This is a genomic window from uncultured Adlercreutzia sp. (assembly GCF_958431955.1).
Taxonomy (GTDB): domain Bacteria; phylum Actinomycetota; class Coriobacteriia; order Coriobacteriales; family Eggerthellaceae; genus Adlercreutzia.
The window spans coordinates 56,342-104,563 of the sequence record NZ_CAUASN010000006.1 but is presented as its reverse complement, the minus strand read 5'-3'; the positions used below and the strand labels follow the sequence as shown (position 1 = coordinate 104,563).

General features: G+C 65.4%; 33 protein-coding genes and 1 riboswitch (1 of these 34 running past the window's edge). Of the genes, 20 read left to right on the top strand and 13 right to left on the bottom strand.

What is annotated here, in order from left to right:
- The first annotated feature begins 171 nt into the window (after window positions 1-171).
- The 5 genes from Q5064_RS03505 to Q5064_RS03485 all read left to right on the top strand — a co-directional run bounded on the left by Q5064_RS03505 (window position 172) and on the right by Q5064_RS03485 (window position 6,536).
- Window positions 172-1,017 (top strand): MBL fold metallo-hydrolase, encoded by an 846-nt coding sequence (locus tag Q5064_RS03505; RefSeq protein ID WP_302962327.1) that lies wholly within the window; start codon window positions 172-174, stop codon window positions 1,015-1,017.
- Between the two features lie 104 nt (window positions 1,018-1,121).
- Window positions 1,122-2,123 (top strand): hypothetical protein, encoded by a 1,002-nt coding sequence (locus Q5064_RS03500; RefSeq protein ID WP_302962325.1) that lies wholly within the window; start codon window positions 1,122-1,124, stop codon window positions 2,121-2,123.
- Between the two features lie 99 nt (window positions 2,124-2,222).
- Entirely contained in the window at window positions 2,223-2,642 is a 420-nt protein-coding gene (locus tag Q5064_RS03495) for a peptide deformylase (RefSeq protein ID WP_302962324.1), read from the top strand.
- Entirely contained in the window at window positions 2,635-4,749 is a 2,115-nt protein-coding gene (locus Q5064_RS03490) for a UvrD-helicase domain-containing protein (protein ID WP_302962322.1), read from the top strand. Before Q5064_RS03495 ends, Q5064_RS03490 begins: the two co-directional genes overlap by 8 nt.
- 2 nt (window positions 4,750-4,751) lie before the next feature.
- Window positions 4,752-6,536 (top strand): ABC transporter ATP-binding protein, encoded by a 1,785-nt coding sequence (locus tag Q5064_RS03485; protein WP_302962321.1) that lies wholly within the window; start codon window positions 4,752-4,754, stop codon window positions 6,534-6,536.
- Between the two features lie 48 nt (window positions 6,537-6,584).
- Here the strand turns inward: Q5064_RS03485 and Q5064_RS03480 are convergent, their stop codons facing one another.
- Complete coding sequence (locus tag Q5064_RS03480) at window positions 6,585-7,943, bottom strand: DNA cytosine methyltransferase (RefSeq protein ID WP_302962320.1); 1,359 nt, start codon at window positions 7,941-7,943, stop codon at window positions 6,585-6,587.
- 117 nt (window positions 7,944-8,060) lie between these two features.
- On the opposite strand from Q5064_RS03480, the gene Q5064_RS03475 reads away from it, so the two are divergent.
- Window positions 8,061-8,906, top strand: a complete 846-nt coding sequence (locus tag Q5064_RS03475) for a PmeII family type II restriction endonuclease (RefSeq protein ID WP_302962319.1) — start codon at window positions 8,061-8,063, stop codon at window positions 8,904-8,906.
- 66 nt (window positions 8,907-8,972) lie between these two features.
- On the opposite strand, the gene Q5064_RS03470 is transcribed toward Q5064_RS03475, so the two are convergent.
- The gene (locus tag Q5064_RS03470) at window positions 8,973-9,392 is read right to left on the bottom strand and encodes a hypothetical protein (protein ID WP_302962318.1); all 420 of its coding nucleotides are present in this window, start codon (window positions 9,390-9,392) and stop codon (window positions 8,973-8,975) included.
- 299 nt (window positions 9,393-9,691) lie between these two features.
- Between Q5064_RS03470 and Q5064_RS03465 the strand changes: the two genes are divergently transcribed.
- Window positions 9,692-13,117, top strand: a complete 3,426-nt coding sequence (locus Q5064_RS03465) for an SNF2-related protein (RefSeq protein ID WP_302962317.1) — start codon at window positions 9,692-9,694, stop codon at window positions 13,115-13,117.
- A gap of 167 nt (window positions 13,118-13,284) precedes the next feature.
- Here the strand turns inward: Q5064_RS03465 and Q5064_RS03460 are convergent, their stop codons facing one another.
- Window positions 13,285-14,760, bottom strand: a complete 1,476-nt coding sequence (locus Q5064_RS03460) for a sodium:alanine symporter family protein (RefSeq protein WP_302962316.1) — start codon at window positions 14,758-14,760, stop codon at window positions 13,285-13,287.
- Window positions 14,761-14,823: 63 nt separating this feature from the next.
- Window positions 14,824-14,919: riboswitch (glycine riboswitch) on the bottom strand.
- A gap of 233 nt (window positions 14,920-15,152) precedes the next feature.
- Window positions 15,153-16,910, bottom strand: coding sequence for an FAD-binding protein (locus tag Q5064_RS03455; RefSeq protein ID WP_302962315.1), 1,758 nt, complete (start codon window positions 16,908-16,910; stop codon window positions 15,153-15,155).
- Between the two features lie 391 nt (window positions 16,911-17,301).
- On the opposite strand from Q5064_RS03455, the gene Q5064_RS03450 reads away from it, so the two are divergent.
- Entirely contained in the window at window positions 17,302-18,684 is a 1,383-nt protein-coding gene (locus Q5064_RS03450) for a helix-turn-helix transcriptional regulator (protein WP_302962314.1), read from the top strand.
- Between the two features lie 95 nt (window positions 18,685-18,779).
- A complete protein-coding gene (locus Q5064_RS03445; RefSeq protein WP_302962313.1) occupies window positions 18,780-18,971 on the top strand; it encodes a hypothetical protein in 192 nt (63 codons plus the stop codon).
- Between the two features lie 484 nt (window positions 18,972-19,455).
- On the opposite strand, the gene Q5064_RS03440 is transcribed toward Q5064_RS03445, so the two are convergent.
- Window positions 19,456-21,147 (bottom strand): FAD-binding protein, encoded by a 1,692-nt coding sequence (locus Q5064_RS03440; protein WP_302962312.1) that lies wholly within the window; start codon window positions 21,145-21,147, stop codon window positions 19,456-19,458.
- Window positions 21,148-21,394: 247 nt separating this feature from the next.
- On the opposite strand from Q5064_RS03440, the gene Q5064_RS03435 reads away from it, so the two are divergent.
- Window positions 21,395-22,855 carry a helix-turn-helix transcriptional regulator gene (locus Q5064_RS03435; protein ID WP_302962311.1) on the top strand — a complete coding sequence of 487 codons (1,461 nt, stop codon included), beginning with the start codon at window positions 21,395-21,397 and terminating at the stop codon, window positions 22,853-22,855.
- Window positions 22,856-22,940: 85 nt separating this feature from the next.
- Here Q5064_RS03435 and Q5064_RS03430 read toward each other — a convergent pair whose 3' ends face one another.
- Window positions 22,941-24,464, bottom strand: a complete 1,524-nt coding sequence (locus Q5064_RS03430; RefSeq protein WP_302962310.1) for a response regulator transcription factor — start codon at window positions 24,462-24,464, stop codon at window positions 22,941-22,943.
- Between the two features lie 142 nt (window positions 24,465-24,606).
- On the opposite strand from Q5064_RS03430, the gene Q5064_RS03425 reads away from it, so the two are divergent.
- Entirely contained in the window at window positions 24,607-26,283 is a 1,677-nt protein-coding gene (locus Q5064_RS03425; RefSeq protein ID WP_302962309.1) for an FAD-dependent oxidoreductase, read from the top strand.
- Between the two features lie 128 nt (window positions 26,284-26,411).
- Here Q5064_RS03425 and Q5064_RS03420 read toward each other — a convergent pair whose 3' ends face one another.
- A complete protein-coding gene (locus Q5064_RS03420; protein ID WP_302962308.1) occupies window positions 26,412-29,069 on the bottom strand; it encodes an RNA helicase in 2,658 nt (885 codons plus the stop codon).
- A gap of 147 nt (window positions 29,070-29,216) precedes the next feature.
- Between Q5064_RS03420 and Q5064_RS03415 the strand changes: the two genes are divergently transcribed.
- A complete protein-coding gene (locus tag Q5064_RS03415) occupies window positions 29,217-30,572 on the top strand; it encodes a Na+/H+ antiporter NhaC family protein (protein WP_302962307.1) in 1,356 nt (451 codons plus the stop codon).
- Between the two features lie 18 nt (window positions 30,573-30,590).
- Here the strand turns inward: Q5064_RS03415 and Q5064_RS03410 are convergent, their stop codons facing one another.
- Window positions 30,591-31,352, bottom strand: a complete 762-nt coding sequence (locus Q5064_RS03410; protein WP_302962306.1) for a DNA/RNA nuclease SfsA — start codon at window positions 31,350-31,352, stop codon at window positions 30,591-30,593.
- 342 nt (window positions 31,353-31,694) lie between these two features.
- Window positions 31,695-33,170 (bottom strand): helix-turn-helix transcriptional regulator, encoded by a 1,476-nt coding sequence (locus Q5064_RS03405; RefSeq protein ID WP_302962305.1) that lies wholly within the window; start codon window positions 33,168-33,170, stop codon window positions 31,695-31,697.
- 273 nt (window positions 33,171-33,443) lie between these two features.
- Between Q5064_RS03405 and Q5064_RS03400 the strand changes: the two genes are divergently transcribed.
- Window positions 33,444-35,183: an FAD-binding protein gene (locus tag Q5064_RS03400; RefSeq protein ID WP_302962304.1), complete on the top strand. Its 1,740-nt coding sequence runs from the start codon at window positions 33,444-33,446 to the stop codon at window positions 35,181-35,183.
- A 176-nt stretch (window positions 35,184-35,359) separates the two neighbouring features.
- Here the strand turns inward: Q5064_RS03400 and Q5064_RS03395 are convergent, their stop codons facing one another.
- Window positions 35,360-36,301: a gamma-glutamyl-gamma-aminobutyrate hydrolase family protein gene (locus Q5064_RS03395; protein ID WP_302962303.1), complete on the bottom strand. Its 942-nt coding sequence runs from the start codon at window positions 36,299-36,301 to the stop codon at window positions 35,360-35,362.
- 200 nt (window positions 36,302-36,501) lie between these two features.
- A complete protein-coding gene (gene ade / locus Q5064_RS03390) occupies window positions 36,502-38,328 on the bottom strand; it encodes an adenine deaminase (RefSeq protein ID WP_302962302.1) in 1,827 nt (608 codons plus the stop codon).
- A 298-nt stretch (window positions 38,329-38,626) separates the two neighbouring features.
- Between ade and Q5064_RS03385 the strand changes: the two genes are divergently transcribed.
- Both Q5064_RS03385 and Q5064_RS03380 read left to right on the top strand, forming a co-directional pair.
- Entirely contained in the window at window positions 38,627-39,772 is a 1,146-nt protein-coding gene (locus tag Q5064_RS03385) for an aldo/keto reductase (protein WP_302962301.1), read from the top strand.
- 196 nt (window positions 39,773-39,968) lie between these two features.
- Window positions 39,969-41,474, top strand: coding sequence for a flavocytochrome c (locus Q5064_RS03380; RefSeq protein WP_302962300.1), 1,506 nt, complete (start codon window positions 39,969-39,971; stop codon window positions 41,472-41,474).
- A 125-nt stretch (window positions 41,475-41,599) separates the two neighbouring features.
- Here the strand turns inward: Q5064_RS03380 and Q5064_RS03375 are convergent, their stop codons facing one another.
- Window positions 41,600-42,490, bottom strand: coding sequence for a LysR family transcriptional regulator (locus Q5064_RS03375; protein ID WP_302962299.1), 891 nt, complete (start codon window positions 42,488-42,490; stop codon window positions 41,600-41,602).
- A 196-nt stretch (window positions 42,491-42,686) separates the two neighbouring features.
- Between Q5064_RS03375 and Q5064_RS03370 the strand changes: the two genes are divergently transcribed.
- From Q5064_RS03370 to Q5064_RS03350, 5 genes are all read left to right on the top strand, one after another.
- Window positions 42,687-45,572: a molybdopterin-dependent oxidoreductase gene (locus Q5064_RS03370; RefSeq protein WP_302962298.1), complete on the top strand. Its 2,886-nt coding sequence runs from the start codon at window positions 42,687-42,689 to the stop codon at window positions 45,570-45,572.
- 3 nt (window positions 45,573-45,575) lie between these two features.
- Window positions 45,576-46,151 carry a 4Fe-4S dicluster domain-containing protein gene (locus tag Q5064_RS03365; RefSeq protein WP_302962297.1) on the top strand — a complete coding sequence of 192 codons (576 nt, stop codon included), beginning with the start codon at window positions 45,576-45,578 and terminating at the stop codon, window positions 46,149-46,151.
- A 51-nt stretch (window positions 46,152-46,202) separates the two neighbouring features.
- The gene (locus tag Q5064_RS03360; protein WP_302962296.1) at window positions 46,203-47,063 is read left to right on the top strand and encodes a molecular chaperone; all 861 of its coding nucleotides are present in this window, start codon (window positions 46,203-46,205) and stop codon (window positions 47,061-47,063) included.
- Window positions 47,064-47,343: 280 nt separating this feature from the next.
- A complete protein-coding gene (locus Q5064_RS03355) occupies window positions 47,344-47,781 on the top strand; it encodes a type II toxin-antitoxin system RelE/ParE family toxin (protein ID WP_302962294.1) in 438 nt (145 codons plus the stop codon).
- The gene (locus Q5064_RS03350) at window positions 47,768-48,097 is read left to right on the top strand and encodes a helix-turn-helix transcriptional regulator (protein WP_302962292.1); all 330 of its coding nucleotides are present in this window, start codon (window positions 47,768-47,770) and stop codon (window positions 48,095-48,097) included. The genes Q5064_RS03355 and Q5064_RS03350 overlap by 14 nt, the downstream gene beginning before the upstream one ends.
- 83 nt (window positions 48,098-48,180) lie before the next feature.
- On the opposite strand, the gene Q5064_RS03345 is transcribed toward Q5064_RS03350, so the two are convergent.
- Window positions 48,181-48,222, bottom strand: partial view of a slipin family protein gene (locus Q5064_RS03345; protein WP_302962290.1) — the 3' portion only. The gene runs 918 nt beyond the window's last position; 42 of the gene's 960 nt are visible here — the last part of the coding sequence; the start codon falls outside the window, past its right edge — the gene reads right to left on this strand; the stop codon is at window positions 48,181-48,183.

Sequence of the window (48,222 nt, the reverse complement as noted above, 5' to 3'; positions counted from 1 at the left end):
GCCGGGGGGGGGTGCCCCCGCGCCCGGCGCATGCGCGCGGGCGGCCCCGGGACGTTGGGGCGGCCCCGGCATCTCCTTTCTCTGTGGTGATGCGCGGGAGAGGTAACGCCGGCGCGCCGGGGCGCGATAGGATGATCTTTTGCGAACGAGAGGCGAGGGAAGGGAAGTGCCATGTTGAAGCTGCACGTGCTGGCCAGCGGGAGCCGCGGCAATGCCGCCGTCGTGGAAAACGTCCGCACCGGCGAGGGCGTGCTCGTGGACTGCGGCATCTGCAAGCGGGCGTTCTTCGAGGCCTCCGAGGTCGTGGGGTTCGACGTGGCCGGCCTGCGCGCCGTGGTGGTGACCCACGACCACAGCGATCATGTGAAGGGGCTCGGCGTGGTGCTGCGGGGCCTGGCCAAGGCGGGAGTGCGCCCGGCGGTGTACGCGCACAGGGCGGTCGTTTCGGCCTCGGCGCCCCTGCGGGAGGCCGTGGCCAGCGTGGACGCGCCGCAGCACACCTTCGAGGCGGGCGACGCGCTCGGTCTCGCGGGGATGGTCGTGCGCCCGTTTCCCACGTCCCATGATGCGGCGGCTTCCTTCGGCTTCCGCTTCGAGGAGACGGCGTCCGATGGGGCAGCCGGACAGGCTTCGAGCCGCGACGCGCTCGGGTTCATGACCGACACGGGCGTTGTGACCGAGGAGGCGTGGGAGGCCCTCGCCGGCGTGCGGCTTCTGGCCCTGGAGAGCAACCATGACGCGCAAATGCTCGCCACGGGTCCGTATCCCTATCCGGTGAAGCAGCGCATCGCCTCCACGCGCGGCCACCTTTCCAACGAGCAGGCCGCCGAGGCCCTCGTGCGGCTGGCCCACGAGGGGCTGGCGCAGGTGGCAGCCATGCACGTGTCCCAAGAGAACAACACCTACCGCCTGCCACGCGAGACGCTTGAGGCCGCCCTGGCCGATGCCGCCCCCGAGCTGTCCGACCGGGTGCACGTGGCGGTGGCCTTCCAGGACAGGCCCATAACCATCGCGTGACGGTTCGCCCTGGCTCGCCCCCGCAGCGTGCGGGGCTGCCCTATGCTTTCCCCGACAGCGTGGCGCGCCTGCACGGGCGGGCGCAGGCGGAAGGAGCATTCCCCATGGAGGCAACGGCCAAAAAGCGGCATCCCCTGAGAATCGTTGCGTGGGTGCTCGGCGTTATCGCGGTCCTCGCGGTGGCGGCGGTGCTGGCGCTGAACATCTACGTGCGCGTGGCCTTCGGGCCCTTCTACGCCCAGGCCGAGCGTGCCTTCGACATTCCGGGGGTGAACGCGGGCTTCGTCTGCCAGGACCTCGACCACCTGGAGACGACCGACGCGTGGCTGTTCAGCGGGTATATGGCCGACCATTCCCCCTCGCCGCTCTACCGGCGCGAGGCCGACGGCACGGTGGCGCGCCTTGAGGTGGCCCTGCCCGACGGCGATGCCTATGTGGGCCACGGGTCGGCCATCACGAGCACCGACCAGTACGCGTATTTGGCCTGCGAGGGCGGCTACCTCGTGCTCGATGCGGAAGAGGTGGCCGGCGCGGCCGACGGGCAGACGGTGGGCGCCCTGGCCAAGGTGGACCTCGACTTCTCGCCAGCCTTCATGAACATCGAGGGCGACACGCTGTACGCCGGCGAGTTCTACTACCCCGGCGACTACGAAACGCCCGATGAGCACCGCATCGTCACCGCCGACGGCACCGAGAACCCGGCGGTCATGTACGCCTATGCCCTCGACGAGGGGGCGCCGTTCGGCGTGGCGGCCACGGCCGAGCGCGTCTACTCCATTCCCGGCATGATCCAGGGGGTGTGCACGGCCGGCACGGGCCGCATCGTGCTGTCGCAGTCCTACGGGCTCGCCACCTCGCATCTGCTCGCCTACGATGTAACCGACGTGGCGGCCGAGGGGACGTTTACGGCCGATGGCGAAGAGGTGCCGCTGTACTGCCTCGACGGGCGCAGTCTGGCCGAGGACGTGGAGGCGCCGCCCATGGCCGAGGGCATCGAGTCCTTCGAGGGACGCGTGTACGTGTCCGACGAGTCGGCCAGCAACAAGTATATCTTCGGGAAGCTCTACGGCGCCGGCGCGGTGTACGCGCTCGATATGGAAGGCTAGTGCGCGGTGCGCGGTCGGCGGCGGCAGTGCTATACTCGATAGTCGCATTTTTCCGTGAGCGCGGCGGCGCGGTCTGCCGCGAACCTTGAAGGAGCCCCTGTGATTAAAGAGATCATCACCGACGAGGACATTCTGTCGAAGCCCTGCGACGCGGCCACGGCCGACGACGCCGCCATCGCCGACGACCTGGCCGAGACGCTGCTCGCCAGCGACGAGGCCGTGTGCCTGGCCGCCAACCAGATCGGCGAGACCAAGCGCATCGTGGCCTACCTGAACGAGGCGGGGCGCCCCGTCGTCATGTTCAACCCGCAGATCACCCAGAAGCTGAAGCCCTACACCGCGGTGGAGGCGTGCCTTTCCCGCGAGGAGCCTACGGCCGTGCAGCGCTTCGACTGGGTGCGCGTGAGCTTCGAGCGTTTGCAGGACGGCAAGCTCGTGCCGGCCAAGAAGAAGCTCGAGGGCAACGCGGCCCAGGCCGTGCAGCACATGATCGACCACTGCGAGGGCATCCTTGTCTAGCGCCGAGGCCGACCCCGTATTCGCCGCCGAGCAGGCGCACCTGACGGAGACCTACGGCAAGCTGGAGAAGATCGGCCGCGATGCCGTGGCGGCCATGGAGGCCGTGGCGGCCCAAGCGGCCGAGGACAAGAAGTCCATGGCCGACGAGTTGGCCGTGAACTTCGCCACGTGGGACGACATTCTTGAGACCCACGCCGACATCGTTGCCATGAACAACATCATCGAGGCCCACGATATGGCCAACTCTGTGCAGGCCGAGCGCCTGCGCGCCGTGGAGGTGCTGTTGCGCGAGCCCTACTTCGCGAAGATCGAGCTCCAGTTCAAGCCGGGCGCGCCGGCCAAGGAGCTCTACATCGGCTCGGCCGGCGTGTCGGACGAGAACTACCGGCGACTCGTGGTGGACTGGCGCAGCCCCGTGGCCGAGGTGTACTACAACCAGGCCACTGGTCCGACGTCGTATGTGGCCGACGGACGGACCATCCACGCCGATCTGAAGCTGCGCCGCCAGTTCGAGATCGACCGCGACCAGTTGCTCAGCTACTTCGACTCCGACGTGGCCATCGAGGACAAGCTGCTCTTGGCCTCGCTCTCCCGTGGCCGCTCGGCCCATATGCAGGCCATCACAGCCACCATCCAGAAGGAGCAGAACACCGTCGTGCGCCATGCCGACGTGCCGGTGCTCCAGGTGGCGGGCGTGGCGGGCTCGGGGAAGACCTCGGTGCTCATGCAGCGCATCGCGTATCTGTTCTACCAGCATCGCGGCGCGCTCGATCCCACGCAGGTGTTCCTCATCTCGCCTAACCCGGTGTTCGGGCGCTACATCGACCGCGTGCTGCCCGATTTGGGCGAGCGCAACCCCGAGATCCTCACCTGGGCGGAGTTCCTGGCCCCGCTTCTGCCGAAGGACCGCGGGGCGGGAGAGGGCCATGTCTCCTACGAGCGCTTGCGCGCCATTGATGCGGCGCTTGAGCACTTCGCCTTCGAGCGGTCGGATTTCCGCGACATCACGGCGGCCGGCACGCGCCTTATCGGCGGCGATGCCGTGGCGAAGGTGGCGGCGAAGTTCGACCATTTGCCTGCCGGGCCGCACCGCGTGACCCTCATGAACGAGGAGCTGGAAGGCCGCCTGCAGAGCCGGCTCGCGAGCATCGCCGCAGCCGAGGACACTCACGACGAGATCGCCGAGCTTCCCATCGAGGAGCAGCTGCGGCTGTTCGGCGAGACCTTCGACCCACAGACCGACGAGGAGGCCCGCGCGCTCGCCCTCACCTACGTGCGCGAGAAGTACGCGGCCGGTATCGATCAGGTGCGCGCCATGGACTGGCTCGACATCGACGAGATCGCCCGCCGTCTTCTGGGCTGCGACGGCCTGACCTCGGTGGAGTGGGTGTATCTGAAGATGGCGCTCGCGGGCCTTTCGAACCCCGATGCGAAGTACGTGATGATCGACGAGGTGCAGGATTACTCGGAGGGCCAGCTGGCCGTGATGGCCCGCTACTTCCGCCGTGCGAACTTCCTGCTTCTGGGCGACCCGAACCAGGCCATCGCCGAGGGCACCGCCGCCTGGGACGAGATTCGCGCGGTGTTCGAGGCCGAGCGCGGCGAGGTGAGCGCCTGTCGCCTCATGACGAGCTACCGCTCCACCCCGGCCATCACCGATCTGTTCGCGTCGCTGCTGCCCGCGGGCGAGGCCATGGAGGTGTCCTCGGTGCAGCGCGAGGCCGCCCCGCCCGAGGTAATCGTGGCGCCCGATGGCGACGCCTGGGCCGCCGAGCTGCGGCGCGCGGCCGATGCGGCTGCCGAAGCCGACACGCTCACGGCCGTTATCGTGCCCTACAAGAGTGAGGCGCGGCGCGTGGCGAAGGTGATGGGGGAGGCGGCCGTGGTGCTCGGCGAGCGCGACAGCCTGCCCGATAGCGGCGTGGTGGTGCTGCCGCTCAAGCTGGCGAAGGGACTGGAGTTCGACCGCGTCATCGTTGCCGACGCCTCGCCGCAGGTGTTTCCCGCAAACGACCTGGCCCGCCGGCGCCTGTACACCTCCATCTCCCGCGCCACCCGCCACGTCACCATCCTCGCCAACGGCGAGCTCACGGAACTTTTGAGGTAGCTATGGCGAAGAAGCAATCGTTGACGATGCGGAGCTTGCATTACTACTGGCTGGCCACGCGGCGGCACTTGGGGCTGTTCGTGGCGCTGGTGGCCTCAACCATCGGGTTCTGTGGGTTTCTCACCTACGGCAACCCCTACGTGATGAGCCTCATCGTGGATCGCATCAGTGCGGCTCCGGTGGCGCCTGACGAGGTGTTCACCGTGTTCGGGCCCTACATCGCGGCGCTCATTGGCATCAACCTGGCGGGGCAGGCGTGCAGTAAGCTGCAGGATTACACGCTGTGGAAGTTGCAGATCGCCGTGAATTACGACTTGGCTACCACGGCCTTCGACTGCCTGTGCAACCAGTCGCTGTCGTTCCATTCCAACCGCTTCGGCGGCACGCTCGTGAGCCAGACCTCGAAGTTCATGGCCGGCTACACCCAGCTGTTGAACACGATGAACTTTCCGTTTCTGCCTATCCTCTGCTCCATCACGTTCACCTGCATCATTTTGCTGCCGGTCGTGCCGGTCTATGCGGGCGTGCTCATGGCCATGCTTGCGGTGTACGCGACGGTGAGCTATCTCATGTACAAGCGCATCCTGCACCTGAATGAGAAGGCCGCGAGCGCCCAGAACCAGCTGTCGGGCGAGCTGTCGGACGCGGTCACGAACATCCTGGCCGTGAAGACCTACGGGCGCGAGGACTACGAGCGGGGGCTGTTCGACACGGCGAATCGGGAAGTGGTGGCCCGCGATTCCAAGCGCATGCGGGCCTCGCTCGCCCGCGGCGTCACCACGGCGGCCATTACTGTGGTCATCATGAGCGTGGTCACCGTGTTCATCTCGGGCGGCAACGCGTGGTTCGGCATCACGCCGGGCACGGTCATTCTCATGTTCACCTACACGAACACGGTCACCAACCAGTTCAACTTCATTAACACGGGCCTGCAGCGCATCAACCAGGCCTTCGGCGACGCCTCCGGCATGACGGCCGTGCTCGACGAGCCGCGGCTCGTGGCCGATAAGCCCGGCGCCCGGCCGCTCGATGTGGAACTCGGCGATATCAACTTCAAGGACATCAACTTCTGGTATACCGACGGCGATGTGAAGACCCAGGTGTTCAAGGACTTCAACCTGCGCATTCCCGCCGGCCAGCGGGTGGGCCTCGTGGGTATGAGCGGCGCGGGGAAGACCACGCTCACGAAGCTGCTGCTGCGGTTGGCCGACATCCAGGAGGGCGAGATCTTGGTGGACGGCCAGAACGTGGCCGACGTGACCCAGACGAGCCTGCGCCGCAACATCGCCTACGTGCCCCAGGAGGCGCTGCTGTTCCACCGCTCCATCGCTGAGAACATCGCCTACGGGCGCCCCGACGCCACCATGGACGAGATTCGAGAGGCGGCTCGGGCGGCCAACGCGCTCGAGTTCATCGAGGCACTGCCCCAGGGCTTCGATACCGTCACCGGCGAGCGCGGTATTAAGCTGTCGGGCGGCCAGCGCCAGCGCATCGCCATCGCCCGTGCCATGCTGGCCGACTGCCCCATCCTCGTGCTGGACGAGGCCACAAGCGCGCTCGACTCCGAGAGCGAGGCGGCCGTGCAGGAGGCGCTGTCCAACCTGATGGAGGGGCGCACCTGCATCGTGGTGGCCCACCGGCTGTCCACCGTGGCGAGCCTCGACCGCATCGTCGTGCTCTCCCACGGCAAGATCGCCGAGGACGGCCCCCATGCCGAGCTCGTAGCCAAGGGCGGCGACTACGCCCGTCTCTGGAACCGCCAAACCGGCGCCTACGGGGAAGAGTAGAGGCGGGTTTCTACTCGCCCGCGCTACTTGCCCGATGTCTCGTTGCGGCTATTGGGGCATGTGCCAGGTTTGGTCGCTCGTGCAACGGTAGCGGGAGTATTTGAAATCAGAGAAGCGTCCGTCGAAGGGGACTCCCCGCATATCATCGATGATCGCACGGCCAATCGCACGGCCCAGCGCCACGGGGACGGCGTTGCCGATCTGGCGGTAGCGGTCGGAGACGTCTCCGCAAATGCGCCAGTCATCAGGGAAGCCTTGTACGCGCATGTACTCCTCGACGGAAAGCGGCCGGTTCTCCGTGGGATGGCACAGGTCGGTCGCTGGCATCGTAGGAGATGTGACAAGGGTCGGGCAAGGGCGGTCGAACCAAATGCGCCGGTAAAAGCCCGTTTTCCCCCCGGAAAGCTCGTAGGCTTTCCCCATAGCCTCTCGCTGCATCGGGAGAGGCAGATGTTTCCAGTACTGGCCCTCTTCGAGCATCTCGAAGTACTTGAGGCGCTTCGGGGGGAAGTCAGTGTGAGTTGCCACCTCGGGGTTCAGGCCCTCTACCGCCTGGCGGAACGTGCGCCAGGCGGGAAGGCCATGCGCGCCGTCGGCCGCGTGGGTGGGGGTGAGGTAGGGGACTTTTTCACTTCCGAGCTTTCCGATGAGTACCACGCGCTCGCGAATCTGGGGCGCGCCGAAATTCGCGGCGTTGTACAGGTTGAAACTCACCGTGTATCCCGCTTCTTCTAGATGTTTGAGGATCAGGAGTAGTGCTCCTCCCTTGACGGGAGTGCCGTTCTTGCAGGTGGGATAGGGGGTGGAAAGGAGCCCCCGCACGTTTTCGATGACGATATAGGTAGGGCGAATTTCCGCTGCCAGCTCAAGGTACTTCAGAAACACGTTGCCCCGGGCGTCGTCGAAGGCACGCCGTGCACCGGCCGTGCTGAAAGCCTGGCAGGGGGGACCTCCGAACATGACGTCGACGTGGGAGCCCGGCGCAAGGCCCGCGAGGGCGAGCAGCTCGGAGGCCGTGTAGGAGTTGATGTCGCCCGCAAGGGCAACCTCGGGGCGGCAGGCCTCGATGGTCATGCGGCATTTCCGGTCGTTCTCGCAATAGAGCAGAGGCGTGATCCCCGCTGCCTCCATGCCCAGGTCAAGGCCGAGTGCGCCGGAAAAGAAGCTCAGTGCCACGATAGGTGCCGCTTCTTCGGAGCGCCTCCCGTGGTCCTTCGGCTCGGGAACGAGGTTGTTCTTGTCGAGATATTCTGTGAGGTTCTCCGCGTGGAGCACCCATTTGTTTCCCACCTTTTGCGCGGGGATTCTGCTCTCACGGATGAGCCGCGATATCGTTTGCTTGGTCACACCGAGGATGTCGGCGGCTTCTTCGGCGGAGATGAGCGCATCTGATTGACTATTGGTCATGATGATCTTTCTAGTTGGAACATTTTTAAGACCATTTTATACAAGTTTGCACGGAGCGGCTCGAGAATGTTCCAGTAGTATGGCGATGGCAGCGAAACAGCGAGGAAGGTGGGTTCTATGGATGGTTTCGGCGATGAGCCTCGGGCGATGTTCTCGGACGAGCAGGGTCTCGAGGTCGATTTCGTGGATTTGCCTGAAGAAGGGCTGGCCGATATCGAGAATAAACGTGCCATAGCCTACGAGCATCTTGACGCATTCGTGGAGAACAGGATTGCCTACTATCGTGATCCCAAGAAGCTCAACTTAAAGAAGCTGCTTGCCAAAGATATCATTATGTTCGCGGCGCGTGGTGTTCAGAATGCCGAGGAGTTCGTTGTGGAGGCGTTTCGCGCCTGCGAGAGCTCGAGTGAGGAGACGGTTATCGGCTCGACGTGGCAGGCGATAGTCAGTGCCATATCGTCTGATACGCTCGACACGGGGGATATGATGACCGTTCGCGACGGCGCGCTTTACGTATGCGAGCTGAAATCCCAGAAGAACACGACGAACTCCTCGTCTTTCCCGCAAGAGTTACGCGAACTGAAGGATAAATGCGAGGCCCAGCGCCGCTTCCGGAGAGCGAGCAACCAGCCGGTTCGAGCGGCATTCTGCGTTCTTCGCGACAAGGGCGCCATCGACGAGGAGCGGGTGTACGAGCCTTCTGAACGCGATCTGGCCAATCAGGACATCGCGGGCTTTCAGTACCGCTATCTGACGGGGGCGGCTTTCTGGCAATGGCTCACCGGGTTCGATTCCGAGAAGGGCCTCGTGTCGGACGTGTCGCGCATCAACAACGGCGACGTGCGGATGGCGCGTCAGGAGTGCATCGATCGCTTGCAGGAAGAGATGCGGCATGCTCTGCAAGAGCGTAATCTTGACGACTCGATGAATTCCGTGCTCGTCCTGAAACATCTTATCGGCTGAGAGAGCCGAATTGTCGCTTATGGCTCGGCTGAACTTTCCCACTTTGTGGGTGAAGTTCGGAGTCTCCTACAGCTTCACGACGGTGTCGGCGGGGGCGGATTCGGTGGCGTTGATGAGGGTGATCGAAGAGGGGCTGGAGATCTCGCCGGTGCACAGGGCGTAGACGCCCGGTTCGCTCACGGTGACGGAGCCGAGCTCGTCGGCGGTGAGCGTGCGCATCTGGGCGGGCACGATGGTGCCCCCGTCGGCTACAGCTACTGCGCACAGGTACACCTTGTCAGCGGCGCTCTCCACGGTAAAGGTAAGGCCCGTCTCTGTCGCGTCGGCCAGTGCCGCGCTGGCGGCATCCCCTTCCGCGGCGGCCCGTCCGTCGCTGTGGCAGGAGGCGCAGGCCTCGCCGGCCTTGGTGATGGGGTGGTTCGACGAGCAGCCGGCTAGGGTGATCAGGCTGACGGCAACGCAGAGGACCAGAAGGATGCGGCGCATAGGTGTCTCCTCGATTCTCGGGGGCGCGATGGGATTGCGGGAGAATTCTAGCATGGAGGCCTGTGGTGCCATCATCCTCGCGGCCGTATTTTCGCAGCGGGGCACGAGGGGGCGAGAGAAGGCGGGATTTGCGGACGGCGCGAAGTGTGGCCCGGCGGTAGGGTTTGCGGACGCGCGGGGTGTGGCTCGGCGGTGTTGATTTCCCTTCTGTTCTGACGGGAAGCCGCCTGCGCTCTTCGCAAGTGGCGCTGTTGTGGTAACCTCAAGTGTTCGCAATTCGCCGTGGGAAGGAGAACTCCGTGGGCCTCGGAGGCATCAAGCTGGCCGATTACGCCGATCCGCGTGCCGTGTCGCGGGGCGTGGGCATTGCCGCCAGCGCGAAGTCCATCGTGGGGCGTACGGTGCGCCGCGACGAGGACGTGACGGTGATCTCCGCCCGTGTGGCCTCGGCCTCGGGCATCGCCGACTACTTTGACGCCTCGGTGATGTTCGGCGACTACGAGTCGCGTATCGTGGACTACGAGTGCACCTGCCCGGCCATCGCCCGCTTCGATGGCCTGTGCAAGCATTGCGTGGCCCTGGTGACCGCCTACTTTGCGCAGCCCCGCAGCTTCGAGGACGCGGCCTGCGCGCGCCCTGCGGCTCCCGTGGCGCGTCGCACGAGCGAGGCCCTCGGCCGGCTCTTGGAGGCGGGGAAGGACGACGCGACCGGTGCAGTTGCGCTCGCCCTCGGACGACCCGGCGCGGAGGGCGTGGCCCTGGGTGTGGCGCCCGGCAGCGTGCGCCTGGACGTGCAGCTCATCTACGACGGGCGCCTCTGGTCGCTGCACCTGGCGGTAGCCGGCGCGCGCGGTACCTACCAGGTGCGCGACATCGAGGCCTTCGCGCACCACGTGCAACACGGCGAGTTCCACGCCTACGGCAAGAAGCTCGCCTTCGCTCATCGCCTGGAGGCGTTCGACGAGCCGTCTCGGGCCGTGGCCCGGGTGGTGGCCGGTCTGTTCCCCGACGAGCGGTTGTTCGGCGGCTCCACGTTCCGCACCGCCGGTGCCGGCAAGCGCGAGGCCCGGGTGCGCGAGGCCGAGGTGGTGGCCCTGCTGGATGCCCTCGGCGAGGGTTCCTTCTCACTGGTGCGCCGTGCCGGAAGTGCCGGTGCGGCCGACGACGCCGCGCCCGAGCCGTGGCGCGTGGGCGCCGACGCGCCGCTTGCGGCCCTTCTGTTTGACGCTGTCGAAGGCGGCTACGAGCTGCACTTGTCCGAATCCGCGCTGGTGGTGCGGGGCCTGGAGCGGGCCTACGTGCTGGCCGACGGCGTGGCGGCGCGCGTGGAGGGCGCCGAGGCGGCGGCTTTCGCCTTTCTGCGGGAGGCGGGGCTGGCCGACGGCGGTGCGGCCTTCGTGGCCGAGGGCGACGGGGCGGCCTTCTGCCGTCAGGCGCTGCCGGTGCTGGAGGCTGCGGTGGACGTGCGCCTGCCCGAGCCGTGGGAGGCTCTGCGGCCGGTGGCCGGCACGCTCGCCTTCTACTTCGACAAGACGGGGAAGAAGGAGGCGGCGCTCATCCGCCTGACGGTGAAGGCGTTCTACGGCGAGCGCGAGGTGGTGCTGGCGAGCCCGGCCGACTCGGGCGAGGAGCCCGAGCTGCGTCCCGCCTCCCAGCAGCCCTTCCGCGATCAGGCGCTGGAGGATGCGGCCGTCATGCTGGCCGCCCAGTTCTTCGACGGCTCCATGACGCTGCCGCTGCGCCAGGCCGACCTGGCCGGCGAGCTGCTCTACGGGGGACTCGCGCAGTTTCGCGCCGCAGGCGAGGTGTTCACCACCCCGGCCTTCGACCGGCTCGTGGACGAGCGGCCGCCGCGGGTGCAGCTGGGCCTCTCGCTGGCGGCGAACCTCATCCAGATGGACGTGCGCGAGAGCGACGTTTCCCGCGACGAGCTGGCGGCGATGTTCTCCGCGCTGCGCCGCCGCAAGCGCTTTCACCGCATGAGCGACGGGCGCATCGTGGCGCTTTCCGAGGGCGACATCGCGCGCCTTGGCGAGATGATGCGCGATTTGGGCGTGTCGGCCAACGAGCTTCTGGACGGCTCGGCGCAGATTCCCACCTACCAGGCGTTCTACCTGGATCGGGAATACGCCGACGCGGTGCGCGACGCGACCTTCGAGGACTACCTGCGCCGGGTGGAGGAGCCGGCGCGTGCCGTGGAGCCCCCCGCGGGCCTGGCCGCCACGCTGCGCCCCTACCAACTGGAGGGGTTCCGCTGGCTTGCACGGCTCGCCTCCCTCGGCTTCGGCGGCATCCTCGCCGACGAGATGGGCCTCGGCAAGACGCTCCAGACCATCGCGCTTTTGCAGAGCCTGCGGGACGCGGGGCAGCTGACAGGCCCGGTGCTTATCGCCTGCCCCGCCTCCCTCGTGTTCAACTGGCTGGACGAGTTCGCCCGCTTCGCGCCCGCCATGCCCGTGGCGGCCCTGGAGGGCACCCGGTACCAGCGCGAGATGCTCGTGGCCCAGGCGGCTGCGGAAGGGGAGGGGCGCGTGATCGGGCGCGGCGCGCAGGCGGCTCGCGACGGCGCCTCGGTGGGCGCGCCGGCCGTTATCGTGGCCTCCTACGATCGCGTGCGCATCGACGCGCCCTTCCTGCACCCGGTCGGCTGGGGCATGGTGGTGCTCGACGAGGCCCAGCGCATCAAGAACCACGCCACCAAGACGACCCGCGCGGTGAAGCGGCTGCGCGCGCCGCTGCGTTTCGCGCTCACGGGCACGCCCATCGAGAACCGCCTCTCGGAGTTGTGGAGCATCTTCGACTTCCTCATGCCGGGGCTCCTCGGCAGCTACGAGCGCTTCCGCGAGCGCTACGAGCTGGGCATCCTGGGCGAGGACGAGAAGGCGGCCGCTCGCCTGCGGGCGCTCGTGGAGCCGTTTCTGCTGCGCCGGCGCAAGGCCGACGTGCTCACCGACTTGCCGCCGAAGACGGAGCTGGTGCGCTACGTGCCCCTAAGCGCCGAGCAGCGGCGGCTCTACGACGGGGCCGAGCAGCGTCTGCGCGAGGACTTGAACGCCCAGAAGCGCCAGAACGCCTCGCGGGCGAACCGGCGCGGACATCTGGCCGAAGCCGAGAAGAGCTCGGTGGAGGTGCTCGCCGAACTCACGCGCCTGCGGCAGATCGCGCTGGACCCGGCCCTCGTGTTCGAGAACTATCGGGGCGGAGCCGAGAAGCTCGGCGCCATCATGGAGCTGGTGGCCGAGGCTCAGGAGGCCGATCGCAAGGTGCTCGTGTTCTCCCAGTTCACCAGCTATCTCTCGGTGCTGGCCGACGAACTTGACCGGCGGGGGCTTTCGCACTTCACCATCACCGGCGCCACGCCCAAGCGCGAGCGGGTGGAGCTGGTGAAGCGCTTCAACGAGGACGACACACCGGTGTTTCTCGTGTCGCTGAAGGCCGGCGGCACGGGGCTCAACCTCACGGGCGCCTCGGTGGTGGTGCACGCCGACCCGTGGTGGAACGCCGCAGCCACCGACCAGGCCACCGACCGAGCCCACCGCATCGGCCAGGAACGCGAGGTGGACGTGTACAAGGTGGTGGCGAAGGGCACCATCGAGGAGCGCATCGTGGCGCTGCAAGAGGCTAAGCGCGACCTGGCGGACTCCGTGGTAGCTGCCACCGGCGCCGATGCCCTGGAGGGCCTCACCCGCGACCGCCTCGCCGAGCTTTTAGGCTGCGACGAGTAGGGGGCTGATGCGCCCTCTCGTGCTGCGCCCCGCCGCGCCGCCCTGCCCGAGGCTCGCGTGCCCGGTGCCCCGCCGCCTGGCGCGCTGCGCCGTCCGCTCCCGCCCATGAAAAAAGGGGAGGGCGACGTGCCCTCCCCGGAATTCCGCATGGTGCTCTTGGATCGAGACTACTTCCGCTCGTCTTTCTCCACCATGGCGTTCATGGCGGCGCGCTCCTTGTCGGCGAGCTTCTCCTCGGCCACGTCCAGCGCGCGCTTGTCGTGCTTGGCATTCGCGATGGCCAACACCGCGCCCGACAGGGCGAACAGCGCGATGGCGTTGGGGATGACCATGAGCTGGTTGAACATGTCGGCCATCTCCCACACCAGGTCGTTGGAGAGCAGCGAGCCCAGGAAGATGAACACGAGCGCGATCACGGTGAAGGGCAGCACGGCCTTCTTGCCGAAGAGCCACTCCACATTCAGCTTCGCGAACAGGTTCCACGACAGAATCGTCGAGAAGGCGAAGAACAGAAGGCAGATGGCCACGAACCAAGCGCCCACACCCTCGCCGAAGAACTGCCCGAAGGCCAGCTGGGCGATGTTGGTCTTGGTGACGGTCTCGGCGGTGAGGCTCGCGTAGTCGCCGGTGGCGAGCAGGCCGTCGCCCACGTACAGGGTGGACAGCACCACGAGCGCAGTCATGGTGACCACCACGATGGTGTCCACGAACACGCCGATCATGGCCACCACGCCCTGCTCGTGCGGGTCGCGCACCTCGGCGAGCGCGTGGGCGTGCGGGGTGGAGCCCATGCCGGCCTCGTTGGAGAACAGGCCGCGCTTGGCGCCCTGGCTGATAGCGGCGATGATGCCGAAAGTGGCGCCGCCCACGGTGGCGGCGGGGTTGAAGGCACACTCGAAGATGAGCGCGAAGGTGGCCGGGATGTTCGCCGCGTTCATGATGAGCACGACAAGCGAGCCGAGCACGTAGAGGATGGCCATGATGGGCACGATCTTCTCGGTGACGGCGGCCAGGCGGGACACGCCGCCGATGAACACGATGCCGGCCAGAATGACCACGGCCAGGCCGATGACCCAGGTAGGAATGCCGAAGGCGGTGTTCATGGTCTCAGCGATGGAGTTCGACTGCACCATGCAGCCCATGAAGCCGAGCGCCAAGATGATGGCCACGGCGAAGAACCCGGCGAGGAACTTGCCGCCCGCGCCCTTGAAGGCGGTGGTGATGTAGTACACCGGGCCGCCGTGCACGGTGCCGTCCTCGTCCACAACGCGGGTCTTCTGCGCCATGACAGCCTCGGCGTAGTTGGTGGCCATGCCCAGAAGCGCGATGATCCACATCCAGAAGATGGCGCCCGGGCCGCCCACGATGATGGCGCCGCATGCGCCCACGATGTTGCCCGTGCCCACCTGGGCCGCGATGGCGGTGGACAGCGCCTGGAACGAGGTCATGCCGCCGCCCTGGTTGCCGCCGCGCAGGCTGAAGTCGCCGAACACGCGCCGCCAGCCCTCGCCGAAGCAGCGGAACTGGATGGCCTTGGTGCGCACGGTGAACCAGATGCCCATGCCGAGCAGCAGGATGATGAGGATGTAGTTGGAAAGATAGTTGTTGATGGTGGTAACGATACCAAGCAGTGCCTCTTCCACGGCGTTCCCTTCTTCTCGCGAGAAAACTCGGGGGAACTTATGCGTGGCCGGCCGAAAAGGTCGCGTCATCGCTCTGTCCGTTTGCCTGAGAGATTCGGCGCCCGCGAACGGGGCCTTGCACCTTCGGCACTCACTTAAGAGTTCTCCAGAGTTTTCTCCGCCTCCGGTTTGCCCGGCGCACCGCGCATCCCGAAGACATCACAGAAATATTGACTCGGCCATTATGCCCCCGTGCAGACGGGCAATCAACAACAATTCCGCTCAGTGATTGTTTTCTACGCGAACGGAGCGTGCCGTGCGCCCGGACGGCCCATGCGAGCGCCGACGGGGAAGTGCAAAGCGGGGCCAGGATCTCCTGGCCCCGCGCAGGGGAGGGCTTTGCTGCGTCTCGTCTAGGAGATCTGCCCAAGGATATGGCGCACGGCGTGGCGGCCGAAGGTGATGGTACGGCCGTTAGCGTTGCCGATGAACAACTCGGGGTAGGAGCCGGCGTACATGCTGCCAGAGCAGTTGCCGACGGCGTACAGGCCGGGGATGGGCTTACGCTCGTCAGCTGATAGCACGCGACCGTGTTCGTCGATCTGCAGACCGTCGATGGTGCACAGCACGTGGCCGCCGAAGTAGGCGCCGCAGAAGGGGGGCGTGGTCAGGGCCAGCATGTCCTTCGGCTCCTTGCCGAAGTCCAAATCCTCGCCGCTCTCACACAGCTCGTTGTAGCGCGCCACAGTGGCCTTCAGGGCGTCGGCGGGCATCTTCAGCTTCTCGGCCAGCTCTTCGAGGGTATCGGCCTGCTGGATGATTCCCATCTCCATATTCTGGGCAATCATGCCGTCGTTGGCCTCGAAGGTGAGGCCCAGGCCGGTGGGCATGCCGTCGGGCGTCTTCGACTCTGAGGGCATGATGCGCGAACAGCCGATAGTATGGAACGCTTTGATGTGGTCGCGGTAGTTTGCGTCCCAGATGGTGGCAATCTTGCTGTTCGGGTGATGTGTGGCCACGAGCAGCGGATAGTCGTAGGGCACGCTCTCGCAGCAGACGCGCTCGCCGTCCATGTTCACGCGCAGGAATGGCTGATCGCCCATCCAGCAAGAGTTGCCCTCGTAAGGGTAGCCCAGCGGCGTGTCGGGAGCCACGGCCGCTCGCGAGAAGGTCATGAGCGTGGGCACTGGGTCCTTCGCGCCGCCGGCCCAGATGCCGGCTTTGATGCCATCGCCGTTGCAGCCCATCTGCACCATAGACACGCCGCCGATCTGCGCTGAATGAGGGTTCAGCTCGGCGAGCAGCTCGGGGTCGGCCTCGTAGCCTCCCGTGGCGAGAATGACGCCCTTCGAGACGTTGATCTGTACATAGCCTCTGTCGTTCTTCACGATAGCGCCTGTCACGGCACCGCTCTCGTCCTGCACGAGCTGCACCAGCTCATGCAGGTAGCGAACATCAGCACCCCAATCGTTTACGGCGCGCTCGAGCAGGTAGGTGCCAATGGTGGGAAGCGCCTGCATCATAGCTGCCGGATCGGGATTTCCCGCGGTCTTCTCCTCGGCCTCGGCCATCTGCTCGGGAGTATAGTCGTACACGTAGCCGTGCTCGACGGGGTACATCGGATAGCAGCCGTGGTAGTCTCCACCGGTATCGGTCTCGAAGAACGGGTGCACGCCGTAGTCGGCCAGAGCGTCGGTCATCCAATCGAAGGTCTCGCCGCTTTCGTAAACCCAGGTGCGGGCCACGCGGGGGTTGCACAGGCCGTTCGTGTAGCGCGTGATCTCGTTGAGTACCGCCATCTTGTCAACCTTCACGCCATAGCGCTCGTCATCGCGCGCTCCGACGATACCGATGTTCGACTTGATGGAGCCGGCCGCGCCGCCCTTCTCGATGGTGATGACATTCGCACCCGCCTCGGCAGCCACGGCGGTGGCCATGATGCCGCCCGCGCCGCATCCGCAGATGAGCAGCTCGCACTCCTCGGTGTCGACGAGGTCGAAACTGTCGAGAGGCGCCGGCTCGCCGTACCAGGCGTCGCCTGTGGCGGCGAGGGCCTCCTCAGCGGCGGACTCGCTGGCGCCAGATGCGCCCGGGGCGCAGCCGACGGCGGTTCCGGCAGCTGCGACGGCTCCCGCGAGAAGGCCGCCTTTGATGAATGTCCTACGATCCATGATCTCCCCTTCCTGTTGTCTTGAATGGTAGGCGCCTGAGGGAAAGCATGGCGCCTGGTGAATCACGCTAGCGCCACAACGTCCGTCACGCATCCCCGGATAGGTGCCATCGCCTATCCCTAAAAAGTGCTATTTTGGGAAAACGCCAGGTCACGGTAATGGACAAGGAAGGGCGCAGAGGAAATGCCGTGATAAAATGGGCCGAGGGAGGCGGTGAGGTGCCGCAGTATGTTCGCAGGTGGGAGGGCGCGAAAGCATGGCGATATATGCGGCGAGGAAATTCGCATCGACGAGCTTGATGCTCGCGGGGCCGCTGGCGTTCGTCCAGACTCTTCTGTTTCGCCCGCGCATGCTCACTCCCTATATGTCGGGCGAGGAGCTCGTTGTTCCCATGGAGTTGCAAACGCTTGCGGCGGTTGTGATATTCGCGGTGGCGTGCGTTCTCTCCGGTCGTCTTGCACAGTACCCACGGCCCATGCTTGTGGTGCTGTGGGGCATCGTAATGCCTGTGGCGAGCGCGGCGCTGGTCGTGTCCGTGCATTCGTTGTGGGCTCCCGTGGTGGTGGCCGCTCTGCTGGCGGCATCATGCGGCGTCATGCTGCGCACGACCCTTGCCTGGCATTCACTCGGTCGCGAGGCTACCCTGGGAGATTACGCTCTCAGCGCTATCGTAAGCCTCGGAGCTTCGTCGCTTTTGGTGCACGGGGGCTATATGGTGTCGGCTACCGATGCGGACGGTACCGTTGTGCTCGCGGTTATCGTGGCGCTCTCGGGCGTGGTGGCGGCAGCAGCGTTGGCGGGCGACGGGGACGACGCCGCGTCTGCTTCGGTTTTAGCCGAGGAGGGCTACGACCACCATCCTGCGGCATCGCCAGGGGCGGGGCGCGATTGGCTTGAGGCTGCCCGCGCCGCTTTACCTGCAGCTCCTGCGGGGCTTATCTGCTCTCTAAGCCTCGGCACGTCCCTGGTCGATCCTTCCGTGGAGGAGGCGGTGCGCTCGTCAGCTCCGTTCGCGGTCGGCGCGCTGCTCGCCATGGGATTCCTCGCGGCTCTGGCTTGGCGATGGACCGTCCGTTCAGAAGAGCAGGCGGGAGAGGTCATCCTGTTCATGACAGTTCCCTGCGCGCTGGGCGTGCTCGTGTCGATTGTGCTGTCCGCAGCGCCGTTCTTAGTGGTCTATGCAGTTGTCGTTTGCTCGAACCTGCTGTTTTTGGCACTGCTCTGGATCGATATGCTCTATCTTTCGGAGCGTCGGTTCGCTGGTTCATCAGCGTTGCCCGTTGTGGGCCTTGTGGCGTTGCTCACGGTATTCTGCATGGGAATGCTCGCGGCGCATCTTGTGCCGCCTGCGACCTATCGACTGGTGGCTCCCTGCGCCACGCTCGCCTATCTCATGTACCTGGTGTTCTACTTCCAGAGAGAACAGGCTCTTCCCGCACGAGCCATTCGCGATGCGTTTCTTGTCGAGGGAGGCTGGGGCAGCGATGGGTTGCCGCGCTCCTTCGCCGAGCTGCGTGCCGAGGCATGCGCGGCCATGGCTGCCGACTTCGTCCTATCGCCGAAGGAGGGGGAGGTTCTTCCGCTGCTGGTAACGGGGCTTTCCGCTGCGGCCATCGGCAAGCAGCTGTTCATTTCCCACGAGACAGTGAAGACCCACAAGTACCATATCTATCAGAAGTGCGGCGTGCATAACTTCGAGGAGATGCTGGCCCTGTTCGAGCGCTATGCCGATAAGCCGACGGCTCCGTCGGGGGAGCGGCGTGTTTCCCGATGAGCCGATTTCGTTTTGAGAAGTGCGACGCCGATGACGCACGCGCCGTCCTTTCGTGCTACTGTTGGGACAACGCAATAATTTATGGGAGGAGAACTATGATATCGGAGGCGGAGGCAGGTGTGCTCCATGAGCTCTACCAGGAATGCCGTGCTCTTTTCAGCTATGTGCCCACTGCCGAGATGATGGCGCAAGCCCAAAGTCAGGAGGAGGCGGCCTTCTACATGGCTGTGTCCGATTTCTTCCTCCAGCAGCGGCAAGCTCAGCTGGTGAAGGAGGGCGTGTTCTGACGCCGCGGACCGCGTCTCGGCCGCCTAGGGCGCTGCCTCCGTACGATGTAGCCGTATCTTTCCCCGCACCGCCTCGCGCTAGGTGGCTGCGAGCTCGATGCTGATTCCAACTCCGGCTTCCAGCAACGCCCCGTGAAAAATGAGGAAAGCGTCTGCGAAGCTTGACTGGTGTAAACGCGATTGTTTGCAACGGGAAGATGCAAACTTGATGTCGCGAATTCTGAGCCATATTGAGGCTTTCAATATCGCGAATTTTGCACAGAAGAAGATCGTCCTGCATCCTCAGCAGCTTGCTCGGGAAGGAGAGTGGGAATACTTGCCTCTCTACATGGCGTTCTGCTTGTAGCCTGTCGCTCCTCCCTTATCCTGTCAAATCTTCCACGAAGCCGATGCGGTGGAAAACTTGGAAAAGCGGCCCTGCCGCAGCGGGGAGGAAGCTGCGGCAGGGCTAGAGGGAGGGGCTATCTCAACTACAGGGGATAACTTACAGCTGGCCAGCGGCGTGTTTCACGGCGTGGCGACCGAAGGTGACGGTGCGACCGCATGCGCAGCCGACGAGGTATTCAGGGTAGTTGCCTGAGAACAAGCTTCCCGAGCAGTCTCCCGCAGCGTAGAGGCCCTCGATGATGTTGCTGGCCTCGTCAAGCACCTGCATGTCCTCGTTGATGCACAGCCCGTCGACGGTCGCCAAGAGCGTGCCGCCATACCAGCAGCCGTAGAAGGGAGGGGTCTTGAGGCTGCTCAGGCGGAACGCCTCCTTGCCGAAGTCCTCATCGAACTGGTTGTCGTAGAAGGTGTTGTAGCGGTCGACTTCCTCGATGAAGGCGCTTTTCGCGTTGTCGGTGAAGCCAAGGCCGTCAGCGAGTTCCTCGATGGTGTCAGCCTTGACGACGAATCCGCGCTCCAGCTCATCGGCAAAGGCCTCGTCGATGGGCGCGCCTCCCATGAAGGGCATGAGCGCGCCCTTCGAGCAGCCTACCGTGGAGAAGCGGTTCATATCCTCTACGGCGTTGGCGTCGAAAATTTGGCACCAAACGCCGCCGGGCTGCTGGGCCGCGGCGTGGCAGATGAAGTCGTAGGGGGTGGATTCGTTCGCGAATCGCCGACCGTGACGAGACACCTTCATGAAAGGCTGGCTGCCCATGCCGAACTGGCCGATGCCACCGTAGGTGCTTTGGAAGCAGGCATCGTCGTCATCGCTCTCGTAGCCGGCATCGGTGCCGGGGAGGACAGCGCCGCGGTCGAAGATCATGGGTGCGCACTCGGCGTCCATCTTCGCGCCGGCCCACAGGCCCGCCTTGATGCCGCTGCCGTCGTTGCCAGGCATGAATCCGTCGGCGGTGACGCATTGCGTGATGATGGGCGCGAGGCTGCGAACCATGGCGCGGTTGGCGGGGTAGCCGCCGGTGGCGAGGATGGTGTTGGCGGCGTTGACCTGCGTGTATCCGTTGTCGGTTGCGAAGATGGCACCGGTTACGGGGCCGCTCTCCTCGCGGAGAAGCTTCACGAGTTCGTGACCGAAGCTGACCTCGTGGCCCTTGGCGTTGATGTAGGCCTCCAGCACGCTGTTGCGGTCGTCTGCATCCATGGAGTACATGTGCTGGATCGGCGGGACGTAGTAGTCCGTGCCGCCGGTGGCGTGGTCGTAGCCGACGGTGTCGAGTTCCGCCTCGGCTCCCATAATGCCGTCGAGCCAGTCGATCATCTCGGCGCTCTCGCGGATCCAGGTCCGCCAAACACGCTGGTTGCATTTGAACGAGGCGTAGCGGGCCAATTCGTTGAGCAGCTTGCCCTCGTCAACCTCGATGGAGGCAGCGTCGTGGTACTTCGTGTTGACGGCGCCGATCCACATGCGCGCGCCTTGCACAGCGCCCGACTTCTCACAGAGCATGAAGTCGAGACCGAGATCGGCGGCTGTAGCCGCGGCGGCGAGGCCCGCATTGCCGGCGCCGATGATGAGCAGGTCGACGGTTTTGGTCTCAGCGATCTCGTCGATCTGGGGTTCGGCGCCCAGCCAGTCCTCTGCGACGGCTTGCCCCGTATCAGATAGATCGCTTTCTGCCGAAGTGCTTCCCGTTGAGGGTGCGCAGCCGGCGAGCCCGGCTCCGATAGTGCCGGCTCCCATCATGAGCCCCAGTCCGACGAAGCCGCGGCGCGAAATAGCGTCGTTGGTCATCCTCCGCTCCTTTCCTTGAGGACGTTTCGTCCTTGCTTCAAGTGCATTGTCTGGTTGCGCCGCCTGATTGCGGCACTGCTCAGAGCCTAGCGGGTCGTGCAGCTTCGGTCTTCGCCCTCGGTTCATGAAATTCACGGCTATTTCCTTCACCTTAGGGGGGTGAAATTCGGAAAAATGCCTGGTGGCGTTTGACGGCGTGATGCGAAAGAGGCGCTTCGCCTGGTAAGATGAGCAAGGTTTTCGGGAGGTGTGGAAAGTGGAGACAAGAAAAGAGGAAGGACCGCCGAGCGAAGGGGAGGCTTTCCCGCGTCGTGTCGATTGGACGACCGCCGTCTGCTTTCTTATCTGCGTGTTCGGGATGCAGATGCTTGCCCGTCTCTGCGTGGTGTCCTTCGATGCGGGGGCTCTGGCGTGGCGTATCGCAACGGTCTTGATGGGCATCGTGGCCCTTGGCGTTTTGGCTTTTGCGATTCACGATCATCTCGATTTGCTGGCGCGCCGGTCGTGGCGCATCGCTGCCCCGATTGCCGGAGCGGTGGGCTTCCTTGCCGTTCTCGTGGGGCTGAGTGCTGCGGGAATCGGCGTGGCGTGGGCGTTCGTCCAAACGGCTTTATCTGCCGCGAAGCTCGATCGCAGACGGCGCACGGTGAGCTTGCTTACCGGCTTCGCGGGCTACCTCATCGTGTCCTCGGCCGTTCCCGCTGCATCCGATTCCCCCTGGTGCCTCGTGCTGTGCGCGCTGGGGCTGGGGTGCGTGAGCCGCTTGCTTGCGGACCGTGTTGCGGGGGAGCTGCGGTCCTTCACGTGCTCTGCCGCGCCGAGCGATTTGGCGGCGACGAATCCCGGTTCGTTCCTTCCGTTCTCCAACAAGCTGTTCGTCATGATCTTGTTGTTCGCGTGCATGAGCGGCTATGGGCATGTTGCCTGGTCTCTGGCGGCCCCGCTCTCAGCTCGACTCGTGCCCCTGACGTGCCTTGCGGCGACGGTGGCCATAGGGGTCCTTGTTGCGGTCGTCTCCCGCGGGAAACCCGATGTCGATGACTTCTACTATGCGGCGCTCCTCTCCTCGATCGTGGGCTTTGCTTTCGTGACGATGCCGGCCCAAGACGTCCTGGCGGATTCGGTGGGCCATGCAGCGCTGGCGGTTATGTTCAGTGGCTCGAACTTGTTCATGCTCTTTGTGTGGCTGCTGTTCTTCGAGCTCTCGTCCCGCAACGTGTGGGCGGCGCCGTCTCTCGTCTTGTTCGGCGTGGCGGCCTTCGAGATCGGTGTATTTGCCGACTCCCTGATATGGACCGTTGCCATCGAGTTGGAGCAGATGGGGCTGTACTGGGACAACCTGATAGCTGTGGCGTTCTTCTGCTGCTTTGTCGTCTACGCCATTCTCTTCCTGCGCGGGTATAGCTTCGAGGACGTCATTTCGAGCATTCGTCCGGTGGAATTGCCTGTGGCGAAGGAAGAGGGCACGCTCGACGAGGTATGCGCCGCCATGATCGAGCGTTTCGGGCTCACCCCGCGCGAGAGCGACATCTTCCCGCTGCTCGCCCGGGGAAGGAACAGCCGCTTTATCGAGAGCGCGCTGGTTGTTTCAAGGAACACCGTCAAGACGCATACGCGCAATATCTACCGCAAGCTCGGCGTACACTCTCAACAGCAGCTCATTGATGCCGTGGAACAAGAGCAGGATGCTCCCGAGACGTCCGAATGATCTCATTTCCAAGCGGTAGCGTGGCGGCTACCCCGCGTTGTTCTTCTTTATTATTGCGATAACGCAATAAGTTACAGGAGCAGAATCATGCTGTTGGAGGCGGAGAAGGTCTTTGAGCCTCGTCTGCCGATTCGATGCGATCGATGAGTTCCTGCCGACCGCCGGTGATGTCCATTTTGGCGTAGATGTGCCGCACGTGGGTCTGGGCGGTGCTTTTGGCGATGAACAGCTCGTCACATATGTAGGGAATGCTGCGGCCGCGCAGCAGCAACTCGACGACTTCCGTTTCGCGCGGCGACAGGTTGTAGAGGATTGCGGCTTGGGCGATGCGGTCGGCAGAGGTGTCGCTGTCGTGTTCGGCGCTGTCCTTCTCGGCGGCTGCGCCGTCCATGACGAAGGGGATGCCGCCCATTTCCGCGGTCTCTTGGGCGAACCGCGCCCCGTCGGTCATGCTCCATGCCAGTACGACGAGGAGGAAAAGCGAGAGGATGCTGATCGTGGCAGCATAGCTGAAGGCCTCATGGGGGAGCGAGTAGAGAACTTGGCAGGCAGTCTCGCCGATAAGGAAGCCGACGAAGATGAGGAAGAGGCCGAAGCCGTAGGTGGGTATGGGGACGCTATGCCGATGCTGGCAGATATTTCCCATGACGATCCAGAAGTACACGAGGAAGCAGCCGAAGCCAGCGAAGGAGATGGCCATGCAGAGGAGAGCGCCGCGCTCGTCAACGAAGGGAAGAAGCAGGAAGCCCAGGGCGGCGAAAATAATGACGGGGCGGTAGGCGACCGTCGGACTCTCGCGGCGCACCCGCCGAACCATATAAAGGGTGAGCGCTGTCTCGAGAACGAGAAAGAGCGCGACGTTGATCATGCCGGGAACAGGCGAGGCCATCCAGGCGTGCTCGATATCGGGGAGGACGTGGCCGGCAAGAACGAACAGGGTTCCGAAGACGAGAGCGCCGGCGGAAAGCTCGGGGCCGAAAAGGCGCAGCGGGGTGGCAGCGCACGGCACGGCAGCTGAGGAGATCGCATCGGGGGGATTGATCTGCGCGGCGAGAAGAGGGGAAGCTACGAGGAGGGCGAGGGCGGCACCGAGGTTTGCGGGGGAGGGGATCATGGCGACAAGCAGGTAGAGGACCGCGCCGGCGAAGGCCGTGGCCACCGTTCCCACGACGCGCTTGCGAAGTCGGATCGAGGCGAAGGGCGGTACCCAGCCTAAGACGAGGGCCGCCAGACCGCCCCCTGTGCAGAGGGCTGCTATGACGGTAATGGCTATCGTGTCGGAGCTATGGTGAAGGACGACGCCTGCGAAGGAGAGCGCCGCTCCCGCGACGAGAAGCGGTAGGTGGGGCAGCGCCCGTCCTGCCTTGAGGATCCTGGGGTTGCTCGTGATGGCTGCCGCCCCGAAAGCAACGGCGGCGCCGATTGCAACGCAAGGTCGCCAACTCGGCCCGCTGACTGTGAGGGTGGGGGAGACGGAGAGAACGGGAGATACGGCGACAAGAAGCACCCACGCGGCGGCGCAGCCTGCTCCGGCTGCAAGCCGTATATCGCAGCTTTCCTGAAAATTGTCCCACCATCGGGCGAACATGCGCACCACCTCCGCCGCCATAGTGTCATAGAGGGGCTTTTCCCGTCAATCATCACTTTTTACCGATGGCGCTGAACTGGGAATACTCGTTTTATGCCGATAGACAGGCCCTGTGCGGAACGGGCATCATGGGCGCTGTCAGTCAACCAAAAGGAGGGATCGCATGACTACGGAGAACATGAAGATGAGCCGCCGCGGCTTCCTGGGCCTGGGGGCTGCTGCCACCGCTGCCGCTGCCGCGGCGGGCCTTGCGGGCTGCGCGCCCCAGACCATGGCCGAGACGGGCTCGTCGGAACCGGAGGGCTATACCTGGGAGATCGCGCCCGAGCCCATCGAGGCTGTCGATAGCACCGAGGAGGCCGACGTGGTGGTCATCGGCGGCGGCATGGCCGGCTTCTCGGCGGCTTGCTCAGCGGCCGAGAAGGGCGCGAAGGTGGTGCTGTTGGAGAAGACGGGAGCGGGCCAATTCCGCGGCATCGATTACGGCGCCATCGGCGGCAAGATACAGCTTGAGGCCGGTATCGATCTGCGCGAGCGCAAGCAGGATGTGCTGCAGGAGGTGCTTCGCTGGGGCGACCACCGCGGCGATTACCGCGTGGTGCAGGCATGGGTCGACCACTCGGCCGAGGCGCTCGACTGGGCTGCTGACATGCTCACGGACCACGGTATCGCCATCGCCCCCATGCCCCTGGAGATGCAGGTGATTCCCGATGCCTGGTACGAGCACTTCGCCACCGACGCGTTCCAGATCATTCCCACCGAGGATCTTATCGCCGAAGGAAGCGAGGCGGGCTACGAGCCGCCCTTCGCCATCGGCTGGGCCAAGGCCTTCACGGCCTATGCTGTCGAGCTGGGCGTGGACGTGCGGTTCAATGCCGAGGCCAAGCAGCTGGTGCAGGGCGAAGACGGCGCGGTGGCCGGCGTCATCTTCGAGGACAAATCCGGCGTGACCCGCGTCGATGCCAAGGGCGTCGTGCTTGCCACCGGCGGCTACGGTGCCGACGAGGAGATGATGGACGCGTTCGTACCCGGACACGAGGAGGACGTGCACAACATCTCGACGCCGCCGCACAACACCGGCGACGGCATTCGCATGGGCGCTTGGGTAGGCGGCGCCATCGACGAGGCGCCCCACTGCCCGATGTACTTCGACGAGGGTGTTGAGGGCCTGGAGCACATGCCCTCCATTCCGCTGACGCGTCAGCCGTGGCTCTACCTGAACGATCTGGGCGAGCGCTTCTGCAACGAGGACATGCCCTACGCCTTCGTGTGCCGTGCCCACAACGCGCAGCCCCGCCACATGAAGTGGGTGTTCTGGGACAGCAAGTGGGAGACCGACGGCCCGGCTATGGGCATGGTGGTCTGCAAGGACTTCCGCTCGCCTCTGCACAATCCCGAGCAGATCCAGCAGTTCATCGAGGAGGGCGCCATCATCTCGGCCGACACCATCGACGAGCTTTTGGCCAAGATGGAGGGCATCGATGTGGAAACGGCCAAGGCGTCCATCGAGCGCTACAACGAGCTGTGCGCCGCCGGCGTGGACGAGGACTTCGGCAAGCGCAAGCAGTGCCTGAGCTCGCTCACCGAGCCCCCCTTCTACGGCGTGCACTCCGGCACGACGCTGCTGGTGACCATGGGCGGTCTGAAGATCAACGAGAGCCAGCAGGTTCTCAACGCCGAGGCCCGCCCCATCGAGGGGCTGTGGGCGGCTGGCAACTGCTCTGGCAGCTTCTTCTTCGGCGATTATCCCATTACCATCTCGGGCGCCAGCCACGGCCGTGCCTGCACGGGCGGCCGCCGGGCCGGCCAGTTCGCCGCCGACCGCGCCCTGGGAGCCTAGCCTTTCGGCGCGATGCGCGTTTTCGCCCTCCCCTCGGGCCCTCGCCTCGGCGAGGGCCTTCTGCGTTGCAGAGATATTTGCCGGTGGCACAGCGCCGGCGAAAGGCGAGGGCGCCGCTTCTGCGGGCGCTATTCCGCCAAATCTTCCACGAAGCCGACGCGGTAGTTCTTGAAGATGACCTCGCCTTCCTCCTGGGTGGCGTCCAGGTCCACATCGGCCTCGATACGGAAGTCGCCGTCGCCGTCCTCGTCGAGGAAGATCTGGCGCACGTGCCAGAGGTGCGCGTCCTGCTCCGGCCCCTCGTCGATGGTCAGGTAGGCCGCGCTTCGCGCGTCGCCGTCGATGCGAATCTCGTTGTGCTCGGCGAAGTAGTCGTCCAGGGCCGCATCCCAAGTACGCTCAGTAAAGCCCCAGTCCTCGTCCAAGCTGCCCAGCTCGCGGGTGCGGTCGAGCGATGCCAGGCGCACGCGGGCGAAGAGCGCGTTTCTCACCATGACTTCCATGCCGTGGCGGTCGGCCACCACGGCGTCGGCGGCCTGCGGGGGCGCGCCGGCCTCGGGCAGCTCGCCGGCGCTCTCCCAGGCGTCCACGAGCGACGAGTCGGTGGTGCGCACCATGAAGCCAAGCCAGGCGATGATGTCGCGCAGCCGGTCGTCCAGCACATCGGGCGGCAGGGTGCGCACGAGCACGCGGAAGGCGTCGGACAGGTAGCGCAGCAGCGTCCCCTCCGATTTCGCGATGCCGTAGCGGCCGATGTAGGTCTTGAAGTCGCTCGCCGTCTCCACCATGTCGCGCAGCACGCTCTTGGGCAAAAGCTCGTAGTCGCGGGCCCACGGCACGCCCTGGCAGTACAGCTCGAAGGCGTGGTCGAGCAGCTCTTCCAGGGGCTTCGGGTAGGTGATCTCGGCCAGGCGCTCGATGCGCTCCTCGTACTCCACGCCGTCGGCCTTCATGGCGGCCATGGCCGCGTCGCGTGCCTTGCGCTCCTGGGCCCGCAGCACCTTGCCCGGGTTCTCCAGCGTGGCCTCCACGAGCGAGATGACGTCCAGGGCGTAGTCGGGGCTCTCCGGGTCCAGCAAATCGAGCGCCGCCAGCAGAAACGGCGAGAGCGGCTGGTCGAGCGCGAAGTCCTCGGGCAGCTCAACCGTGAGCTCGTAGGAGGGGTTGCCCGCCTCGTCCTGGCCGCGCACCACCACGCCGGCCTCCAGAAGCGTGTGGAAGATCTCGTCGGCCCGCGCGTTCAGCCTGATCTTCTCCTCGGGGGTTTGGGCCGAGTCGGCGATGAGCTGATGCACGTTGGCCCAGGCATCGCCCCCGCGGCTCACCACCGACAGCACCATGGAATGTGTGATGCGCATGCGGGGGTTCAGCTTCTCGGGCGGCTTCTCGATGAGGTGCTCGAAGGTCTGCTTGTTCCAGCTGACGAAGCCCTCGGGCGGCTGCTTCTTCTTCACGCGGCGCTGCTTCTTCGGATCGTCGCCCGCTTTCAACAGGGCCTTGTGGTTCTCGATCTCGTGCTCGGGGGCGAGCGCCACCACCAGGCCCTCGGTGTCGAAGCCGGACCGTCCCGCACGGCCCACGATCTGGTGGAACTCGCGCGAGCGCAGACGGCGCATCTTCTGCCCGTCGAATTTGGTGAGCTGGGTGAGCACCACCGTGTGGATGGGCACGTTGATGCCCACGCCCAGCGTGTCGGTGCCGCAGATGACCGGCAGCAGCCCCTGCTGGGCCAGACGCTCCACCAGCAGGCGGTAGCGCGGCAGCATGCCCGCGTGGTGCACGCCCACGCCCGCGGCGAGCAGCCGCTGGAGGATCTTGCCGAAGGGCGTGGTGAACTTCGTGCCCTTCATGGCGGCCTTCACCGCCTCGCGCTGCTCCTTGTCGGCCACGCCGTAGCTCGCGAGCGCGCGGGCGTTCTTGAGCGCCTCGTCCTGGGAGAAGTGCACGATGTACATGGGCGCCTCGCCGGCCCGCAGGCCCAGCTCCACCGTGGCCTCCAGGGTCTCGAAGGTGTAGTCGTAGGACAGCGGCACAGGCCGCGGCGCGTCCACGATGCGGTCCACGGGGCGCCCGGTGCGCTCCTCCAGCGCGTCGGCGATGTCGCTCACGTCGCCCAGCGTGGCGCTCATGAGCAGGAACTGGGCGCGCGGCAGGGTGAGCAGCGGCACCTGCCAGGCCCAGCCGCGGTCGGGGTCGGCGTAGAAGTGGAACTCGTCCATCACCACGCAGCCCACCTTCGACGTCGGCCCCTCGCGCAGCGCCTGGTTCGCAAGGATTTCCGCCGTGCAGCAGATGACCGGCGCCTCGGTGTTGATGGTGCTGTCACCGGTGATCATGCCCACGTTCTCGCGCCCGAGCACATCCACCATGTCGAAGAACTTCTCGGATACGAGCGCCTTGATGGGGGCCGTGTAGTAGGCCGTGCGCCCCGTGGCCACGGCCATGAAGCACAGGCCGAGCGCCACCATGGACTTGCCCGAGCCCGTGGGGGTGCCCAGTATCACCGAGTCGCCCACGGCCAGGTCCATGAGCGCGTCTTCCTGATGGGGCCACAGCTCAAGCCCGCGGGATTCCACCCATTCCAGGAACACCTCCAGGGCCTCGTCGGGGGTGAGCACGTCGCCCTCGCCCGTTTCCGACCAGGGCAGAAGCCAGCCGAGCGAGCCGGGCTCGAAGGGGTCGACCGGCGCGCCGGCGCCTTCCCCGTCGCGCGCTGCCTCGGCGGCGAAGTCGTCGGGAGTCTCGTAGGTGCCTTCTTCGGCGGCAAGTGCAGTGGGGTCGGTCATGGGGGATCCGTTCTGGAGGGGGCGTGTCCGATTGCATCCCTTCTATTATAGGGAAGCTCCGCGCGGGGAAGATGACGCATCGGCAGCGGTTGTTGTGGTGTAGTATAGGCCTCCGTGGTTTCAATGGCGAAGAAAGCGGAGTTCGACGTGAAAAAGGGAAATGTGGCGGCGCTGCTGCCAATCGGCGTGTTCCTCGTGCTGTACCTGGGGCTCGGTGTCCTGTTCGAGTACGGCATGGGCATCTCCATGGGCTTCTACAACATTCCCATCGTGGTGATCTTCTTGGTGGCGCTGCTCGTGGCGTGCTTCCAGAACCGGAAGCTGCCCTTCGACGATAAGCTCGTCATCATGGGCCGCGGCATCGGCGACAAGACCATCGTCACCATGATCCTCATCTTCATGACCGCCGGCGTGTTCGTGGGCACCGTGGGGCGCGACTCGGCCGAGTCGGTGGCCTATCTCATGCTGTCGATCATCCCCGCGGAGTTCTCGGTGGCGGTGCTGTTCGTGGTCAGCTGCTTCGTGTCCATCTCCATGGGCACGTCGGTGGGCACCATCACGCTCATCACGCCCATCGCCGTGGCGGTGTCGGCGGCCTCGGGCTTCTCCATGCCGCTGTGTGTGGCCTCGGTCATGGGCGGTGCCATGTTCGGCGACAACCTGTCGTTCATCTCCGACACCACCATCGCCGCCTGCCAGGGCCAGGGCTGCCAGATGAAGGACAAGTTCCGCGAGAACTTCCGCATCGCCTTGCCCGCTGCCATCGTGACGCTCGTGGTCATCCTCATGCTGTCGCTCGGCTCCGACATCTCGGGCACGGTGCACAACGACTACAACCTCGTCGAGCTCATTCCGTATCTCATCGTGCTTATCGGCGGCATCTGCGGCATCAACGTGTTCATCGTGCTGCTTTTGGGCATTCTGTCTGGCTCCATCATCGTGGTGGCCGAGGGCGCGGTGGCGGCTACCGACCTGTTGGGGAACATGGGCACCGGCGCTGCCGGCATGTTCGAGACCACCATGGTGGCCGTGCTTGTGAGCGCCATCTGCGCGCTCATCCGCGAGAACGGCGGGTTTGTGGCCCTGCTCAACGGCATCAAGCGCGTGTTCAAGGGGCGCAAGGGCGGCCAGCTGGGCATGGGGCTGCTCGTGGGCGCCATGGACATCGCCACGGCCAACAACACCGTGGCCATCGTGATGGCGAACCCCATCGCGCACGAGATGGCCGAGACCTACGACATCTCGCGCCGCAAGACCGCCTCCATCCTGGACACGTTCTCCTGCGTGTTCCAGGGCGTCATCCCCTACGGCGCCCAGATGCTCGTGGCCATCTCGGCCTGCGCGGAGCTCGGTTTTTCCGTATCGGCCTTCCAGATCATGCCGTTTCTGTTCTACCCGTTCTTCCTGCTGGCAAGCTCGCTCGTGTTCATCTTCCTGGTGCCCGACGATCGCGGCTACGAGCCCGATCATACGGCCTTCGAGGGCGTGCCGGTGGAGGAATAGGAAAGAGCAGCTTGCCGCCTACCACTGCGTGAGGGGGAAGGCGCGTTCGAGGGCGACTTCCTCGGCATCGATGCGGAAGTCGGCCTGCCACAGCTCCACGCCGGCCTCGCGCACCTCGTCCACGCACGCGAGCACCTCGTCGTAGGTGGTGCCGTGGTAGAAGCGGAAGCCGTCGTTCTCGTAGTAGAGGCAGTACAGCACCACGGCCCGCTCGTTGCGCTCAAGGGACGCGGCCAGCTCGCGCAGGTGGCGCAGGGCGCGCTCGGTGGAGTTGAAGGGGACTTCGGGCAGGCGCGGAACGTAGGGCGGCACGGCGGTCTGAATCTGCACGAGGGGCGTCTTCACTTCCAAATACAGGCTGTCGTTCACGAGGAAGTCGAGGCGCGAGGAGCCGAGGGGCACCTCGCGGCGCACCTCGGCCACCGGCCCCGTGATGGTCTTGAGCGCGCCTTCGCGCAGGAAGTGCTCCACGTAGCGGTTCGAGGCGTTCTGGTTGATGCCGATCCACTGCTTCTCGGCCGCGTCGGGCTGCTGGAGCGAGAAGGCCTCCACCGTGAGCGGCATCTTGCGCTTGGGGTTGCGGGAGTCGGACACGAGGCAGGGGCGTCCCGTCAGATCCAGCCCGCCGATGCGCGAGACTGCCGGGCAATGGCAGCGCGCGCAGTCCCCGTCGCCGAAGGCCACATCCATAATGAAGCGGTTCGGCCGCGCCAGGATGATTCCCTCCCGCAGGGGCTCGGGGAAGGGGAGCGGGACGGGGGCGTCGTGCGGGGCGGTCATGGGTATCCTTGCGAGTTGAAAACGAAATTTTGGACAAAAAGGCGTCGAGTGAGCTTCTTGCCGCCCAATTATGGACGCAGTGGGCTGCAAAAGAGGGGGTTCGATCGGTTTTGACAAGGATTTGTGACGAAAACAGCGCCTGAGTGCGGGCGACCGAGCTCACTCGACGCCTTTTTGTCCAATATTTGCCCGAGTGCTCCAGTATAGCGACAGCGGGCGCCTGGTTGATGCCGGTCGGTCCGCCTCGGCCGCGTGGGGCGCTCGGCCCAGTGTGGGCCGGGCACGGCCTGCAGTGGCGGTGGCGCCACGCGAGCGCGCTACGGGATGTCGAGAAACGGCAGGCTAGGAATTTCGCTCGGTCCGATGGCGAAAAGCCGCCGAGGCGATAGTCTGGTCGGTGAGGTTGATGAGCTCTTGGCGGGAATGGACGCCGAGTTTTGCATACAAATGCTTGATGTGGGTCTTGACCGTTTGATACGAGAGGACGTACTTCTCGGCGATGAACTTGCCGTCGCGCCCTCGGGCCAGCAGGATGAGAATCTCCGTTTCGCGCGGGGTGAGCCCATGCTGCTTGCCGAGGAAGCGGCAGGCGGCATCGATGTGGCTTCCGATCTGCTCGATCTCCGGCGGAGTGATGAGTCTGACCTCGCTCACCGCGTCCGTGAAGCTGAAGTGGCGGAACCCGAGCCAGAGAAAGGCCACGAAGCAGAAGGCCATGATGCTGGCGAATACGCCTGCTAGGTGCGGGTTGCCGGCGGCGAGCTGGTTCGTCGCGTGACCGGCTACGGCGCCGGCGTCGGTGCCGAGGCTGCTTGCGGCGCGCACAAAGCCCACCATGGGAAGCAGCATGAACAGGTTGCGTCGGCCGGTGAAGGCGAGCAGAATCCAGAGCAGCAGGTAGAAGCAGTCCCGTCCGGCCCTTAGAAGGGAGTTCGCGGTTCCTTCAGCAGAGGCGATCTCATAGGGCGCCACGAGGTATCCGGCCACCACAAGGAGAACCGAGAGGGAGAAGAGCCGGTCCTCGCTCTTCTGAGACTTGTCGATAACCACCATGACGAAGGCAACCGCTACGATGACGTCGCTGGCAAGGGTGACCAAAGGGGCATTGTCCTGCTGGTTGAAGGCGATGGCGTAGCCTGAGGCCGTGGCGATGAGGAACACGCAGAGCAAGAGCGGCACAAAGGAGGCGAAGCCCTTAAAATCCCGCAGGGCCGTCGCCCCGCTTTGCCGGATGCTCGCGAGGGGCGGCTCTGCGAGTCCCCAGACAAGGGCGAGGGAGACGAGTATGCACAGCGCCAGGGCCGCGCAGGCGGCCTCGGTGGGCCAGCCGATGGGGATGAGGGCGAAGATGGCACTGGAGAGGACAGTGCCCCCGCCGGCGACCAGCAGGACGCTGCGGCTTGTCGGGAGGGTGCTCAGGGCGATGGTGAACAGGGCGGTGAGCCACACCGAGGCCATCGCTCGGCACAAGAGCCCTGCGAGAGTGAGCAGGCTGTTGTTCGCGACGATGCCGGCTCCCAGGCACATGACGCCTGCGGTGATGGCGATGGAGGCACTTGCCGTGAGCGCGCGGGCGTTAAGGAGGGAGGGTCGCCGCAAGGCGACGAAGGCCAGCAGGACGAAGGCGCCGGCGTTGGCGAAGGTGGCGATCTCGCGGCCGATGGCGAAGAAGTCGGCCATGCTCGCGTATATGGTCGCATTGATGATAGATCCCGACGCCTGAAGGAGAATCAGGGCGCCCAGGCAGCGTAGCGCCGGCCAGCGCGCGGGCGCGTCGGAGCGAGGGGTGGCGGGGGCGGGTGCAGCAGGGTTGGCCATGGGAATGTCCTCTCTTTCAATAAGTCATTCTATCGCCGTTCTGAGGGAGAAAGGCCTGGGAAAGCCCAGAATGCCCCACGGTGGGGTAGGGCTTTTCCGGCCAGAATGCCCCATGGCGGGGGGCGACGGGGCGCCTCGCCGCTGGCAGACTGCCTATTGCTAGCCGGGCCGAGGGCATCGCGGACCGGGGCGGCCGGCAAAGACGGTCGCAGGCATTCTGAAAGATGCCGGAAGTTGGCGCTCTGGGCGCCGCAGGTTGCAAGGAGGGCAACTATGACGAACAACACATCGGGTATCTCGCGTCGCGGGTTTCTGACCGGGGCTACCGCCGCAGGGGCCTTTGCCGCGCTGGGCTTGGCCGGCTGCGCTCCCAAGACGCAGGGCGATGCCATGGCCGAGACCAAGGGACCAGACGGTGCTTCTGAGACCGCTTCGGTCAACGATTGGCTGGGATCCGCCCTCGAGATTTCCGACGACCAGATTACCGCCACGCGCGACTGCGAGGTGCTTATTGTGGGCGCCGGCATGTCCGGCATCATGGCGGCGGCCACGGCGGCCGATCTGGGCGTCGACTTCATTGTGGCCGAGAAGGGCGCCGAGCCGGCGGCATCGCATTTCGACGTGGGCGCCGTGAATTCCCGTTTCACCTCCGAGCTCACGGGACAGACCATCGACAAGGGCCGTATCCTGAACGAGCTCAACCGCTATGCCTCCTTTAAGAACGACGCCTCTGTGGCTAAGACGTGGGTGGAGGAGAGCGGTCCTACGGTGGAATGGCTCCAGGCGTTCTACGAGGACAAGCTCGGCGGCTGCCAGGTGACCGTCGATGTGGAAAACGGCGGTGAGGGCGATGCGGGCGGCACCATCTACTACATGCCCCCCGAGTGCCATACCTTCCTTGACGGCGAGGGCGAGCGCATCGTCCATGTGGAGGCTATGACCGAGATTCTCGGCGGCATGGGCCACGAGGTGGACTACAACTACGATCTCGCCAAGCTCATCCGCCAGGACGGCGGCCGCGTGGAGGGCGCCATCTTCAACACTCCCGATGGTTACGTGCGCGTGAACGCGAGCAAGGGCGTGGTTCTCGCTACGGGCGGGTACCCGGCCAACGCCGACATGGTGCGCGCGCTGAACCCCATCGTTCCCGCCTGCGTGACGAGCACGAACTATAACCAGAACAACACCGGCATGGGCATCAAGGCCGCGCTGTGGGCCGGCGCCGACATGGACAAGACCCCGGCGGCCATGATCTTCGATCGCGGTATCGTGGAGCCGGGGGTGGACGCTGGCTATACGAGCGACGATGCCGAGGCGGTGTTCGCCACCGGCGGCCAGTTCAACTTGGGCAGCCAGCCGTTTTTGAAGGTGAGCCGCAACGGCGTTCGCATCGCCAACGAGAGCTGCAACTACGACGCTATCTGCCATGCGGCCAGCAACCATCCCGGCGGCGTGTGGGCGCTCATCATGGACGCGAACGCTCCTGAGGACGTGCAGCGCTTCAAGAGCCAGGGCTGCTCGGCCGGTACGTGGAAGCGCACGCTGAAGGGCAAGACCGTCGACGAGGCCTATACCGAGAAGTACATCGACACCGGTCTCATGATGAAGGCCGATACCCTCGATGAGCTCGCTGACAAGCTGGGCTTTGAAGGCGATGCGAAAGAGCAGTTCCTAGCCACGGTGGAGCGCTACAACGAGCTCTATGACGCCGGCGAGGACGTGGATATGGGCAAGGAGGCCTATCGCCTGTCCGCCATTCGCACCGCCCCCTTCTACGGCGCATGGTTCGGCGGCGCCCTGCTGACCACCTTGGACGGCCTGCGCATCAACAAGGACACCCAGGTGCTGGACGCCGATGCGAACCCCATCGAGGGCTTGTGCGCCGTGGGCACCTGCTCGGGCAGCTATTACTCGGGCAACTACCCGGTGTACCTCGTGGGCAACTGCCTCGGTCGCCAGGTGACGTTCGGCCGTCATGCGGTGCGCTTCCTGGCCGGTGACATTCAGGCCTAGCAGTCCTGCTTTCTGCACTCCGTTATCTTTCCCTCCCTCGGAAAAGCCCGCCTCGTGCGGGCTTTTCCGCTGTATGGGCGGCGCCGTGCTCGGGCGCAGCGCCCATGATCGCGGGCTTTTGGGCTTTGTCGGGGAGGGGCAAGTGGCGCTTTCGCTATGGTCGCAGTCGCCTCGCCTTAACGCGCGGCCGCATGGCGTTCGCCGGCGGCGGCCAGGGCGTTGAAGAGCCCGCGGCACCGGTCCAGGTACTCGGGGTGCCACTGCACGCCCAGGTAGAAGGGCGCATGCGGGTCTTCCACCGCTTCCACCACCCGGTCGCCCGAGCGCGCGGACACGAGAAGATCCTCGGCCACGTGGTCGATGCCCTGGTGGTGCATGGAGTTCACGTCGAAGGCGCCCGCGGCGCCGAGCACGGTGGCCAGCAGGCTACCCTGGGCAATGGTGACGGTATCGGTGGTGCGGTCGTAGGGCGGCTCCTGGCGGTGGCCCACCTCGGTGACGCCGCAGTTGTACAGGTCGCGGTACAGGCTGCCGCCCAAGGCCACGTTCATCACCTGCATGCCGCGGCAGATGCCCAGACACGGAATGCGCCGCTCGTGGGCGAGGCGCGCCAGCTCCAGCTCGAAGCCGTCGCGGTCCTCGCTCACGGCCAGCAGATCCGACAGGCAGGGCACTGCCGGGCGCTCCGGGTCGGTGAGCACGGCGCGGCCGTCCAGGGTGGTCACCTCGTCGGGGCCGGGTTGTCCGCCCATGGCTCGGGCGAAGGCCTCGTCCGACGCGTTGTGGCCGCAGAAGGGCACCCGCGCGCCGGTGGAGCGGCAGTGGGATGACGACCCGCAGCCGAGGGCGGCCACGTCGTCCATGTCCAAAGCGTCGCGGTTGGTGGCGGGGTCGGGCACGTAGTAGCGCGGGTGGATGTCGCCGCCGCCGGTGATGACAAGCGCGTCCACGGTGCCGATGACCTGGCGGGCGAGGGCCCGGTTGGCCTCGGCGCCCCCGCGCACGGGTGTGAGCAGCAGAGGCGCGGCACCCGTGGCCGCCACGCGGTTGATGTACTCCACGTTCACGCGCTGGAAGCCGTCGGCCTCGTTGAGCGTGGTGGTAATGCCGATGATCACTGAGGTTCCTCCCTGGTTGTTTTCTCACGCACGAACATACCACCGCGCGCGAGGGGCGCTTATCTTGCATCGGCCAAGCAGCGCGGGCGGAGCGTGGAAGGGCGCCCGGGGCCATAGGATGTTCCGATGGCCCCGGGCGAGATGGGCGGCGCGCGTTCCGAGTTGCAGCGGGACGGGCGCGTCTCGGGGTGCGTTCCTCGCTACTGTGCGGCGTTCTCGTCCACGAATAGGTCGACGAACGAGAAGGTGGTGCAGTCCACGAGCCCCCGGTTGGTAAGGCGCAGCTCGGGCAGGCAGGCGAGCGGGATGAGGGCCATGGTCATGAAGGGGGAGGGCATGGTGCAGCCGATCTCGGCCCACATCTGCTCCAGGTGGTGCACCTTCTCGCTCATCTGGGGCGCGGAAAGGTCGTTCATAAGGCCGGCGATGGGCAGCTCCACGAGTCCGAGCACCTCGCCATCGGCCACCACGACCATGCCGCCGCCGGCCTCGGCCAGCGTGTTGGCCGCGAGCGCCATGTCCTCGTCGTTGGTGCCCACCACGAGCAGGTTGTGAGCATCGTGGGCCACGGTGGAGGCCATCGCGCCCCGCTTGATGCCGAAGCCCTTGGTGAACCCGACGCCGAAACTTCCCGTCTCGTGGTGGCGCTCGAACACGAAGGTCTTCAGCACGTCCTGGCCAAGATCGCTTTCCAGCGCGCCGTCACGCACGGTGAGCGCCACGTGGGCCTCGCGGTCGGGCACCGATCCGGGCAGAAGCTCGATGGCCCGCACGGTGACGGCATCGCCGTCGGGGGTGCCGGCGGGCGCTTCCACGCGGAAGGTGTCGGGGGTGATGGCGCGGCCCGGGTGCATGGAGTGAGTGACCCAAGCCGGGTAGTCGAAGGGCGCAAGTTCGAAGGTGATCTGCCCGTTCTCTGCCACCACCTCGCCGTCGATCATGGTGCGCGTGACGTTCAGATCCTCCAGGTTGTCCAGAAACACGATATCGGCGCACTTGCCCGGCGTGATGGAGCCCAGCTCGTGCTCCATGCGGAAGCAGGTGGCGGTGTTGATGGTCATCATCTGGATGGCGGTGACGACGGGAATGCCCAGGCCCACGGCCATGCGCAGGATGTAGTCGAGGTGCCCCTCGGCCACGAGGGTGTGGGGGTGGGTGTCGTCCGAGATGAGGTTCGCGAAGCGCGTGTCGATGCCCGTCTCGGTGATGGCGGCGGCCAGCTGCGGCAAGTCGAGCCAGGCCGAGCCGTAGCGCAGCTGGGCGTACTGCCCGAGGCGCATCTTGGCGAGCACGTCCTCGGCGCGGGTGGACTCGTGGCAGCAGCGCACGCCGCAGGCCACATAGGCGTTGAGCCCCCGGTCGGTCTCGGGCACCGAGTAATGGCCCGTGATGACCTTGTCGGCCGCGAGGGTGGCGGCCAGCTCGCCGTGGGCGTGGTCGGTGCCGGCCAGCACGCCGGGGAAGTTCATCATCTCGCCGAGGCCCACCACGCCGTCCCAGGTCATGGACTCGGCAATTTCCTCGGGCCCCACGAAGGCGCCCGTGTCCTCGAAGCCGGGCACGGCCGGCACGCAGGAGGGCGTGGTGACCATGGCCTTCAAGGGCGTGCGGGCGGCGTCTTCCATCATCACCTTCACGCCCTCAAGCCCCAGCACATTGCACACCTCGTGAGGGTCCCAGTAGATGCCCACGGTGCCGTGGGGCAGCACGGCCCGCGCGTACTCGCCGGCGCCCATCATGGACGACTCCACGTGAATGTGCCCGTCGAGGAAGCCGGGGGCGATCACCTGGCCGGCGGCCTCGATGACGCGGGTGCCCTCGCCGATGCAGTGCTCGGCGTTTGGGCCCACGTAGGCGATGCGCCCGCAGGCGATGGCCACGTCGATGTCGTCGAGCACCTCGGCGGTGCACACGTTCACGAGCCGCGCACCGCGAATCACGGTGTCGGCGGCTTCGCGGCCCTGGGCCACGGCAGCGAGGGTGCGGGTGCATTCCCAAAGCGGTTGCTTGCAGAAGTAGTTCAGCATGGCGCCTCCTTCAGCGCTCGGGCGGGCTGTGCGGTCGAGCCCCTACGGTGCTGGGGCCGGGAACTACGCGCCGCGAGGGGCGCCGGGCCCGCTTTCGTCCGATGACGCCAGTGTACGCCCGGCCTCGCCGCCGGGCCGCGCGCACGGCCGATAAAGCAGAAGGGCTTCACGGCCCCGTTGACCTGAAGTACACTCCAAGTGGTTGAATGAGTGCAACGAGAGAGCGGAAGGCGGGGCGGGGGCGTGCCGTCGGCCGAGAGAAAGAGCGGGCGGCGTGGCCGCCGGGAGAGGAGCACCCATGGAGTACCGCGACCTGGGCCGCACGGGTCTGCAGGCGAGCGTCATCGGGTTCGGGGCCGAGTGGATTGGCAAGATGGAGCAGGCCGAGGTGAACGCCATGGCCGCCCGGGGCGCGGCGGCGGGCGTGAACATCGTGGACTGCTGGATGAGCGACCCGGCGGTGCGCTCGGCGTTGGGCGAGGCGCTTGAGCCCACGCGCGACCAGTGGATCATCCAGGGGCACGTGGGCAGCACCTGGCAGGACGGCCAGTACGTGCGCACCCGCGACCTGGCCCAGGTGCGCCCCGCCTTCGAAGATCTGCTCGCGCGCCTGCGCACCGATCACGTGGAAATCGGCATGATCCACTACGTTGACAGCTGCGACGAGTTCCGTTCCATCATGGCCGGCGACTTCATCGGCTACATGCGCGAGCTGCTGTCCGCGGGCCGCATTCGCCACATCGGCCTTTCCACCCACAACCCCGAGGTGGCGCTGCTGGCGGTGGACGAGCCTGAGATCGAGGTCATCATGTTCTCGCTGAACCCGGCCTTCGACATGATGCCCGCCTCGGAGAACTTGGACGACCTGTTCGGCGACTACGAGGACGTGGCGGGCGACGGCATCGAGCCTGCGCGTGCTCGCCTGTACGCCCGGGCCGAGGCGGCCGGCACGGCCATTACCGTGATGAAGGGCTATGCGGGCGGACGGCTGCTTGCGGCCGATGCGTCGCCCTTCGGCGTGGCGCTCACGCCCGTGCAGTGCATCCACTACGCGCTCACGCGCCCGGCCGTGGCCAGCGTCATGGTGGGCGTGGAGACGGTGGAGCAGCTGGACGAGGCCCTGGGCTACGAGGACGCCGCGGCGGCCGAGCGCGACTACGCCAGCGTGCTGGCCGGCGCCCCCAAGCACGCCTATATGGGCCAGTGCACCTACTGCGGTCACTGCGCCCCGTGCGCCGTGGGCATCAACATCGCGCTGGCGAACAAGTTCGCCGATTTGGCGACGATGGCCGACGAGGTGCCCTCCTCGGTGCAGGCGCACTACGAGGCCATGGACGTCACCGCCGGGGCTTGCATCGCCTGCGGCCAGTGCGAGCCCCGCTGCCCCTTCGGCGTGCCCATCGTGGAGCGCATGGGAGAAGCCGAGGATCTCTTCGGCTGCTAGGTGCGCGCCCGCTTACCTTCCGGTGACGAATTCGCGTCATTGCCTATGGGAAGGTGACGGCTGCCCCGCATAGCCGAAACAATCGGTGAAAGCGTCATCTATCAGGGGTTTCCTATCAGTACAGTGGTTCCAGACAAAGGGGTCTCGCACGAGACCCCGATGCGCGTGACAACGTGTATGCGAGAAAGGAACCACCATGGCTGGTAACCAGAAGATTTCGCCGTCTTGGGCACCTGTCGTCGACGAGGCCCCGCGCCTGACGCGCCGCGGGTTCTTGGCCGCCGCGGGCGCTTTGGGCGCGTTGGGGCTGGCCGGCTGCGCGCCGAAGGACATCGGCACCCCTGCCGATCAGGATACGGTGGAGAACAACGACTACGACGTGGTCATCGTGGGCGCCGGCGGCGCGGGATTGTCCGCGGCCATCGCGGCCCACGACGCGGGCGTGGAAAACGTCGTCGTGCTCGAGAAGATGGGCGTGAACGGCGGCAACACCAACTACTCCTCGAGCGGCATGAACGCCTCGGAGACCAAGTTCCAGAAGGAGCAGGGCATCGACGACAGCACCGACCTGTTCATCCAGGAGACGCTCGACGGCGGCCACAACACCGGCGACGAGGAGCTCGTCACCTTCATGTGCGAGAACTCCGCCGAGGCCATCGACTGGCTGGACGGCCTGGGTATCACGCTCGACAACATCGGGCAGACCGGCGGCATGTCCGTGAAGCGCTGCCACCGTCCTACCGACGGCTCGGCCGTGGGTGCCACGCTCGTGCCCGGTCTTGTGGCCGCGGCCGAGGAGCGCGGCATTCCCATCCGCAACCTGTGCGAGGTCACCGAGCTGGTGACGAACGACGGTGCTGTGGTGGGCGTGGTGGCCGACGACAACAACACGCCGACCGTCTACAACGCTAAGGCCGTCATCCTGGCGGCGGGCGGTTTGGGCTCGAACCCCGAGATGATCGCCCAGTACCGTCCCGATCTCAAGGACTTCGTGAGCACGAATCAGCCCGGCGCCACCGGCGACGGCTACCGGCTCGCCGAGGACGTGGGTGCCGAGCTCGTGCAGATGGACCAGATCCAGATTCACCCGACGGTGGAGCAGACCACCCACTCGCTCGTGGCCGAGGGCATCCGCGGCTCGGGCGCCATCCTCGTGAACGCCGAGGGCAAGCGCTTCTTCGACGAGATGTCCACCCGCGACAAGGTGTCGGCCGCCGAGCTGGCCCAGCCGAACGGGGACGTGTGGTGCGTGTTCGACCAGCAGGTCTACGACGCGAACAAGTCCGTGGCGAAGCTGGAGAAGCAGGGGCTCGTGACTAAGGCCGATTCCGTGGCGGCGCTGGCCGAGGCCATCGGGGTGGATGCGGCGGCCCTCGAGGCCACCGTGGCCGCCTACGATGCCGTGGCCGGCGGCGCGGCCGACGAGTTCGGGCGCACTCAGGGCTGCATCGTGTTCGCCGACGGCCCCATGTACGCCATCAAGGTGGCGCCGGGCATTCACCACGAGATGGGCGGCATCAAGATCAACGTGAACAATGAGGCGCTCGATGCCGACGGCAACGCCATTCCGGGCCTGTACGCGGCCGGTGAGGTGACGGGCGGCATCCACGGCAACAACCGCATCGGCGGCAACGCCGTGTGCGACATCGAGGTGTTCGGCAAGAACGTCGGCGAGGTCGTCGCCTCCCGCGTCGTGGCGTAGCGCCTCCGCAGCAAAATCGCGAGCGAACCAAGCGTCCGCTCTCAGACCGAGGCCCCGAACCCTCCCCCTGGGGAAAGGTTCGGGGCCTCGGCCGTCGCGGTCGGGTTTTCGCGCAGGGCGCTATCCTACGCAGCTGGCGCCTCCGCGCAAACTTCCCGCAGCTTGTCGAGGAAGGCCTGAGCCTGGCGTGTCGGGAGGGTCTTGCGCCACACGATGCCTTGGGTCGATTCGAGCGCGGGGGAAAGCGGCACGAAGGCAAGGTCGCTCATCTCGTTGGCCTCGAAGAGCCCGCGATAGGTGAAGGCCGCCCCCAGACCCTGGCGCACGAGGAACTTTGCGTTCAGGGGCAGGTTGTACGTGGCGCGCACGTCCATCTTCTCGGCCAGATCGCCCAGCCACTGGCCAAGCACGCCCACCTTCACGCCCTGACGCGAGCTGATGAGCGGATGTCCCACTAAGTCGGCCGCCGTGATGGCGGCCAAGCCGGCCAGCGGGTCGTCGCGGCGTACGAGCAGGCCCCATACATCCAGGTGCGGCAGCCTCATCGTGTGCATGTCCACATGGCTGCGCAGCTCGCATTCTAAGAAGAAATCGTAGAAGCCGCGGACGAAGTTGTCCATGAGGTCGGCGGAGGTGCCGCTGTACAGCTCGAAGGAGATGCCGGGGTATTCGGTCTGGGTGCGGCGCATGGCCTCGGCGAGGAGCTCCATAGCCTGGGTTTCTCCGGCGGCGATGTGCACCTTGCCGGCAATGGAATGGGTGGGCAGGGCGATTTCCTCCTCGGCCTTATCGGCCAAGGCGAGAATGGACTCGGCGTAGCGGCGCAGAATGACGCCCTGCTCGGTCAGCTCGATGCCCTGACGGTTACGCTGGTAAAGAATGTGGCCCAGCTCGTCTTCTAAGGCGGCCAACTGGCGCGAAAGCGTCGGCTGGGTCACGTGAAGCGATTTAGCCGCCGCCGTGATAGAGCCCTCGCGGATGACCGTGACGAAATAGCGAAGTGTTCTCAGCTCCATAGCCCCCTCTTCCCCCTCTGGTCGCCTCGGCGACGTGGCGGTCTAGACGCGTGCGCCGCCGGGCAGCACTGGTGCTCCCCATGCTTTTCAAGCATATGCAATATTACAATATAGGCATTACCTATGGAAGGGACGCCCTCTCTATGATGCAACTTGTCAGGAGAAGACAAGGAGAATCAAGAGGAGGGTGATGTTCATGTCTCTACTGGATAAGAGCTTGAAGCGTCGCGATTTCTTGAAGGTATCCGCTGCGGCCGCGGCCGCGACGGCTGCTGCCGGTGTGGCGGGGTGCGCCCCCAAAGCCGGGCAGGAGATGGCCGACACCGGGACAGGCGCGGCGACCCATCAGGTGGCGAGCGATGCGGTCATCATCGAGGGCAAGGGCGAGTGGATGCCCATCCACTGCCACCAGAACTGCAACCAGATGTGCCTGAACATGGGATATGTGGTCGACGGCGTGGTCGTTCGCCAGAAGACCGACGACTCTCATGCCGACAGCTTCGACTGCCCCCAGCAGCGCGGCTGCCTGCGCGGGCGCTCGCTGCGCCAGCAGGTGTACAACGCCGATCGCATCAAGTACCCCATGAAGCGCAAGAGCTGGCAGCCCGGTGGCGGCGAGGCCGCTCACGGCGAGCTGCGCGGCAAGGACGAGTGGGAGCGCATCAGCTGGGACGAGGCGCTGACCTATGTGACCGACGAGCTGAAGCGCGTCTACGCCGAGTACGGCCAGGACGCCGTCATCTGCAATGCCTGGCGCTGGGCTCCCGGCTCGGCGATGTTCCCCGTCATCGGCGGCGCGGTGTACAACACCGAATGCGAGTCCTTCGGCTGCTGGGCCTTCCAAACCGAGGCCCTGGGCATGTACTCCCATGGCGACCATCCCGACATCATGATGGCGCCCGACAAATACGACCTGCCCAACGCCGACACCATCGTGCTCTACGGCTGTAACCCCGCCTGGGCCCAGCACTCTTCCATGTATTGGCTGAAGAACGCCCAGAAGGCCGGCGTTGACTTCGTGTTCGTGGGACCCGACTACAACGCCACGGCCGCGGCTATGGACGCTCGCTGGATTCGCGTGCGTCCCGGTACCGATACGGCGTTTCTGCTGGCCGTCGCCTACGAGATGGTGCGCCTGGACGAGGAGCGCGGCGACATCATCGACTGGGATTTCGTGAACGAGCGCACGGTGGGCTTCACGCCCGAGACGATGCCCGCCGATGCGACCACCGATGAGAACTTCCGCGATTACCTGCTGGGGGCCTACGATGATACTCCCAAGACGCCGGAATGGGCCACCGAGATCTGCGGCACGCCGGTGGAGGACATCACCTGGTATGCCGAGATGGCGGGGAAGAACAACGCCGTGATGTTCCTGCACAGCTACGCCGCGTCCCGTTACCTGGGCGCCGAGAATCTCTCCCAGGCCTTTATGACCGTGTCAGCCCTGGGCGGCCACTTCGGCAAGTCGGGCCAAGGCTCGGCGGCCATTTACACCTGGGACGCCGGCGACTCGGGCTATCGCCTCATCCAGCACGCCGGCGGTGACTGGGGCTATGTGGACAATCTGGTGGGATCGCCTGCTGCCACCGGCCCGAACCGCAACATCGAAGGCAATTCCTGGTGGAGCTCGCTTGACGAGGGCACGTACCTGTCCTCCACGGAAGGTCCCTATGACTTGGGCTCCAGCGACGTGGTGGGCGACCCCACGAAGCTGCGCGCCAATACTCCCACCTACCACGAGGCCCGCGAAATGCCGGTGAACCCACGTATCCTGATCTCCACGAACTCCAACTTCATGCAGACCCGCGGCAACCTGCCCACTGCCATCAAGGTGATGCGCGCGGCCGACACCGTGGTCTCCTTCGAGATCAAGCTGTCGCTTACGGCCCAGTTCGCCGACATCATCCTGCCGGTGTGCACCCACTGGGAGGGTAACGACGACGAGGCCTGGGGCGAGCTGTCCTGGCCGAGTGCGTTTGGCGACGGCAACGGCCAGAAGCAGCGCAAGGACGCCCTGCTTGCCTGGAAGCCCCTCATCAAGCCGCTGTACGAGGCCCGCGAGGAGAAGCGTGTGTTCCGCGAGATCATCGAGCGTATGGGCTTCAACCCGGACGACGCCTACCCGAAGAGCAACTACGACCAGTGGCTCGGCTACTTCCTGGGAATGCGCGTGCTGAACGAGGATCTCACGAAGTGGGAGCCGGTCATCACCTGGACCGACGCCGACAACGAGAAGTACCACGCGAGCTACCCCACCCAGGAGGGCAAGGTCGGTTTCGACCAGTTCATGGCCGACGGCTGCTACGTGGTCGAGCGCTCGGTCAGCGACAAGCGCAACTACGTGGGCTACCGCGACGACAAACTGGGCATCGGGCCTGACGGCGAGTCCGTTGTCGTGGCCGACACCGCCTGGCCGCGCCCGTCGGTTTCCGGCAAGTTGGAGATCTACTGCCAGTTCAAGGCCGACAACGTGAACCGCATCGGTCTTAACGACGAGCCCATCAAGCCCTATGCGAACTACTTCGTGCCGCGCCGCGGCTACCAGGAGACCTTCGCGAACTGGGAGACCAAGGAGAAGGGCGCCTATCCGCTGCAGGCTTACACACCGCACTACATGCGCCGCGCCCACACCTGCTACGACAACATGGTGTGGACCCAGGAGGCCTTCCGCAACCCGGTGTTCATGAACGCCGACGATGCGGCCGAGCGCGGCATCCAGGCGGGCGACACGGTGCGCTGCTTCAACGACTTCGGCAGCATGCTGCGCATCGCCCAGCCCATGCAGGGCATGATGCCCGGCACCGTGGGCATTCCCCACGGCGTGCACTCCGTGTTCGACGAATCCGATCCGAACCACATCATCGACCGGGGCGGTTCCGAGCAGATGCTCTCCGATGGCTTGCAGTCCAACTACTTCCCGCAGGTGGACGGCTACAACAGCTTGCTCATCGAGATCGAGAGGTACGACGGCGAGCCTTTGGTGGAAGACTTCGAGCGTGGCCCGTTCCTGGCGGCCGGCGTGGACGAGCCCGGCCTGGCTGCCTACGTGGTGCCCGCTGATACGAACGAGGAGGCGTAAATCATGAGCCTGGGATTCTATGTTGACCTGTCCAGCTGCATCGGTTGCCGCACCTGCCAGGTGGCCTGCAAGGACCGCCGCGACATTCAGGTCGCCGGCCCCCGCCTGCGCCGAGTCGATAGCTTCGAGTGCGGCACCTACCCGGATGTGGCGATGTTCCATTTGAACGTGAGCTGCAACCACTGCGAGAGTCCGGCCTGCGTGGCAAACTGTCCCACCGGCGCCATGTACAAGGATGACGACGGCACCGTCCAGCACGACGACGAGGCGTGCATCGGCTGCCAGACCTGCGTGAACAGCTGCCCCTACAGTGCTCCGCAGTTTATCGAGGAGGACAAGATCGTCCAGAAGTGCGACACCTGCCGCGCCTTGCGCGAGGCTGGCCACGATCCGGTGTGCGTGGAGGGCTGCCCCATGCGCGCCATCGAATTCGGCGACATGGACGAGCTGCGTGCCGCGCACCCGAATGCCGTGAGCGAGCTGCCCTGCACCGAGCCCGCGGCCGCCACAAGCCCGAACATCCTGTGGGAGCCCACCCGGGGCGCCCAGATGGAAGCCTTCGAGCCTGTCACGCTGTAAGACGAGTCGGGGGCGGTCCGTGCGGGCCGCCCTCTTTTGAGGAGGGGAACTATGGTCGAAGCTGCTAACCTGCGCCGTGAGTCTATCGACTTGGAAGCGCTGCTGCTGTCCCGCACGTATCTGTACACGCTGTTTCACAAGCTGCTGGGCGGCACACCCGACGAGGCTGTTCTCGCCGTTCTGCTGTCGGACGAGACGGTGGATGCCGTCGAGGAATTCACCGGCGACAATCCCTCGATGCAGGGCTTGGGCCGCTTTCTGACCGATCTGCGCGAGTGCGTGGACGTGTCGGTGCTGCTCGATTCGGCTCGCGACGAGTACACGCGCCTGTTCGTCGGGCCGGCAGCGCTGCCCTGCCAGCCCATCGAGTCGCCCTATCTTACCCACGAGCTAGCTGACTTTCAGGAGAACACCGTCGTCGTGCGCGGCATCTACCGCGACCACGGCCTGCAGCTGGCGCGTCTTATGCGTATCCCCGACGATCACGTTGCCACGATGTGCGCCTTTATGGCCCATTTGGCGGGGAAGTCGCTGCACTATCTGCGCGAGGGGCGTCTGGAGAAGCTGGCTGAATCGCTGCGCGACCAGGAATCGTTCGTGCGCGGTCATATGCTCACCTGGGTGGACGACTTCGCCGTCTGCGCCCGTCGCTCGAAGACCTCAGTGCTCTACCCCCAGATGATCGAGGCCTTGGCCGCGTTCGCCCACAACGATGCGGACTTGCTTTCCGAGGCCGCCCTGTGGGCCGAGCGGTCTGCCGACGCGCACGGGACGCAGCAGCTCGCTCTGGGAGCGGATGTCGGCAGTCCCGAAGCCGCCGTCTTCGCCGAGCTGGAGGCGTCGCTCGGCCGCCTGGAATCCGCCCGCCCCTTCGGTATCGAGGATCACGAGCTTGTAGCACTGGCGGTGTAGTGCTGGCTTGAGCTCATTCATCCGCGCCTGCGCAAGCCAGCTGCTGGGCTAAGTCGCGCCCTCCGCGGCTGGGGCCTTATCGGCGAGGCGCCGCTGCCAGATCGGCGAACTCGTCGGCGTAGGCGGTGGGGGGGGGTCGCAGAGCTTTCGCAGATGATTACGCTGCAAGTCTCTTCCAGTATGGAATCCTCTATGCTATAATAGAACAAATGTTTCTATATGGCTGGGTATCGCCCTAACTTCTTCTCGGAAGGACAGCCTTCGAGCGAGGAGGAGTGCTATGGTTGATACCGGTTCTCGGTCAGAAAATATACCCCTTGACTTCTATACGGATAACCGTATACTTAAGTGGCGAATTGACGCAACTCGTATAGAAGAGTGGTTTGTCACCCTTGATGAAGAGACTCGGCAGCTCGTCTCTGCTGCTTTGGAGGTTCTTGCATCCAGGGGTCCGTCTCTTCGGCGGCCGCTTGTTGGAGAGGTGAAAGGGTCTCGCTTCAAGAATATGAAGGAGTTGCGCCCAGGCTCATCGGGCGATTCGGAAATTCGCATATTGTTCGCCTTCGATCCCGAGCGACGAGCCATTATGCTCTTTGCGGGCGACAAGCAAAGATGGTGGAACAGGTGGTATCGTCGTGCGATACCCAAGGCAGACAGGTTGTATCAGGAGCACTTGGACAGCCTTCGGAAAAAAGGAGCCGGTAATGGTGACTCTTGAGGATTTGATCGAAAAGTACAACGTCGATCGCGCTGGCATCGAATGCGAGAAGGCAAAGCTTCTGGCTCGAATTGAGGCCTACGAGCTTGCCGAAATTCGCAAGCAGGCGGGTCTCACGCAGGTGCAGTTGGCCGAGAGCATGGGGGTGAGCCAGAAGCGCATCTCCGAGATAGAGCACGGGCGGGCCGGGGCGATCAAGCTCAGCACGCTCGAGCGCTATGCGGCGGCCCTCGGCGGAAGGCTCAAGGTGGAGATCGAGTGCCCCACGGCCGACGGCACGGTGAAGTCGCTGCCCGTTCCGCTGGTGGCTTGCTAGAGCCTTGCGCCTCGCCGCGCTGAACCTGTCTGTGCGCATTTGAGCTTGCCGCTTCGGGGCTAGATAGCGCCCCGCGCAGCGCCTTATCGGCGAGGCGCCGCTGTTGGGTCGGTGAACCCGTCGGC

Excerpts from the sequence above, each read along its gene's own strand:
- ade (WP_302962302.1), bottom strand. The coding sequence starts at position 38,328 with ATGCTGAACTACTTCTGCAAGCAACCGCTTTGGGAATGCACCCGCACC.
- Q5064_RS03385 (WP_302962301.1), top strand. The coding sequence starts at position 38,627 with ATGGAGTACCGCGACCTGGGCCGCACGGGTCTGCAGGCGAGCGTCATC.
- Q5064_RS03350 (WP_302962292.1), top strand. The coding sequence starts at position 47,768 with ATGGTGACTCTTGAGGATTTGATCGAAAAGTACAACGTCGATCGCGCT.
- Q5064_RS03430 (WP_302962310.1), bottom strand. The coding sequence starts at position 24,464 with ATGGCGGCGGAGGTGGTGCGCATGTTCGCCCGATGGTGGGACAATTTT.
- Q5064_RS03380 (WP_302962300.1), top strand. The coding sequence starts at position 39,969 with ATGGCTGGTAACCAGAAGATTTCGCCGTCTTGGGCACCTGTCGTCGAC.
- Q5064_RS03365 (WP_302962297.1), top strand. The coding sequence starts at position 45,576 with ATGAGCCTGGGATTCTATGTTGACCTGTCCAGCTGCATCGGTTGCCGC.
- Q5064_RS03445 (WP_302962313.1), top strand. The coding sequence starts at position 18,780 with ATGATATCGGAGGCGGAGGCAGGTGTGCTCCATGAGCTCTACCAGGAA.
- Q5064_RS03470 (WP_302962318.1), bottom strand. The coding sequence starts at position 9,392 with ATGCGCCGCATCCTTCTGGTCCTCTGCGTTGCCGTCAGCCTGATCACC.
- Q5064_RS03480 (WP_302962320.1), bottom strand. The coding sequence starts at position 7,943 with ATGACCAATAGTCAATCAGATGCGCTCATCTCCGCCGAAGAAGCCGCC.
- Q5064_RS03410 (WP_302962306.1), bottom strand. The coding sequence starts at position 31,352 with ATGACCGCCCCGCACGACGCCCCCGTCCCGCTCCCCTTCCCCGAGCCC.
- Q5064_RS03355 (WP_302962294.1), top strand. The coding sequence starts at position 47,344 with ATGGTTGATACCGGTTCTCGGTCAGAAAATATACCCCTTGACTTCTAT.
- Q5064_RS03375 (WP_302962299.1), bottom strand. The coding sequence starts at position 42,490 with ATGGAGCTGAGAACACTTCGCTATTTCGTCACGGTCATCCGCGAGGGC.
- Q5064_RS03475 (WP_302962319.1), top strand. The coding sequence starts at position 8,061 with ATGGATGGTTTCGGCGATGAGCCTCGGGCGATGTTCTCGGACGAGCAG.
- Q5064_RS03405 (WP_302962305.1), bottom strand. The coding sequence starts at position 33,170 with ATGGCCAACCCTGCTGCACCCGCCCCCGCCACCCCTCGCTCCGACGCG.
- Q5064_RS03425 (WP_302962309.1), top strand. The coding sequence starts at position 24,607 with ATGACTACGGAGAACATGAAGATGAGCCGCCGCGGCTTCCTGGGCCTG.
- Q5064_RS03370 (WP_302962298.1), top strand. The coding sequence starts at position 42,687 with ATGTCTCTACTGGATAAGAGCTTGAAGCGTCGCGATTTCTTGAAGGTA.
- Q5064_RS03485 (WP_302962321.1), top strand. The coding sequence starts at position 4,752 with ATGGCGAAGAAGCAATCGTTGACGATGCGGAGCTTGCATTACTACTGG.
- Q5064_RS03505 (WP_302962327.1), top strand. The coding sequence starts at position 172 with ATGTTGAAGCTGCACGTGCTGGCCAGCGGGAGCCGCGGCAATGCCGCC.
- Q5064_RS03455 (WP_302962315.1), bottom strand. The coding sequence starts at position 16,910 with ATGGATCGTAGGACATTCATCAAAGGCGGCCTTCTCGCGGGAGCCGTC.
- Q5064_RS03400 (WP_302962304.1), top strand. The coding sequence starts at position 33,444 with ATGACGAACAACACATCGGGTATCTCGCGTCGCGGGTTTCTGACCGGG.
- Q5064_RS03450 (WP_302962314.1), top strand. The coding sequence starts at position 17,302 with ATGGAGTTGCAAACGCTTGCGGCGGTTGTGATATTCGCGGTGGCGTGC.
- Q5064_RS03500 (WP_302962325.1), top strand. The coding sequence starts at position 1,122 with ATGGAGGCAACGGCCAAAAAGCGGCATCCCCTGAGAATCGTTGCGTGG.
- Q5064_RS03440 (WP_302962312.1), bottom strand. The coding sequence starts at position 21,147 with ATGACCAACGACGCTATTTCGCGCCGCGGCTTCGTCGGACTGGGGCTC.
- Q5064_RS03420 (WP_302962308.1), bottom strand. The coding sequence starts at position 29,069 with ATGACCGACCCCACTGCACTTGCCGCCGAAGAAGGCACCTACGAGACT.
- Q5064_RS03360 (WP_302962296.1), top strand. The coding sequence starts at position 46,203 with ATGGTCGAAGCTGCTAACCTGCGCCGTGAGTCTATCGACTTGGAAGCG.